Below are 57671 nucleotides of genomic sequence, written 5' to 3' on the forward strand. Positions count from 1 at the left end.
CTATCAAGAGGACATGTTCCCTAAGATGACTATCGACAATGAAGAATTTGTTCTTCGTCCAATGAACTGCCCGCATCACATGATGATTTATAAGAGCTCGATGCACAGCTACCGTGATCTGCCGATCCGTATTGCTGAGCTTGGTATCCAGCACCGTTATGAAATGTCAGGCGCATTGACTGGCTTACACCGTGTGCGCTCAATGACTCTTAATGACTCCCATATTTTCTGCCGTCTAGACCAAATTAAAGGCGAGTTCATTCGTGTAATCGAATTGATTAAACAGGTATACAGTGACTTTGGTATTAATGACTACCGTTTCCGGTTGTCCTATCGTGATCCTAAGGATACTGAGAAATATTATGCGAATGACGAAATGTGGGAAACTGCACAGCGGATGTTGCGTGAGGTTGTAGAGGAAGCTGGACTGCCGTTCTACGAAGCAGAAGGCGAAGCTGCATTCTATGGTCCTAAACTTGATGTGCAAATTAAGACTGTATTAGGTAAAGAAGAGACTCTGTCTACTGTACAAATCGACTTCTTGCTGCCTGAACGTTTTGAACTGGAATATATCGGCGATGATGGTCAAAAACACCGTCCAGTCGTTTTACACCGCGGAATCTTGGGTACAATGGAACGTTTCGTTGCCTTCCTGTTAGAGAACTTTGCGGGCTCGCTGCCGCTTTGGTTATCTCCACAGCAGGTTAAAGTAATTCCTGTATCGACAGCGTTCGACGATTATGCCAAGGAAGTTACAGACAAGCTGCGTCGCCGTGGTATCTCTGCTGAAGCAGATCTCCGCAATGAGAAGCTGGGTTATAAGATTCGCGAAGCACAGCTTGAGAAACTGCCATACATGTTCGTAGTTGGCGAGAATGAGATGAACGCTCAGACGGTTTCCATCCGTAAACGCGGGGAAGGCGACATTGGAGCTAAGCCGCTTCAAGAAGTGATTGAGCTCTTGTCTCAGGAAATTGCTGATCGTGTGATCTCCTAGTTTCTTGTAATTAACAACACCAAAATTACGTCTAAATAAGACCTCTGTTATATGCCAATGAGGATCAACTTCTGATCTTCATGTATAAAATTTTGTGAATCGGGAAACCTTCGCTAATAAGGGGGAGGTTTTTCACATGAACAAAATGGGCATATTTCAGAGGTTTTGGTGTCTTTTTGTCACCATCGTTTTGCTATTGACCGCTGCTGGAATCATTCCAGAATCTAAGCAACAGGCAGTAGGGGCCATTGGGACAGGAGACACTTTACAGCACACGGGTATTAACAAAACGCTATCGAACGAGTTGCAATATACCAAGGCTAATTCTGTGTTTATGAGAACTACAGATGATAAGGTCATTCTTACGACTGGCCGTGCCACACTTATGTCAAACGAGGCGCATTCCGTCGCACCTGTATTACCTGCAACAACAAAAAATAAACCAGCAGCGACGAAGGCACCGCAGAGCACCAAAGCTCCAACCACTAAAACAAACGGTGGCAGCGGATCTTCCAAACAGTTACCAAATTCTATTCCTGTAGCCGCACCTGCGGAAGACCAGATCATTACTTCAATGAAAGTGATGGCGACTGGATATACTGCGGGTTATGAATCTACAGGTAAAACATCTAAACATCCCGAATATGGAATTACCTATTCAGGGGTAAAAGTGCGCAGAGACAAAAATACAGTCTCAACCATTGCTGCTGACCCTAAGGTTTTGCCGCTGGGGAGTATTCTTTATATACCGGGCTATGGATATGCCATAGTTGCTGATACAGGCTCGGCTATTAAAGGGCGGAAGATTGATCTGTATTTTGCTACTACGAAACAGGTGTATAAGGAATGGGGCAAAAAATCAGTTGTAGTTCAACTCATTAAGCGTGGTAACGGGACTTGTACGGAAGTCATGCTGAAGAAGCTGAGCCAAGCGATTGAGACTTACAAAGCAGTACCGCAATCCATGCTCGAAGAATCCATTTAAAGGGATTGAACTTATTTTCACTTGGTCATGCATAATAGTGACATCACCTTGCCATAATACGGACTGGGGCAAAGCAATTGCCTCTTCCGAGATGTTCTCTTAGTAAGCATATTCTATGCTGCATAAGAGAAAAGGAGGTGAATTCCGTGGCCAATAACAAGAAATCTAAAGTACAAGAAAATTACAAAACACCAAATGAAAAATACAATGCTGAGTTTGCTGTTGAGAATGACGGCGCTACTAAGCAAAGTGGAAATACTTCTAAACCAGCTCAGAAACCGCAACAATAATGCGCTGACTGAAGCAGAAGACTGCTGAAAAAAAGAGACTGTCCAATTCAGTTAATTACTGAGGGACAGTCTTTTTTCATATATAATGAAGTAAATAGAATTTTATCCCATTCATCTCAGTCTAGAGACTGAGGGGAAGTTCCTTCTCTCGCCGCTGTTTCTCAGTACTTCATTCCTGTAGACTAAGGCTATAAGATTGAAGAAGAGAGCGTTCCACTACTTTAAAGGGGAAATGAATGATGAAAAGAAGGTTCACCAGCCAGGTTTTAGGCGGCCTGATCCTGATAGGGATTGGAGCTATGTTTCTACTGAGACAATTAGGTTACACTGATTTCAGCTTAGGTTACCTGATTTCGAATTATTGGCCGGTAATTTTGATCCTAATGGGAATGAACCGGCTTTTAGGTACAGGGGATGGACAATCCAAAGGTTCTTCACCTATCGGCGGCTTTTTCTTTCTGGCGATCGGAGTGTTTTTCCTTGGACGGAATTTAGATTGGTTCGATATTTCGGCCGGGGATTTTTTCAAAATGTTCATTCCAGTTATGTTGATTGGCGGCGGACTTTATGTGATTTTTAAACCACGCGGTTCAGTACCACCTGTGCCACCAGCTCCACCGTCACCACCAGATCACTTTCCTTCAGGAAAAAGCTCACTAGATGTGGAGCCGCCCAAACCACTGGATTCCACACTTGATGAACAATTTGAGCAAAAATTCGGCAAGGCTTCTGGTCAACGCGACTGGAAGGACTATCTTCAAAAAGATGAAGAAGACGATGAGGACGAAACAGGATCTTATAAGTCCAGCGCTGAAGCACGTTGGCAAGAGAAGCAGGAACGACACGAGCGCAGACGTCAGGAACGTCATGAGCGTCATGCTCATAGACATGGTAAATGGCATGAGGAATTCCATGAATCAAATAATCAAAAGGAATCGACCAATCGCTCTGCTTTTATCGGAGATGTCCACATGGGGCGCGAGCATTTCCAACTGAAGAACACGAATATCTCGCAGTTTATCGGCGATACCGTACTGGATCTGACGAATGCACAGATTGCTTATGGCGAAACGAGGATTAATATTTCCGCTTTTATAGGCGACATTAAAGTATACATTCCGAATGATATGGATCTTGGCATCTCGGTGAACAGCAGTTCTTTTATCGGGGATATGGAAGTTCTGGATCAGTCTCGCAGTGGGTTTATGAGCAGTGTACAGTGCAAGACTCCTTATTATAAAGAAGCAGGCAAAAAAGTCCGTATAAATGTAAGTGCATTTATAGGTGACATTAAAGTTAAAACGGTGGGTTAGATGGGGACAATCTTCAGTAATACCAAATGGTTGCTGTTGTTTTACTTTTTGCTCACTGGAGCGGTAAGTGCAGGATTGATGTATGCAGGCACTTGCCTTGGTTATATCGAAGTGAAGGATTATCGGATGTGGCTGTACTTATGTCTCGGGATTGTGTTGTTCACTGTAGTTATCGGCTATATGGCAGGCCAGCGGATTCAGCGCCGGATTGATCATCTGGATCTGAATATGCTGCAGGTCGCCAAAGGAAATCTGTCCGTACGGATGCCAGAAAGTGACGATCAGTCTTTTGCCCGAGTGTATCACGAGTTTAATGTCATGATGGATACGGTCGAGAATAAGATGCAGCTTCTACAGCGATTGGGTGAACAAGAGGTTATTGAGAAGGAACAGGCAGCGGAGAGTGCGGTGTTGGAGGAAAGAAGGCGTATGGCCCGGGATCTGCATGATACGGTGAGCCAACAGCTTTTTGCCATCCATATGTCGGCTTCTTCGCTGCCTAAAGTGCTGAAGGTCAATGAAGCTCAAGGTCAAATGGTCATGGACCAGTTGATTACAATGTCTCAGATGGCACAAAAACAAATGAGAGCATTAATTGCACAACTGCGTCCGGTGGAGCTGGAAGGTCGAAATCTGTTCGAGGCGCTGGAAAAATGGTTTCCCGATTATTGCCGCCAGAATGGCTTAAAAGGAATGAAGGAGCTCGAACTTCAGGGCGAGTTATCGGAAGCAATCGAACATCAGCTGTTCCTAATTATTCAAGAGGCGATGGCGAATATCGTGAAGCATGCCGGGGCTAGACTGGTGAGTCTATCGCTGCGTGAAGGATCAAGACAAGTTGTGCTGAGTATTAGTGATGACGGTCAAGGTTTTGAACATGTGCAGCAAAAACAAGGCTCCTACGGTCTCACCACCATGCGCGAACGGGCGGAGAAACTGGGTGGGCAAGTGGAGATTATTAGCCGCAAGGGTGCGGGAACGACGATCCGTGTACATATTCCTAAGTTTGTTCAAGGGAACCCAGAATTAGAGCAGAATAGATCGTTAGGAACAGATACACAGGACGAGGAGGAGTAGAGCATGAGTGTCATAAAAGTGTTGCTCGTAGATGATCATGATATGGTACGGATGGGCCTCAAAACTTATCTAATGCTGGAGCCTACATTCGAGGTCATCGGTGAGGCGGCGAATGGACAAGAGGCGCTGGAGATGCTGCGTGCTGGTGGACATGAAGGTCTGCCTGACCTCGTGCTGATGGATTTGATGATGCCAGTGATGAATGGTGCCGAGACCACAAGAGCAGTGCTGGCTGAATTTCCTGGCCTCAAAATCGTGATCCTCACCAGCTTCCTGGAGGATGATCTTGTTGTAGATGCTATAGAGGCTGGTGCAGTCAGCTACGTGCTCAAAACAGTGTCGGCAGAAGAGTTAATCTACGCATTGCAAGGGGCTTACCGCGGCATGCCAGTCATGACGGGTGATGTGTCACAGGCGCTGACCCGTGGTATTCGCCAGCGCACCGTGCAAGGTGATTCCTCCGGTTTAACAGAGCGTGAGAAGGAAGTCCTGCTGCTTATAGCTGAGGGCAAGACCAATAAGGATATCGGTGAGGAGCTGCATATCAGCATCAAGACAGTGAAGACGCATGTCAGCAATCTTTTGATGAAATGCGAGCTTGATGACCGTACCCAGTTGGCTATTTACGCTCATCGGAAGGGCTGGGCTCAGGGGTAGGACTTGTAGACTAAGGTGCATTATTATTTGAAATGGTTTTAGAAGCTCGGGCCGCGATGTTTTTCGCGCCCGAGCTTCTTTTTTTACTTTCCTGCCTAATCTCCTCCCATTTGCCTATATCTTTTATCTGCGCTTAAATTGTTTTTAATGTGACCTTAAGGTTTAAAGTACAAAATAAGAACATGAAAACAAATTAATCCTTGTCACGGCGACAGGAAGCAGGAGGAAAGATAAACATGGACGATAACAAAAACAACTTCAATCGCGACAATGGACCAGCACCAGATCGGGAATGGGACAATAATAACAATAGCAGCAATAATAATAATTCATCTGAAGCAGGATCATCATCATACTACTATTCTTACGGACCTTTTAAATCTTTGAACAAAGATGAGAATAACGCTGACGGCGGCGCACAACACTACAATCGGATGGAGCCAGAACGTGTCGAGGTTACACCTCCACAGCCTGTAAAGCCATTACCTTATAACACATCGCTTCGCACCACTGGCTATGATGGCAATGGTGGTGGCCGCGGAGGAAATGGCGGTGGCGGTTCTGAAGGTGGCGGCGGCTGGCAATATAATAAAAAACCAAAAAGCTCGTTAAAAACAGTGCTGGTATCATTCCTAGCCGGTATGGTCGTTCTCTCGGGCTCAATGTATATGGCAGACAGAGGTAACTGGTTTACGGGAGATACAGCTACAACGGTTGCTAGCTCCGGAACGAATGGAACGGCGAAGACAACGGGCGAGAGTGCAGGTGTTGCGCCTTCTACTTCTACTACATCCTTGGTGACTGGATCTCGTGATGTGACAGGTGTTGTTGATGCGGTGGGACCAGCAGTTGTTAAGATTGAGACACTAGTTAAATCTAATTCGCGTAATGGAAGCTCATCCAGCCCGAATCTGAGTGATCCCTTCTCACAATTTTTCTTCGGGGATCAATACAGTGGAAATGGTTCTTCCCAAAATGAACAGGATTCCAAATCAGGATCGGATTCTTCATCACAGCTTATCCCTTATGGAATTGGAACAGGCTTCATTTATGAGAAATCCGGCTATATTTTGACCAACCAGCACGTAATTGACAATGCCGATGTAATCCAAGTCACCGTGGATGGCGTAACCAAGCCTTATGAAGCGAAGCTGCTAGGTTCTAGCAAAGATCTGGATTTGGCTGTGCTTAAAATTGAAGGAGATAGTGATTTCCCTACAGTAGCACTGGGAGATTCGGATAGCATAAAGGTAGGTTCAGAAGTGGTTGCTATCGGTAACCCGCAAGGCTTCGACCATACTGTAACTTCCGGTGTTCTTAGTGCAAAAGGACGCAGTATTGATATTAACGAAGAAGATGGCAGTGGAACACGTAATTACAAAAACCTGCTGCAAACCGACGCTTCTATCAACCCGGGTAACTCAGGTGGGCCGTTGCTCAACATGAATGGGCAGGTAATTGGGATGAACGTAGCCGTCAGCACGGATTCTCAAGGTATTGGTTTCGCAATCGCTGTGAATACGATTAAAGAAGTCGTAGATAAACTGGAAGCCAACCAAGCCATTCCGAAAGAGCCAGTACCTTTCATTGGTGCAACTCTTATGACGATTACAGATGAGGTTGCTAAGCAAATGGGTACGGATATTAAAGAAGGTTCTGTGGTTGCAGATATCATCTATAAATCCCCAGCGTATACCGCTGACCTGCGCCCTTACGATATCATTACCGGTGCGAATGGAACGAAGTATGCAACCAACCAAGATCTGATTACTTTCATTCAAACGTTAAAAGTTGGTGACAAAGTAACATTAAATGTTGTGCGCGACGGTAAAACCATGGATCTCTCAGTTACCATCGGTAACAAAAATGATTTTGATACAACGACTACACAACAAAGTCAGCAGCAATAATACCGGACGGTAAGTCACACGGAAGGGGCGACCCTTCCGTTTTTGTCTAATTGTGATGTAAACTGCTACAATATATAAAAAGAACTGAACAATGGGGGCTGCTTGATGCGACCGAATATTCTAATTATTGATGATGACGAAAAGATTATTTCTATGCTGCGTAGAGGTTTAGCTTTTGAAGGTTACGATGTGAAAACAGCGGTGAATGGAGCGGATGGATTACGGGCAATCTTGAGCAGTGATCCGGATGTGGTAATTTTGGATGTAATGATGCCTCAGGTGGATGGCTTTGAAGTATGTCGCCGCTTGCGGGAAGGGGGCAGTAATGTTCCTGTTCTCATGCTTACCGCGAAGGATGAAATTGAGCACCGTGTAAAAGGGCTTGATCTGGGTGCGGACGATTATCTGGTTAAACCTTTCGCGCTGGAAGAACTGCTTGCACGTGTACGTGCGCTGCTTCGGCGTAAGAGTGAGCAAAACGAAGGTGGAGAGCAAGCGGTTTCTTATGAAGATATTACGCTGGATGTGGATTCACGTGAGGTTACCCGCGCCGGTAAAAGACTGGAGCTAACAGCAAAGGAATTTGAGCTGCTTCATCTTTTTATGCAAAATCCGAAACGTGTGCTTTCACGGGATCTGATCATGGATAAAATATGGGGTTATGATTATAGCGGTGAATCTAATGTGCTTGAGGTATACATAGCTATGCTACGTCAAAAGACGGAGGAGCATGGCGGTAAACGCCTCATTCAAACGATCCGGGGTGCCGGTTACATTCTAAGAGGTGACAACTAACATGTCTATAAGATTGCGGCTGACTGCTTGGTATTCAGGGATTTTGGCCGTTATGCTGCTGGCCTTATCAGCCGCAATTTACGGTTTTGTTTATTTTAATACTTATGGGGACTTGAAGGATCGTATACAAAAACAGGGTGAGCAGCTTGTAACCAACCTCAATCCTAACTGGGCGTATGACGGTTCATTGCAAAGTGTGAGCATAAACCCCTTCTTCGGCAACAAACTGGAAGAAGCTAATATTCTGGTGCAAACCTATATCTATAATAATGAGAACCTGCAAAAGTCAGAGAACTTGCATTATCTAGATATCCAATTCGATGTTCCGAAACTGGAAGATATTGATAAAGCTCACGGGTTCAAACAGACTACGCTTGGCGGATATCATTTGATGGTTTATCAGATACCGATATATGACTTGAATAAGAGTCCTGTGGCCCTTCTGCAGGTGGCAACACCGTCAAATTCGGAAGACAAGCTCTTGGAGCGTTTAAAAAATATACTACTCGTAGGTTCTTTTGCTACCCTGATCGCGGCATTTACCTTCGGTTTGTTCCTTGCGCGCAAATCCATGAGTCCAATCGGCAAAGTAATTGAAGCTGCGAATGGGATTCAGACGGGGAATGATTTAAGCTCGCGGATTGAATACGATGGGCCGCCAGACGAGATAGGAAGACTTATTGAGACCGTTAACAGTATGCTTGGGCGTATGGAAGGGTTCTACACAGAGCTGGAGGATTCGTATGCGGCTCAGCGCCGTTTCGTTTCAGATGCTTCACACGAGCTTCGGACACCGCTCACTACGATCCGCGGAAATATTGATCTGCTGCAAAAGGTTTGGGAGATGGAACCCGGAGAAGGGAAGATGAGTGAAGCTGAGATTCGCCAGCTATCGCTTGAATCGGTGCAGGATATCGCAGACGAGTCTAAGCGTATGAGCCGCTTGGTAGCGGATATGCTCTCGCTCGCGCGTGCGGATACTGGACGTACTTTTGATATAGAGCCCGTGGCACTGGAACCGATGATGAATGAGATTGCGCGCCGCGCCTCTTTCCTGCCCCGTCAAGCCGAGTGGGTTACAGGTGATATGTCAGTCTTAAATGGCAAATATATAGTTGGGAATAAAGATTATCTACAGCAAATGCTCTTTATTTTTATTGATAATGCCTTTAAGTACACGCCTTCAGGCATCGTGAGTTTGGATACCCTCTTCTATCAGAATCAGATTGGCATTCGGATCACAGATACAGGGATTGGTATGGATAAAGATGAGGTTCCATATATATTTGACCGTTTCTATCGTGCAGATGAATCGCGTGGAATTACGGAAGGGATTGGGCTTGGCTTATCCATTGCTAAGTGGATTATTGACGAGCATGGTGGATCTGTGGAGGTTGTTACACGCCAAGGTGAGGGGACCACTTTTGTCATCTGGTTGCCTCTTCTCTTTGCTCCGCCGCTGGAATAGGGTATAATTTAGAAGTGTCCTATTACAGAGGTCAATGAAAGCAGAAAGCTGGTGAACTCATGGAAGTCATTAAAATCTCTCCCCGGGGATATTGTTACGGAGTTGTCGATGCAATGGTTATGGCACGGCAGGCTGCGCAAAATCTCGATCTTCCCCGGCCGATTTATATACTGGGTATGATTGTTCATAACAGTCATGTCACGAATTCGTTCGAAGATGATGGCATTATTACTTTGGACGGACACAATCGTCTGGATATTCTGGATAAAGTGGATAGTGGGACCGTCATATTCACTGCACACGGGGTTTCTCCTGAGGTACGCAAGATGGCTAGGGACAAGGGGCTAACTACGGTCGACGCCACCTGTCCTGATGTCACGAAGACCCATGATCTTATTCAGGAAAAAGTAGATGACGGTTATGAGGTCATTTATATCGGCAAAAAAGGCCATCCGGAACCGGAGGGTGCTGTGGGTATTGCCCCTGAGCATGTGCATCTGATTGAAAAAGAAGATGAGATTGCTACGTTATCCATCTCTTCTTCACGTATTGTCATTACGAATCAGACTACTATGAGCCAGTGGGATATTAAACACATCATGAAAAAGCTTCTAGAGACCTTCCCAGGTGCTGAAGTGCATAATGAGATATGTATGGCTACCCAGGTACGTCAAGAGGCTGTGGCGGAACAAGCGGGGCAATGTGATCTGGTGATTGTTGTCGGTGATCCGCGAAGCAACAACTCCAATCGTCTGGCACAGGTGTCGGAAGAAATCGCTGGGGTTCCTGCCCATCGTATTTCTGATGTGTCTGAACTCCAAACAGAATGGCTAGAGGGTGTAAATATCGTCGGGGTCACTTCTGGCGCGTCCACACCTACACCTATCACCAAAGAAGTGATTAACTACTTAGATCAGTATGATTCGGCTAATCCGGAGACGTGGGAGATCAAACGTACAGTGAATATGGCGAAGCTGCTGCCACCGGTTAAGAATAAGAGTGCAAGTACTACTTAATGTATTGGGCTAGGCTCGAACTTATATATTATGAACGCTGCAACAAGAGCGCTTAACTTCGTCAGTCGAGGTTAAGTGCTCTTTTTTATCGAAAGAACGCTTCCGACATAGGAATTAGAATATAGATTGACTATAATCGTTTTTTGAGGTAAAATTGCTTTAGTGATTAAAAGCATAAAAGCTTAAAAGCGAACACGCGTCGTAGCGCGATAGTATTTAACGGAATTATTATAAATTTTAAATGTAGAGAGGGAGTTATAAATATGATCGTCATTACATCAAATCAAACACCGGAAGAACAGGTTAAAGATATAATTGCCGTAATCGAAAAAGAAGGTTTGCAGGTGCATCTCTCCAGAGGAGCAGATCACACGGTGATAGGTTTAGTGGGAGGCGTCACTCCTAAGCTCGCCGAGCATTTGCGGCAAATGAAGGGTGTAGAGAACGTCGTGAAGATCTCCAAATCCTACAAGCTGGCCAGCCGGGATTTCCATCCTGAGGATACGATTATTGATATCAAGGGTGTGAAGATTGGTGGAGAAAACCTGGTGATCATGGGCGGACCTTGCGCCGTTGAGTCTCCAGAGCAGATTGATGAGATCGCCCGGCTTGTTAAAGCGTCTGGTGCTCAGGTACTTCGTGGAGGCGCGTTTAAGCCCCGTACAGGACCGTACAGCTTCCAAGGCGTAGGTGTGGAAGGTTTGACTATGATGGCTGAAGCAGGAAAGCGTCATGGGCTGTTGACCATTACAGAGGTTATGACACCAGAGTATGTTGATATCTGTGCGGAACATGCGGATATTCTGCAGGTGGGTACACGGAATATGCAAAACTTTGATTTGCTGCGCAAGCTGGGGACCTGTGGCAGACCTGTTCTTCTAAAACGTGGCTTCAGTGCGACCTACGATGAGTTGCTCAATGCAGCGGAGTACATTTTGGCAGGCGGTAATAAGGATGTAATGCTCTGTGAGCGCGGTATTCGCACATTTGAGACCTACACTCGTAATACGCTGGATCTATCGGCTATTCCAGTTCTACAGAGCTTAAGCCATCTTCCAGTAATCTCTGACCCAAGTCACGGAACCGGTCGTCGTGAGTTAGTTGAGCCTATGGCCAAAGCTTCTGTTGCTGCTGGCGCAAATGGTCTAATTATTGAAATGCACACAGATCCGGACAATTCCATGACAGGTGATGGTGTTCAATCGTTATTTCCTGATCAGTTTGATAACCTGCTAAAGGATCTGGAAAAGCTGGCTCCAATTGTTGGACGTAAGTTTTCAACTTCGCCAGAAACGGTTTCGGCCCTATAAAATTTAATCTAATAGCTTCCTCGGAAGCCCTCTTAACCCGCGACCTAGTGGGAAAAGAGGGTTTTTTTGGAGTTGGATAAAATAAATGTGACATGAAAATATGCGAAAATAACAGATTTCACGAAAGCGTTAGAATATCTTACATTGCTGAAAGAAATACCTGACATAAGCATTGACGATGTTAGGTATGAGATTTATAATTACGACAGCAAAAAAAATTAAAACAAGAACATTTGCATACTGTGAGCGGCCTAATGTTCGGAACTTGGGGGAGGAAAAATTCATGTCGGTTGAAAAAGTGTTGCAAACAATTAAAGAGAACAATATCGAGTGGGTAGATTTTCGATTCGTAGATTTAGGTGGTCGTGCCCACCACATCTCTCTGCCAGCTTCTGAAGTGGAAGATGAAACTTTTGTAAATGGGGTAGCATTCGACGGTTCTTCCATCAAAGGTTTCCGTGGTATTGAAGAATCAGACATGGTTATGATGCCTGATCCGAATAGTGTATTCATAGATCCGTTTACAGCTCATCCAACGCTGAACGTGATGTGCGACATTTTCACTCCTGATGGCGAACGTTATGAGCGCGATCCTCGCGGTATTGCTGTGAAAGCAGAAGAATTCCTGCAAAAAAGCGGAGTAGGTACATCTGCATTCTTCGCGCCTGAATCAGAATTCTTTATCTTTGACGATGTTCGTTACGAAAGTGGCATGAACAGATCCTCATTCTTCGTAGATTCTGAAGAAGCGGCTTGGAATACGGGTCGTAAAGAAGAGGGCGGCAACTTGGCATTTAAAGTTGGCGTTAAAGGTGGATATGTTCCTGTAGCACCAGTTGACTCCCAACAGGATATCCGCAGTGAAATGTGCCGTCTGCTTGCTGAAGTTGGACTACGCATTGAACGTCATCACCATGAAGTAGCCACTGCAGGTCAAGCGGAAATTAACTTCCGTTTTGATACCTTGAAGAAAACTGCTGATAATCTCATGACTTATAAATATATTGTACAAAACACTGCACGTCAGTATGGCAAGGTAGCAACCTTCATGCCAAAACCACTGTTCGGTGATAACGGTAGCGGAATGCACGTGCATCAATCCATCTTTGACGGAGACACTCCTTTGTTCTACGAAAAAGGCGCTTATGCTAACCTGAGCGAAATGGCTCTTCATTATATCGGTGGTATTTTGTATCATGCACCAGCATTGATCGCTTTGACTAACCCAAGCACCAACTCCTTTAAACGTCTGGTTCCTGGCTACGAAGCACCGGTTAACTTGGTTTACTCCAAAGGAAATCGTTCTGCAGCAGTTCGTATCCCGGTAGCAGCTGTGACACCAAAAGGCTGTCGTATCGAATTCCGCACACCGGATTCCACAGCTAACCCTTACTTGGCATTCTCCGCAATGCTGATGGCAGGTCTGGACGGAATCAAGAACAAGATTAACCCGCAAGAACTGGGTTATGGTCCTCTGGATAAGAACATCTATGAATTGTCTGATGCAGATAAAGAAAAAATCCGCAGTGTTCCAGGCAGCCTGAGCGAAGCGCTTGATTCTTTGGAAGCTGATTACGAGTTCCTAACAGAAGGCGACGTATTTACTAAGGACTTCATCGATAACTATATTGCTCTGAAACGTTCTGAAGCACAAGAGGTTGCAATTCGTGTTCATCCACATGAATATGCCCTGTACTTCGATCTATAAGATTCCTCTATTATAATCTTTATAATAAAAGAAGCTGTCTCAAAAGTAGTGAATTCTACTTGGGGCAGCTTCTTTTTTATGAATCAGGAAAAGTAATGGGTTTTACTGTGCCCTATGACTATATGCTAAGAAAGACTACACTAGCCCCCGTTCAGGAGCGCCGCAGGACTCTCTAATGATAAGCTCTGGCTCCACGCTGAAAGAACTCGTGCCTGATTGGTTGTTTATTAGATCATATAGCATTAGAGCTGCTAGGCGACCGATCTTATCTTTATTTTGGCGGATGGTAGTCAGTAGGGGGGTTGTATAATTGCAGGCCTCGATATCATCACAGCCAATAATTGCGACAGTTTCAGGAACGGCGATAGAAGCCTCTTTAAGGGCACGCATCGCCCCTATAGCAAGCTGATCCGACGCCGCGAAGATCGCTCTAGGTAAATTTCCATTCTCAATCATTCTACGCATCGTCTCATACCCGCTGGCCTCAAAGAAGTTACTTCCGTTTAAGAACCAATTCTCGTTAATAGGCAGTCCTAAATCTTCAAGAGCTTTGCGATAACCACTTTCGCGCATATTGGAGATGTCTGAATCTGAGGAACTGCCGATGTAGCCAAGCTCTCGATAGCCCAGTAAGTAAAAGTGTTCCACCACTTTGGAGGACATTTTGAAATTATCCGACATGATAAAACCAGAGTTGTCACCGGTCAGCTTTAAATCTACGCCGATACACGGAATTGCACTGTTGTCTAATTCGCTGATAGAGGTTTCTAGCTCCTGTCCGGATAGAAGCACACACCCATCTACATTAAAATGCTGGCAACGGGCAAGATAATCGTTAGTATCGCCACTTTGGAATTTTTCATTGGAAAAAAAGATAAGGTCGTAACCTAGTAGTCCCATTTGTTTTTTGAATGAATTTAGCACCTCAATGAAAAAAGGGTGGGTAAAGTCGACATTCAGCATTCCGGCAAAAATCACTCCGATTAGATTGGATGATTTCGTAGCCAATGTTTTAGCTGAATTGGAGGGGGTATATCCAGTTTCTTTTATAATTTGTTGAACCCTTGTCTTGGTATCTTCCGAAATATCACTGTAGTTATTAATGATTTTGGATACTGTCGAAACAGAAACTCCAGCAATTTTCGCTATATCTTTGATGCTGTAGGCCAAATTAAGTCCCCCTTATAGTGAAAAATGTTCCGTAATATATGTTTAAAATCTACTCAAGGCTATTTTTTATGACTTGAATTTATGATTTACGAAATAGTTTCGTTACTTATTTTATAGTTCAATAAGATTATAGTCAATGGAATGTTTACTCTTAAACTAGGATTATGCTTGGTTTTAAAGGTTTTTTTGAATAATCGGTTCAAATAACGTTCAAAAACGAACAAAGAAAAAAGACTTTACAAAGACAAATAACGATGTAATAATAAAAACACCGAAACCGCTTTCTGTGATATCGTCCTTACTGTTTCGTGATTTTCAGAAATTAACATGTGGTTTCGTTAAAAGGGTCATAACAAATTATCTGGGGGGTAACAAAATGGTAAAGAAGCTTTCTGCGGTATTGTTGAGCTCAGCGCTAGTGCTCTCATTAGCAGCATGTGGAAACAGCAATAACAACGCGAATGGTGAGGCTACTCCGGGCAGCGGAACAAACAAGCCTGCATCTGGTGATAAGAAAGTGATTAAGATCTTACACTGGAAACAAGAGAATATTAACAAGGTCATTACAGAAATTAATAAAAAGTTTGAAGAAAAATATCCGGAATACAAAGTGGAGTACACAACCACGGGTCCGGATGATGAATTCAAACAAGCACAAAGAGCAAGAATTACAGCTGGTGACGTAGATGTTCTTGCCGATCTATCCGGTATGAGATTGTCCCCGAAAGATTGGACACCAGGTGCGAAAGTGCCAGACTGGCAACAATGGATTGATTCCGGACTGATTGCTGATCTGAGCAACGAAGCTTTCGTTAAAAACTACAATGCGAATGATATTGCTAAAGCCGGCACTTATAAAGATAAAGTGTATGCAATCCCAACCGGTAAAGTAGCTATGTCAGGATTCTTCTATAATAAAGAAATTTTTGAACAAAACGGCCTGACTGTACCTACAACTTGGACAGAGTTCATTAGTGTTCTAGATACATTGAAAGCTAAGAGTATTGTTCCAATCGTAGTGGCTGGTAAAGACGTATGGCCATTGAAACTGCCAGTGTTCGGTTTGCAAGCTAAGATTCTAGGTGGCGGCAACCAACAACAATGGATTGAGGGCGTTTGGAAGGGAACTTCGGCATTTAACGATGCTGAGGCTGTAGAAGTATTGGAGAAAATGAAGACGCTTCAAGATAACTACATCATCGACGGTTTCTTGGGTATCGACTATGCAACAGCACCTTCGTTTTTCGCAACAGGAAAAGCAGCTATGATTGCTGACGGAACTTGGGATGCTCCTACGATCGCGGCAGCAAATCCAGATGTGAAATTTGGTTACTTCCCAATCCCAGCTACAGAAGATGCTGCTAAGAATAATTCTCTTGTCGGTAAATACGATGTAACTTGGTATGCAGCAGAAAAAGGCCCGAACAAAGAAGGTGCTTTGAAATGGCTGGAATTCTTCTCTGAACCAGAAAACTACACAGAATATGTTAAAGCAGCAGGATTCTTGCCTACACAAGACAATATTGCCACTGAAAGTGATTTTATTGACAAAGAACTTGCTCCATACATGACTGGAGATTTCGAACTTGCTTATGAAATTATGATGATTAACCGTGACAACGTTGGTGAGCACATTGCAGCTGAAGGCGTTCACACTGAGTATTTGGCACCAGGCGGCGAGTTTAAAACCGCTAAAGAGCTTGCAGACGTACAACAAAAAGAATGGGAAGCAGCAGCACCTAAATAAGTAGCTATCCCAATAAATAAAAAAGAATCTACAACATACTGTACACCAAACATGTTTTACAGCTTCGGGGTCTGTTTTGTGCAGGCCCCGATCATTTTATTGAATTAGGATTGGGTAGGTGAGAGAAATGTATCCGTTCGGGAAAGGTTTTAAACGATATATACCGCTTCTGCTGCTAATGATTCCATTATCATTGTATGTAATTTTCTATTTTGGCCCATCTATGATGACGGTCATCTATTCATTTACAGATATCACTAACGTTCCTGGAAGCAAGATGAGTTTCGTAGGCCTTGACAATTATTATGATGTATTTTACTCAGGAAATTCAGGCGAGCGTTGGGATTCCATTATACGTACTATTTATTTCATGGTCATTGTAACCATTGTACAGAACGGTGTCGGTCTGCTTATGGCCGTAGTTATCAATCAGAAGCTGAAAGGCGATTATTTCTATCGCGCGGTATTCTTTTTACCGGTTGTGCTTGGTGTGGCGGTAGTTGCACTGGTATGGGGCATGATGTTCGATCCGCTGAGTGGTCCGGTTAACCAACTGTATGATTCTTTGTTCGGTTATAAAGATATGTTCTTTGGAAGCTTCACTCATGCGTTCGGTTATATTATATTTACGCAAATTTGGATGTATATGGGATATTCGATGTTGATTTTCCTTGCGGGACTACAATCCGTACCGAAAGATTTGTATGAGGCTGGATATATAGACGGAACTACGAAGTGGCAATCTTTTAAAAATATCACATTCCCACTTATCGCTCCATCCTTTACGATTAACATTATTTTGTCTATTATCGGTGCGATGTCCACCTTTGATATTATTCTCGCAACTACGGACGGTCGCTTTAACACAAGAACGATGGCATATGACGTTTATAAAGAGACGTTCCGTGGTTCTCTACAGATGGGACTTCCTTCCGCGCTTTCCGTGGTTCAGTTCCTTATGATTCTGGTGTTTGTAGTATTTGCAGTGAAACAAATGCGTAAGAGAGAGGTGGAATATTAATGAAGGATTCCAAAACCGCCAAAACTCTCTCTTATATTCTGATTGCAGTGTTGCTTGTTTTGTATATCATGCCGTTGTTATTTGTAATCAATATTTCATTCAAGTCCTTTACAGAATATCTGTTAGATCCTATCGGTCTCGTAAAAAGTATTCAATGGGATAATTATAAAGAAGCTTGGCTACAGGGTAATTTCTCTAATTATTTCTTAAACAGTCTGCTGTATACAGCCGTAGCAACAGTGCTGACCCTAATTGTTTCGTTATTCGGGGCCTTCCCGGTGGCGAGAAATTATGTGAAGTGGAGCGGATTTATTTATTTGTTCTTCTTGATGTCTCAGTTCCTGCCGAATCCAATGGTCGCACAGTTCAAGCTGATGCTTACCATGAAACAGGAGCTAGGATTTGTAGGTTATGACACGAAGCTGGGTTACATTCTCCTTAAAACAGGCGGAACGGGTATCGTGTTCATGATGTTTGTAGGTTACATCAAAGGAATTAGCCGGGAGATGGATGAAGCAGCAGGTATGGATGGCGCTGGATATATGCGTTATTTGTTCCAGATCATCATGCCACTTATGAAACCAGTAATTGCTACAGGTGTTATTCTAACAGCAATTAGTATCTGGAATGACTTCGTGGGGCCGGTCATGTATTTACCGAGTCCAGAAAACTATCCAATCACCTTTGGGCTTAAAGAATTCCGCGGTCAATACGGAAACAACTGGCCTATGTTGGCGTGCGGGATCATGATCGTATCTGCACCGCTTATCATCCTATACACCTTCATTCAAAAGTATATCGTTGACGGTGCATTGGCAGGTGCGGTTAAAGCTTAAGTAGTTGTGTAAATGAGAGGATGGAGAGAATGGATCGTAATAAAATTCATGGCTTCGAATTCACCGGAAATGATGGGGAATTCAGGCTTCAGCAACCGGATCGCAGCAGTTTTCTATATTTCCCTCTAGTGAATGAAGGGGGAATGATGTCGACAGTAACTCCAAAACTTCATGGTCAGGTTACCACAGGTCATAATACATTTTTAACACCGCCATTATCTGTTGAAGATTTGCATAATTCGCGGGCTTCCCGCAACTTCTGGGTATACGTAGACGGCAAGGGAGCTTGGTCGGCAGTGGGGAACTCCGCTAAGCAAAATGCCGATTTTTATACATCGTCTACTGATGAAGCAGTACTAGAGGCTGGTTTCTTGTGGCAACGCGTAACGCGTTGTAACGCAGAGATGGGTGTTAAAGCAGAAATCACCAGCTTTGTGCCAAGTGGTAATGATAAAGTCGAATTAATGAAGGTTACGTTGACCAATACAGCAGCAGAGGCTATTACGCTGACACCGACAGCGGTAGTTCCGATTTACGCGCGTTCGGCGGATGATCTGCGCGATCATAGACATGTAACCTCCTTGCTTAACCGGATTTATACTTCACCCTATGGTGTTGAGGTTCAGCCTGCACTCTCCTTTGATGAGCGGGGACACCGCATCAATCACACTTCTTATGGAGTATTTGGTGCAGAGGGTGACGGCAGTCAACCTGCGGGGTTCTTTCCGGTGCAGGAGGAGTTCATTGGAGAAGGTGGAAGCCTGGATTGGCCGGAAGCTGTTATCCTGAACAACACGCCGGAGATTGGCAAGGGCGGAGGCGTACAAAGAGAGGGATATGAGGCTATCGGGGGTCTTCGTTACGAGACGCTTACTCTGTCTCCTGGTGACAGCCATTCTTATATAGTAGTTATGGCAATCCATAATGAGAGAATTGACGTGGATGCTTTGATGAACAAATATGGTACATCTGAAGCTTTTGATCATTTGCTTGAGGAGACTAAGGCCTTCTGGGCAGATAAAGTGAATATGGTAGAATTTCATACCGGTGATTCAGATGCTGACCAATGGATGAAATGGGTTACGATTCAACCCGTGCTGAGAAGACTTTATGGTAACTCCTTCTTGCCTTATCATGATTATGGAAGAGGCGGACGTGGCTGGCGGGATCTTTGGCAGGATTGTCTAGCACTCCTTATTATGGAACCGGCTGAAGTACGGAGCTTACTGCTGAACAACTACGCTGGGGTAAGAATAGATGGTAGTAATGCCACTATTATCGGTCAACAGCCTGGTGAATTTATTGCCGACCGTAACAACATCCCGCGGGTGTGGATGGATCATGGGGCTTGGCCGTTCTTAACTACTATGTTATATCTGGATCAGAGTGGTGATCTTGATTTCTTATTGCAGGAACAGACGTATTTCCGCGATACCTTTATGAGTCGCTGTAAGGAACGTGATACTTCATGGGATACCTCGCTAGGAAGTGATCTCAGAACAACTTCTGGTGAGGTTTATAAAGGTACGATTCTGGAACATATCCTGCTGCAAAATCTGGTTCCGTTCTTTAATGTTGGAGAGCACAATAATATCCTGCTGGAGGGTGCAGACTGGAATGATGGTCTTGATATGGGCGCAGACCGGGGTGAGAGTGTAGCTTTCACAGCATTCTACGCAAGTAACTTATTGGATATTTCTCGTGTGCTGCGTACGCTAAAGACTTCTAAAGGGCAAGAGACAGTTGAATTGGCAGAAGAAATGAAACTATTGCTAGATTCGCTTGGTGAGCAAGTGGATTATGAATCTGTATCAGGCAAGCATGAAAGACTTAATCAATATTATGCTGCCGCTCCGAACAAAGTTAGCGGTATTCGTGCAGCACTCGACATAGAGACAGTAGCGGACGATCTGGAACAAAAAGCAGAGTGGATCTTTAATCACTTGCGCCGCAATGAGTGGGTGGAAAGTGAACAAGGTGGAGGCTGGTTTAACGGTTATTATAATAATGATGGAGAACAAGTGGAAGGGGAATTCGCAGAAGGCGTTCGAATGACGCTTACAGGTCAAGTATTCCCGCTGATGGGTCATGCAGCTGCGCCAGAGCAAATTCCGCATATCATTGCCGCCGTGGATCGTAATCTACTGGATGACAAAATTGGGTACAGACTTAATTCCCGTTTTGGAGGCATCCAGCAGAATCTGGGTCGCGCCTTTGGCTTTGCCTTTGGACATAAAGAGAACGGTGCTATGTTCAGTCACATGACCATCATGTATGGCAATGCGTTGTATAAACGCGGATATGTGAAAGAAGGACATAAAGTATTAGAATCTCTGTATAGCTTAAGTACTGACTTTGCAAAAGCCCGCATATACCCAGGAATTCCTGAGTATATTAACGAGCAAGGCAGAGGGATGTATACGTATTTAACAGGATCAGCAAGCTGGCTGCTGTTAACTATGGTTACTGAAGTATTTGGTGTAAAAGGTAAGCTAGGCGATCTTTTGTTGGAACCGAAGCTTGTTAAAGAGCAGTTTGATTCTGAGGGAAAAGCCTCTATTAAGACAATCTTCGCGGATCGCGAGTTTGAAGTGGTCTATAAAGCCACAGGAAGCTTAAACTACGGGGAGTACCAAATACACGCTGTTACCCTGAATGGCAGCGAGGTGACGCTGCAGCGCGGCTCAGGAAGTGCGATTATTCCGCGTGAAGAGTTGCTCTCTCTGCAGACAGAGAAATGCCACTTGATTGAAGTGACATTGGCGTAGCTTTATACGATATTTTAAGACGTCTGCACCGTTATTCATAGCGGCTGCAGACGTTTTTTTCAATAATGAATATTTATTCATTGTAACAATGAACGAAAGGGCGCGTTAGGTATGGGTTACAGACTGTCAAATGGCATATTAACTGTCGATATCGCTGATATCGGAGAGTATAAGGGCACACGTTTTGACTGGACAGGATTTATTACACAGGTGACATTAGAAGAGGGGAAACATACGTTTTGTGTGCCGGAAAGCTTGAAGCCAGGCGAAGGAACTGGGGGCAAGGGGCTTTGTAATGAGTTTGGCATTTCCCGGGCAATTGGATATGATGAAGCACCAATCGGAGGCTGGTTTCCAAAAATCGGAGTCGGATTGTTACAAAAAGGAAATTCCCCATTATACAGTTTCAATGAGGAGTTCCCCTTAACCTCTTTTAGTAAGGATATCGAAGCAGGGAATGATGCGGTCACCTATACGATCCACCCGATGGAAAGCAACGGATATGCTGTGCAGCTAACCAAAACGATTTCTTTACAGGGGGATCAATTAATAATTGCATATGAACTGCATAACAAAGGGCAAAAGCCTTTCCATACGGAGGAATATATTCACAACTTCATCGGAATCGACGGGTTGAATATTGGGCAGGATTTCGAACTGCGTCTTCCGAGGGAACTCAAGGTAGTAGAACCAGAATCCTCCTATACGAAAGAATTGCTAGAGGTATCCGGGAATACCCTTACTTGGTCAAAGGAACCGGATAAACCCTTTTATTGCAAGTTGAGCGGTTGGGAAGGTCAGGAAAATGAGTTCACCTGGGAGTTGGTTCATAAGCCTAGTGGAGCAGGCGTGCGAGAGAGTGGGGACTTTCCAATAGAACGTATGGCCCTGTGGGGAGAAGGTCATGTAGTCTCTCCTGAAGTATTTGTGAACATTAGTCTTTTACCGCGTCAAAGCAAGAGCTGGCGCCGATCTTACCGGTTTTTCACTGCGGAATGAGTACCGTCTTAACCTTTTATGTGAATAATTATACTTGCTGGTGCGGGAGAATATTGCTATCATAACCATATCCATATTGATAGGAGAGAAAGGGTGGGGAGCAGTTTTGAATAAGAGAGCATACAATTTTAATGCCGGACCGGCAGCATTGCCGCTTACGGTACTGGAACGCGCACAAGCGGAGTTTGTTGATTTCCGGGAAAGTGGAATGTCTATCATGGAGATGTCGCACCGTGGTGCCATTTACGAATCCGTGCATAATGAAGCGCAGGAACGTCTGCTTTCGCTCCTCGGCAATCCGAAGGGCTATAAGGTATTGTTCTTACAAGGCGGAGCAAGCACGCAGTTTGCAATGATCCCTATGAACTTGATTTCCGAAGGCCAAGTAGGTAGCTATGTAATGACAGGTAGCTGGGCAGATAAAGCTTATAAAGAAGCCAAATTGGTAGGAGGCGCTCATGTTGCTGCTTCTTCCGAAGATAAGAAATTCTTGGCTATACCTGAATTAAGTTCGATCAAAGCTGCGGAGAATGCTGCTTACCTTCATGTTACTTCCAACGAGACCATTGAAGGAACGCAATATGCAGAATTTCCGGATGCAGGCTCGATTCCATTAATCGCGGATATGTCCAGTGATATACTTTGCCGTCCAATCGATGTGAACCAATTCGGAATGATCTATGCCGGAGCACAAAAGAACCTTGGACCTTCAGGCGTGACTGTAGTTATCGCGAAAGAAGAATTGCTTGCAGATTCACCTTCTAACATTCCTACTATCATGCGTTACAGCACTCATTATAAGAATAACTCTCTTTACAATACACCTCCATCTTTCTCTGTATATATGGTGAACGAAGTATTAAAATGGATTGAGGAGCAAGGCGGCTTAGCTGGCATCCATTCCAAGAACCTTGAAAAATCGGGTCTGTTATATGATCACATCGATGGAAGTGACGGTTTCTACCGTGGTGTTGCAGAACAAGGCAGCCGCTCTATTATGAACGTTACTTTCCGGATGCAATCAGAAGAACTCGAAAAGCAGTTTGTCAAAGCTGCTGAACTGGAAGGTTTTGTCGGCTTAAAGGGTCACCGCAGTGTTGGGGGCTTGCGTGCTTCCATCTACAATGCAGTTCCTTACGAAAGTGTAAAAGCACTATCCGATTTCATGAACCATTTCCGGCAAACTCAAGGTTAATGAATTCTATCTATAACCTTCCGCCTTCTTGGTGGAAGGTTTTCAGTTTGTTTGGAGAAGCTATGGTTAGGCACTAGAGTAAAACATCTGGCTATTAAGCCTTTAGAGAGGAAGGAACCATATAATGGCACTCCATATCGTATTAGTCGAGCCGGAAATTCCGGCCAATACTGGCAACATTGCGCGTACTTGCGCCGCTACCGGCACTCATCTTCACTTGGTTCGTCCACTCGGATTCCGTACAGACGATGCTACATTAAAAAGAGCAGGATTAGACTATTGGCATGCTGTTACTATTGAATATCACGACTCCTTTGCTGAGGTTTTGGAGAAATATAGCGAGGGGCGTTTCTTTTACGCAACGACGAAAGCAGAGAAAAGATACAGCGACTTTGAGTTCCAAGATGGCGATTTTTTTGTTTTTGGCAAGGAAACGAAGGGGCTTTCTGCAGAGATTCTAGAAGCAGGTAAAGAAACAAAAATGCGCATGCCAATGAGTGATGCTGTGAGATCTCTGAATTTATCCAATTCGGCAGCAATTATTGTGTACGAGGCGCTTCGACAATTGGATTTCCCTAATCTTATTTAAAAAAAGACAAATTTTTTATTTTTTTCAGCAGGATTCGACAATTAGGTAACGAAATATATTGAAAGAGCCGAAATAAGTAGTAGCTACTAAATAATTTTTCTTGAACAGGAGAGGTGTACGTTAGTTATGAAACCTGCTGGTGTAGTTCGCAAAGTGGATCAGTTGGGTAGAATTGTTCTGCCTAAGTCCCTGCGTAAAAGGTATCAGATGAATGAAGGCGACCCGGTTGAAATTTTGGTACAGGGTGACCATATCATCTTGGAGCGTTACCGTCCAAAATGTGTTTTCTGTGGATCGATGGATGGTGTAAGCGAATATAAAGATCGTTATATTTGTTCTGCATGCCTTTCGGAAATGACTCAATTGCCAAGGCATGCCTAAGAAGTACATATTTTGAATTTTGACAGCCAAGAGCTTATAAAAAAACTGTCCTCTTCGTAGAACTCTTCTACTTGGGGGGCAGTTTTTTTATGTATACAAAAAATGCCCCCGCACCAAGTGGCTGCAGGGACATATCGGCTTTATAGGCCTTTTGTTTTGTCGTCGTTGTAAGATGAGGTAAGGATGCCGACCGTAAATAACACAAATACGAACATTACGATCCAAAAGGTTAATGAGAACGACATACTGGCACCTCCAATAGCGAATGTATTCGTTATCAAGATTATAACCTGCAATTTAATAAAAATAAACGCAAATGTGATATGTTACATAGACAATTTACTATATTATTTAAAAAACAGAAAATTCGTTGGCACAGCTCTTAGATTTCCATCGGATGGTTTATTGATAACTCTTCCGTTAAAGATCAATGAGGAAGAGCCACCACCATCTAAATTATAAGCATCTACGAGACCCATATTCGATAATTTGTTCTGAATCTCCTCCAGCTGTGCACCAGAGCTGCCATACTCATTATATCCATCCGCTACAAAAAGCAGGATCTGATCATCTTTATATTTGCCGATCACGGTACGTGGTGCCCGATTAGGGGATGTTTTCCACTTTTCGGGTATGGGTGTTTTGATGTTGTTTTTAAGGAGGACAGGCACAAAGGTGGCGCCGAATACCGGATCTAGCTGATCTAATTGTGCGCGACTGTAGAATTTCCCGCCGATTAATTGCCCGGATTTGTTCAGCCCAACAAAACTTAGGTCCTTGTACGTCGGCTCAAAACCGTATAAATACTTTCCATCCACTACAGTTGTGCTTAAGGGATAACGTTTTCCGGATTGATCTGCAAAGCCGCCCGCATTAATACCAGCAATTGCACCATTACGCTGTACGGCATGCATAGTAGTTTCCGCACCGGAGGCTGTCTCCGCCAAGCTCATCTTCATAGCGGTCGGGTCCTTCAATTTGATTTTCAACGCATAAGCTTTGTAGTTTCCTGGATTCAATCGATATAACTCAACTCTTATACGGTCGCTAGTAACGATCTCTGAAGGTATACCAAGCTTGGCTGAAATCCTGCGGTTATAGATCAGTTCAGGCCGGGTCGCCTGAGTCTGTGCTGTTTCGACCAGCTTATTCATCGTAGTGGTAGTCTCTTTATATAGCTTGGCACTAGCGCTGACAGCATCAATGGTGTAAGCTGCGGAGGCCTCTGCCAGCGTCAGCTCTTTTTTTAAGGAAGCTGTTTCATTCACTGGCCCAGCGCTTGGTGTGAATTGTCCTACATCAAGGTCTAGCTGTAGCGGTGGTCGATACCACGACATACAAATAACCAAGCCTATGAACGGTGCAGTTAGAAGCATGAAGAAGCGGTTTACTCTTTTGACTGGCGTCATCATTTGATCAGATCCATTTCTTTCTTCAAAGCTTCTAACTGTTTGCTTACCTCACTCAATTGCGTATATAGCTTGTTGCTGTTATCTGTCTTGGCACTAGCATTATCTTTAGTGAAGGTTAATAGTTCGTTAAAGCTTTGCACTGTATTCTGCAATTCCTTCACTTCTTCAGAGAGAACGGCAATTTTTGCTTCATAGTCGGTCTTCAAAACGGTAAGCTGCTGCTGGCTCTGAGTACTAAGTTCGGTAAGCACCTGTTGCTTCAGATGGTTCGTGTAGCTGTATACAGCATATACGCCGAGTCCGATCATCATAATCCAGAACAGTAAAAACCATTTTACGGAAGGGCCGTTTCTCGCAGTAGTAGAGCGCGAGCGTACCGGGGACGTTTCCGCTAGCGGTTGCATTTTATCACCTCGGGTTGGTCTTTTTTTCAAGTCCCCATTCTATCAGACTTTGACAAGATTCGCAAAAATGTAAGAGAGTATGAAAACTAGAAAAAGTAATTGCATCCTATTAAACTACTGCGATACAATTTCTATAGATTGGAATTCTGATAGACGTACACAAGGTAACCAGCTAGAGATTATACAGACAAGTCATCATACAGCCTTGCTTGCGTTTTAACCGGAAACGCTGCGGCGCTTTCCTTTCTAGATGATTATATATAGAGCAGGGGGTCAGGGCATTAATGATGAAGGTTTGGCAGGTGGTCATTGTGGGGTGTCATCCTACAAGTATGCTGGGGACAAAATTGATTTTGGAAGAGGAAGAGGGGCTTAAGGTTCTGGGAATGTATTCCACTTGGGACGAAGGCGCTACCATCGTAAGGGAAAAAAATCCCGAGCTAGTGCTAGTAGATTATCATATGCCTGAGGGGAATATTGAGAGTGTGCTGTTAAATATGAAAAAAAGCTCACCAAACTCACATTTTGTCGTGATGACAGACGAAGACGGGCGAGAACTGCTTCAGCCCCTCGTAGAACTAGGAGCCAGCGGGATATTCTCGAAGGGAGCTTCTCCCCGTCAGCTTTTACAGCTGATCCTGGGTTTACGGGAGGGTTTTCTTTCAATGCCGTTGGAATGGATTGAAAAAGGAGCTTGGCCGATTTCGACATTTAAAGGATTAGATGATGTTCTGCAACTGACGGAGACAGAGATGTTTATCATGGAGCGAATCGTTCAAGGGATTACCTACGATAAAATTGCGCTTGAAATTGCGGTAAGCCGTCGGTCCATTGATAATTATTTGCGCAAAATCTATGTAAAGCTAGATGTTTCGACCCGGGCACAAGCGATTGAGAAATTCGCGCTCTTCTCAAGACAAAACAGGCAAATCTACGCCTAACCCACGCTTTACGACATAATGACGTATGGGGTGGAATATTCTTGGAGTAGAAGTAAGAATATCATGTTGAATGGGTAACCATCCCATCCTTGGATGAGGATGACGAAGCCGTTTCTACTTGGTAACAGGGAAGGGGGATTTCGCATGATTTACGAATTTTCTGCTCGCGCACACACATTGTTGTCGTCATCGCTTCTTAGTATCCGCACCCAAACACGGAGAAGCTCCATGATATCGCTAGCTGAAGAATTACCAGCGGAAGAACTATTCCCATTGTCACTGCTTGCTGAAGCAGCATCTACGGTGATTTCAGCAGATGCGGGAGCACTGCAATATGGTGATCCTGCAGGGTACGGACCGCTTCGGGAGTGGCTCGCAGGGGATTGGCTTAAAGAAAAAGGGGTAAATGTTGTTGAGGGTGGAGTTCTGCTAACAACGGGTAGCCAGCAAGCCATTGATTTGTTGTCGCGGGTGTATATTGATCCAGGAGATCGTGTATTAGTAGAAAATCCGACCTCTCCAGGATTTTTGCAGACTCTTCGGATGCAGGGGGCCGTTATTATTCCTGTACAGGGTGATTTGGACGGGCTTGATCCGGAGCATTTGCGGAGCCAGATCGAGCTGCATAAGCCGAAAATGCTGTTCGCAACCCCTAGCTTTACCAATCCAAGCGGCATTTTATGGAGTTTGGAGAGACGCCGCGCAGTATTGGATTTATGTATCGCATATAACATCTTGATTGTGGAAGATGATTCTTATGGGGATTTGCACTTCCAGAAGCAGGGTGAACACAAGGCTAAAAGATATCCGTCTTTGTATGCACTGGAAAATATCAGCGATGGCGGACACGTGCTTTATATCGGTTCGTTCAGCAAGACCGTTGCGCCCGCGCTGCGGACGGGCTGGGCGGCAGGCAGCCGAGTCTTGATCAGAATGATGTCTGCGGCTAAGCAGATGGCCGATTGGCAGTCGAGCGCATTAAATCAGCGGCTGCTGCATCATTTATTGGATGTGTCTGCGTTTGATCTGCGTGAGCATATCGCGCAGCTGAATCGAGAGTATAACACCCGTCTGAAGCTTATGGTTGAACTGCTCAAGCGGCCTGCTTGGAAGGGCAGCTCCTATGACCTTCCATCAGGAGGCATGTTCCTGTGGGTCGCACCACCAGAGGGAATGGATGTTATGGCGTTGCTCAAATGTGCGCTAGGTAAGGGAGTGGCTTTTTTGCCAGGTCCGTTATGTAGTGTAGATGGAGTCAGCAATCACCTTCGCCTTAACTTTAGCCATCCCGGCCGGGATGAGCTGCTGCTTGGCATGAATCTGATGAGCGAAGCGGTTAAGGAGTTCACAGCACGGAGTTAGGTAGTGGAATGAAAGTTGGGAATGAAATGATTGAAATGAATGAAATGATGAAAACACAAGACACTCTTAGAGCTAAAACACGGACAGAATTACAAGTCGGGCAAGACGAAGTTCGTGATGTGAGATTAATTAGGGAAATCCTCCCTAAAACTGGTCGATTTGAACTCTAAAATGGACTGTTTAGGGAATTTCTCCCTAAAAAATCAAGGGATTCCCCGTTTTAGGGGTAAATCTGGCGAAAATCAGGGAGGAATTCCCTAAAATGCGGTTTTTAGCGTGTGAATCGAAGAATATTGGGGAGGATTTCCCTAATAACTTAGTGTGTCTTTTTCGGAATGGTGTTTTTAAAGCTTATTTTGCTTTGAATGATTTAGTAAATAGCGCTCGTGTTCGAAGATTGTAAATAAGTTAGTTAAGTACAGTCAAGTAGAACTGGATGAGGTACGCATGAGACATGAACGTGGTAAGAGTGAGATATGAACGTGGTACGAATGAGTTACTAATGTGATGAGAATGATTTACGAACGTGGGAAGAGCGAGTTAAACACGCGGTAAGAATGCAATTCGAATAGGAACGTATGAGTACTAATGAGATATGAGTAAAATAAGACATGGTACGTATGAGATACTAGTGTGCTAAAAATGTAATCTAAATGTGATATGAGTGTAGTAAGAGCGTGGTACGCACCAGATACTAATATGTTAAGTGTAAGTTAAGAACATGGAATGCACAGAGATAGGATTTAAATAAGATAAGACATACGAAAAAGCATCCCGTAGTTGGGATGCTTTTTGGCGTTATTTACACATGTTATGTGTGCATCAGAATAATAAGTTTAAAGTCTGAGTAAATGATTAGAACCGAGCTAAAAGAATAAGACCCGACTAAAAAGAAATAGTCGATAGAAGTACTGTCCAGGCTAGGTTAGCTAATTAATGGGATGATTGCTGTTATTGGGTACGCCGCTTGTTATCGCGGCATATTCCACCAGCGCCGCATGACCGGCTGGGGTTAGGGTGTAACGCCCACGGCTTACCCGGTGAAACCAGCCGTAGTAGTTATTCTGAAGCATAGCGGCGGCGGTGGGTACGCCGCTACGCTTCCGCAGCTCGGCCGGAGTGATGCCGGCCGAGCGGGGAGCGCTTCCTGCGGCCAATACGGCCGCTGGAAGCGTGCTTGAGGCAGCGCTAGGGGCACCGCTTCGCGTGCCTGCCGCCGCTGCCTCCCGTGCTGCCGCGTCCCCGGCAGCACGGTTCTCCGGCGCTGAGCTCAGCGCCGGAACCTGTTCAGCGGTGCCCGCCGCTGAACGTTTGACAGCTGCGAGCGAAGCCTTCGCAGCTGCCTTCTCTGCGGCGGCGGCGGCGTCCGCCTCCGCTGCTTGCAGAGAAAGCGCGACACGCAGCGCTTTCTCGCGGTAGGCCGTCACGAGCTTGACGCGCGTGCTGCCGCCGGTGTTGTAGTCTCCGCTGCGCTCGCGGAACTCATAGAGCAGGCGCTCGCGCCGCCGCTTATTGCTGCGCTGCGCAGGCGGCTTCTCGTCTGGCTCTACGAGCACCTCGACCAGCGGTGCTTTGGTCTTATAAAAGATAACAGTGATCAGCCCAAGACCGAGCCGGCGGCATAATCCGCTAAGCTCGCCCCAGCGCTGGTTCACCGCTCCTTTTTTATCACGGACACGTTCCACTGCAAGATAGACGGTGGGACTGAGCTTCAACCGTTCTACCCCTTGCAGCAGCAAGGCGAGATTGAATGATTTTTTCATCTCCACGATCAGAGGATGTTCAACGTCCTCCCGAATCCCCACCAAATCGCAGGTCCGAACCTCACCTTTGATGCTGTAACCCTGCTTTTCAAAAAAAATCTTCAAAGGAGCATATAGCTCCGTTTCATGTCGTACCGCCATCTTGTCACTCCCGTAGGCCTTTATTTTCGGGTTTCCCAATAAGGTTTTACAGCCATTTTCTGATTCTCTATTATAGCACAGTAAAAAAGAGGTCAACTATTCCGCGCTTGCCGCATAGGTATGTAATACACTTTTTAACGCTATAGGAGAGCAAGTAGAAGAGCAAGTAGGAGCGCAAGAGGAGGCAGCGAGCAATGGACATTTTTGAGCGTATAGCTTCGTATCGGGCTGAGAACGACCGGTTGGCGTGGAGCGGCACCTTCAAGCAGTATATAGAACTGTTGAGAAAAGACCCCTCTCCCGCAAAAACCGCTCACTCCCGCGTTTATGACATGATTAAGTCGCACGGCGTAGAGGACATAAACGGACGCAAACGGTATAAGTTTTTTGAACAGGAGATTTTTGGACTTGATCGTGCAGTCGAAAAGTTGGTCGAGGAATATTTTCACTCTGCAGCACGTCGGCTTGATGTTCGCAAACGGATTTTGTTATTGATGGGACCTGTCAGTGGTGGGAAATCGACCCTGGTCACGCTGCTTAAACGTGGTTTGGAACAGTACTCGCGGACAGATGCGGGTGCGGTATACGCAATAGAAGGCTGCCCGATGCATGAGGACCCGCTGCATTTGATCCCGCTGGAGCTCCGTCCGGAGATTGAGAAGGAACTTGGTGTACGTATTGAGGGCAACTTGTGCCCATCCTGCCAGATGCGTCTAAGAAATGATTATGCTGGTGACATTGAGCAGGTTAAGGTGACGCGTGTTATTCTGTCAGAAGAAGAGCGGGTAGGGATTGGTACTTTTAGTCCCTCTGATCCGAAGTCTCAGGATATCGCCGATTTGACAGGAAGTATTGATTTTTCGACCATTACTGAATTTGGTTCGGAATCTGATCCGCGTGCCTACCGTTTTGATGGGGAGTTGAACAAAGCTAACCGTGGGCTGATGGAATTTCAGGAAATGCTCAAATGCGACGAAAAGTTTTTATGGAACCTGCTGTCACTGACGCAAGAAGGCAATTTCAAGGCTGGCCGCTTCGCGTTGATAAGTGCGGACGAAATGATAATTGCTCATACAAATGAAACCGAGTATAAGTCGTTTATTTCTAATAAAAAGAATGAAGCGCTCCAATCCCGTATGATTGTTATGCCTGTTCCGTATAACCTCAGAGTTTCGGAAGAGGAAAAAATCTACGCGAAGCTGATCGCCCAGAGTGATATGAGTCATGTGCATATTGCACCACATGCGCTGCGTGCCGCCGCTATTTTTTCTATCCTAACCCGTCTTAAAGAAAGCAAAAAACAAGGTATGGATCTGATCAAAAAGCTGCGGATGTACGATGGCGAAGAGGTCGAAGGCTATAAAGAGGCCGATCTTAAAGAGATGCAAACGGAGTATTTAGATGAGGGCATGTCCGGAATTGATCCGCGTTATGTTATCAACCGCATTTCCAGCGCTCTGATCAAAGGAGATCTGCAGTGCATGAACGCACTGGATGTCCTGCGGGCGATAAAGGATGGCCTGGATCAGCATCCGTCGATTACAAAAGAGGAGCGGGAGCGTTATCTGAACTTCATCTCCATTGCCCGCAAGGAATATGATATTTTAGCGAAAAGCGAAGTACAAAAGGCATTTGTCTACTCCTTTGAGGAATCTGCGAAGACACTTTTTGAGAATTATCTAGATAATATCGAAGCTTTCTGCAATTGGTCGAAAATTCGTGATCCGCTGACGGATGAGGAAATGGAGCCGGATGAGCGGTTAATGCGTTCGATTGAAGAGCAAATTGGAATCTCTGAGAATGCAAAAAAAGCGTTCCGTGAAGAGATCCTGATCCGGATTTCCGCGTATTCACGCAAAGGGAAGAAATTCGAGTACAACAACCACGACCGCCTGCGGGAAGCGATTGAGAAAAAGCTGTTCACAGATCTCAAAGATATTGTCAAAATCACCACCTCGTCCAAAACACCTGATGAAAGTCAGCTCAAACGAATTAACGAGGTATGCGCCAGACTTATTGATGGACATCACTACTGCCCAATTTGCGCCAACGAGCTGTTGAAATACGTGGGAAGTCTGCTTAACCGTTAAAAAAGAATTCATTTATGCGGGGTGTTCCAAAAGCCATGAAAATGGCTGTGGAGCACTCTTTTTTTGCCTTCCATGTTGTATCTTCCTCCTTTTACCCTCCTAATGTTAATCTAAACGCCGCAACCCGTCTGACTAATGTGGCTGTTGTGCGTAGGAAGTTGCTAAAGGACACAGGTGACCCTAAACGTAGATTTTGAGCATATTTCGCAGGCTATCGGACCCCATGGTCGCTATTAGCAGGAAAAACCCTAAATATGAGCCGTTTTTGACTAATAGCTGCACTGGAGTCCGAAACTCCGCTCAAAAGGCGATATTTTTGCAATTAACGTCATCTGGGTCCTTTAGTCAGTCGTTGGGAGCAACAGAACTGAAGAGTAAGTAGTTACGTGGATCCAGCGTTGTCTACTTCGAGGCTTACCCAAAATGATGGTGACTAAGAATACGCAGAGTTATGATCCTTTTGTAAATGGAGGATCACTGCTCTGTTTTTTTATACAGGCAATAATGCAGCTCAGCAAAACAGGAACAGTCCATTTCCAGCGCAGTTGATATAATGAAATCACCGTACGGGGAAAGGCTGGTGCTGCACTTGAATTACAGTAAAGATATAGAAAAATGTGTTGAATATATAGAAGCTCATATTAAAGAAAATATAACGGTTGAAGAAATAGCGACGGAGGTCGGATATTCGGTGTATCATTTTTGCCGAGTGTTTAGCTTGTGCAAAGAAATGTCTGTGATGGAGTATGTGCGGAGCCGAAAATTATCCTTAGCCTCAATTGAATTATTTGCTGGAAAAAAGATCATTGATATTGCGCTGGACTATGGTTTTGAAACACAAAGTGGCTTTACTAAAGCTTTTCGCAAAACCTTTGGTTATAGTCCGACACAATATGCGGCACGGATGGATGGGTTTAGTAAAGGAAATTCAATATTTGATATCGGAGGTTATATTATGAATCCTGTTTTTGTTCGTAAGCCTGCTTTTAAGGTGGCTGGTTATGGTATCCAAACTAATGTTGCGGGTAGTATGTACACTAAGGATATTGCTTCTTTTTGGAGCCATTATGAGGGTGAAAACCTGGAGTCCAAAATGTATAAAATACTAAACCCGCCTAAACACGGAGAAGTTGGTTTATGTATTCCGTCTTCAGATAACGGCAATGCCACCTATCTTTTGGGTGTTATTGTTGAGGACTACTCCAAGGTAGAAGCTGATATGTTGACGATGGATGTGCCAGAAGCCGAATATGCCGTGTTTACAACACCTCCAGTGGATACTTCAACGGATACAGAGCAAATAGAGTTTGCCCAAGTCATAAAAAGCAGCTGGAAGTACATCTTCGAAGAATGGTTTAAGGACAGTGGTTACGTTTATGACGAGACTAAGCTGGATTTTGAGTTTTACGATGAACGCTGCCATTCGCGGCCAGATACAGTGATGGAGATTTACGTTCCTGTGAAAAAGTTGACTGAATAGTCGATAAGGGCAAAGACCGCGCGGTGATAATTGTAATTTCAGAAATGTTTAGACTTTAGGTCGCTGACAAAGGCGAACGCTACGGTCCTACATTTTCAAACTTCCTTACGTTACGTTCACCTGAGCATTTGCCATGTGCAGTTATTAAGTTGATATGAGGGTGTCGATGAAGGTCCGCAGCGTGTTACCGCTGTGGGTCTTCTTTTTTAGGAACTCCCAAATGGAAACCAATGATACTTTTGGGGTGTTTTTTTATCTAATCAGTTTATGTTTGACGAGTATCATCTTCCGTAGTGTAATAGAGTCAATTAGAAAGGTAATTCGAAAATAACGGGGAGTGGGGCAGATGATTAGAGAAGCGAGAGCTGATGACTGGAAAGACATAGCGGAATTATTAGAACAGTTGGGATATCCGGATACAGAAGTGTTCATGCAAGAAAAAATAGAAAAGCTAATCCTACATCCGGACGAGGAATTATTGGTTTTTGAGGAAGATGATCAAGTGGTAGCTTGTATTTCCATGCATTACATATCCCAATTAGGTCTGGTAGGAGATACTGCAATTATAAGTTATCTTGTGGTGAGTAATTCCATTAGGAGCAAAGGAATTGGACGAAAGCTTGAGGAGTATTGCGCTGATTTAGCTAGAAAAAGAAACTGTGATAAAATTCAGGTTCATTGTCATTCCAGAAGAACTGATGCGCATAGATTTTATGCTCGACAAGGATTTGTTGAGGCTCCAAAATATTTCTCGAAGTCGTTAAAAGAATCTGAATCCTCATTTTAGTCATAGCAAAAAGCGGCAGATAAGTGTTAATACCCGTCTAGGTCTGCCGCTTTTTTTAGTTTAAATAAATTTCCGCTGCACCTTTTTGCCATCGTATGAAAAACGCGCCTTTTTGTCTTCCACAACCGTCTGTAGATGAACCGTCCGCCCCCATAAAGAGTAGATGTGAGGGAGTGTGCGCTCCAGATACTTCAGATCCAGCTCGATGCTTTCATAGCGATGAGTTATAAATAATTCACCATTCTTCTCGAAGTCTGCGTCCTCAATGACCAAGTAAGGAGACCCGCCATTGACCCGGGCGAGCACCAGTTGATCTCGTACATTTTCCCATGCTTTATCGGTGATTTTCCATTCGGGGCCTTTTTTCTCAAAAACATAAAGATCGAGGTCGTTCACCAATTCCTTCGACAGATAGCTGCGGATAAAGGAGGTATCGGATTCCAACTCACGTACTTCAAAGATTTTCTCACGGTCCCAGCGGCGTTCGATGTCTTCAAAGATTTTCAGCCCCAGATAGTAAGGATTCAGGCTTTGCCGTGAGGGCTGCACGACGGATGAATTCAATTTTGCGTACTCCACAGTTTCCTCTTCGGTCAGATCTAGTTCGCGAACGATGCGCTGATGCCAGTAGGAAGCCCAGCCTTCGTTCATGATTTTTGTCTCCATCTGTGGCCAGAAGTAGAGCATTTCGTCATGGAGCATCGTCATAATGTCACGCTGCCAATCCTCCAAAACAGTGGAATATTGCTGGATAAACCAGACCATATCTTTTTCTGGCTCAGGGGGAAAGCACGGTTTCCAGAGGATGCTTCCTGCGGCCCGGTATTGCTTTTATCTAAATTCCATAATTCGTCATAAGGATTGGATGATTTCGAGCCGCCTGGAGGGGCGTCTTTGAGCTCCTTCATCTTAGCTTCCAGTAGGTGAGTTTTGCCCAGCTTGCGTGGCTGGATCAGACTGGGGTCTATATGCTCCTGGATAGCCAGCACTGAATCGATGAAGCTCTCCACAGCATCAGTTCCGTAAGTTACAGAATAACCGGCAATCCGATCTGCTGTAGCTGACATGCTCTCGACCATATCTCGGTTGGACATGGAGAAACGCATATTATTTTTGAAAAAATCACAGTGCGCTAGCACATGGGCAACGATCAGCTTATTCTGAATCAGTGAATTTCCATCCAGCAGGAAGGCATAACAAGGGTTGGAGTTAATAACGAGCTCGTATATTTTGCTCAGTCCGAAATCGTATTGGGATTTCATTTTATGAAAGGTTTTTCCAAAACTCCAGTGTCCAAATCGTGTAGGCATTCCATAAGCGCCGAATGTATAAATAATATCTGCGGGGCATATTTCATAACGCATGGGATAAAAATCTAAACCGAAGCCAGTGGCTATTTCCGTAATCTCGGCAATGGCCCGCTCTAGCGCATTAATTTCTTCGCTTGGCATGAATCTTTCTCTCCTTCCTACTCTGGGCACCGCCTGTATGGGGCAGAACCTATATGAAATGCGGATACCTGTATCGAAAAATGCTATTCATACTATGTATATGGGAGGAGGGGAGGCAATATGACGGGGGAACTATCGTAGCCACCACCCAAACGTATTTATAAATAGATGATTCCTCATTCAGAAATTTGGCGAATTCTTCCTCGCTGTCACTGTATGTGGAAATTCCATCCTTGCGATCCTTCTGAGCTTGCTGAAGTTGAGACAGGACACCTTCATTGTTGAAAATGACTGAAGTCATTCGCTTCTTCTCCAACAAAGATAATACAAACGAAAAGTATAACAGCGAGAGAGATTTTCAAGGCGTCTTGAAGTAAAGAAGAAACTATGGGGTGGAGAATTTATAGAATGGTTTCTATACTAGCCTAAAATGATATTTGTCAAACGGTTTACCGCCGTATGCAAAGTTTCTTTCCCCTCTACACAAGCCATTGCAACCCCGTAGATGCCCCAACTCCAAAATGTAGCCAGTAAATAATGTTCTTCCTTCACACCATGCTCTTTATCTAATAAAGCTTGAAGTGTTTCCGTCAATCGTTGTTTAATTTCATAGTCCATTTTCGATTTGAATTCTTCAAGAGCATGTTGACATTGTAAGGATAAATTTATTTGAGAACTCATAATAGCTTGGAGGGACATAATAATTGTTTGTTCATTGATGACTTCTTGTAAGGCTACTTCATTAAAAATTTCTTTCGTAAGAACTTCTCTTTGAATCACATCGATTAAATCGTATTTATCCACAAAATGATAGTAAAATGTTGAACGGTTAATCTCTGCTTCTTGTGTAATATCACTAATGGTAATATCACTAAAATCTTTTTGTTTAATCAGTCTCATAAAACCATTCATGATATTTTCTCTTGTTCGTTGAATCCGTGGATCTTGTTTTTTCATTTGTACCTTCCTTCTTAAAATACTAATACTTTTTGACACTTGTTGGATTAATGGGTGACCCCATTATAACAGAAAAAATTTTCGAAAAAAAACACTTCATGGTCCATTTTTTGTATGGACTACGAAGTGCAGTATAAAGATAATAAACGATTAGAAGCTTTGTGCTAATTGCTTGGCACGCTCGATGCCTGCTGCTTTAATTTTCTCGGCATTATTTGGCATTTTAGCTTGACCTTCAATAAATAAACCTTCATATTCAGTAATACCCATGAAGTTCATAATATGTTTTAAATATCGATCGCCTAGCTCTTCATCTGCTAAATGACCTTCTGAATAAAAATCACCGCGAGCTTGAATATGAAGCACTTTCTTATTATGAAGTAAGCCAACAGCACCAGTCTCCGTATATCTAAACGTCTTACCAAGGTACAGCTACGGCATCGATGTATGTTTTCACAACGGATGGGAATGAGAAGTTCCACATCGGCGTTACGAATATCATTTTATCCGTTGCAATAAATTGATCGAGAATTTCGTTTAGGCGACTAACTTTCGCTAATTCCTCAGTTGAAAGAGCGTCAATTTTCTGTCCTGCACGAAGTTTCCCCCAACCACTCATAACATCTGCATCTAAATTTGGAATATCTTCTTTGAATAAATCCAAGGTCACGATTTCATCCGTTGGGTTGGTCTCTTTATATGTTTCAATAAATGCCTTTCCTGCTGCCATACTAAACGAACGATTTTCGTCATTTGGATTTGCTGTAATAAATAATACCTTAGTGATAATAATCTCCTCTATTCTTTTATGTTTACAACAATTGTTGTTAAAGTTAGTATAAAACGATTAATCTACTAAACAAACCATCAATTTTATTGAATTGTTGCAAATCCAACACTCAGCTAGCATTGATTGAAATAGTTTTGGAAAAAGAGAAGCGGCCAATCGGACACAATCCACGAAGGGGATGAATCTGAAATAAAAAAGCTCTCCATAAACGATGCTTCATCGTTTGTAGAGAGCCTTTTTGCGTAAGCACCTTAGCTGACCGAAGCCCAGCCTTCGTTCATGATTTTTGTCTCCATCTGTGGCCAGAAGTAGAGCATTTCGTCATGGAGCATCGTCATAATGTCACGCTGCCAATCCTCCAAAACAGTGGAATATTGCTGGATAAACCAGACCATATCTTTTTCTGGCTCCGGGGGAAAGCACGGTTTCCTGAGGGTGCTTCCTGTGGCCCGGTATTGCTTTTATCTAAATTCCATAATTCGTCATAAGGATTGGATGATTTCGAGCCGCCTGGAGGGGGCGTCTTTGAGCTCCTTCATCTTAGCTTCCAGTAGGTGAGTTTTGCCCAGCTTGCGTGGCTGGATCAGACTGGGGTCTATATGCTCCTGGATAGCCAGCACTGAATCGATGAAGCTCTCCACAGCATCAGTTCCGTAAGTTACAGAATAACCGGCAATCCGATCTGCTGTAGCTGACATGCTCTCGACCATATCTCGGTTGGACATGGAGAAACGCATATTATTTTTGAAAAAATCACAGTGCGCTAGCACATGGGCAACGATCAGCTTATTCTGAATCAGTGAATTTCCATCCAGCAGGAAGGCATAACAAGGGTTGGAGTTAATAACGAGCTCGTATATTTTGCTCAGTCCGAAATCGTATTGGGATTTCATTTTATGAAAGGTTTTTCCAAAACTCCAGTGTCCAAATCGTGTAGGCATTCCATAAGCGCCGAATGTATAAATAATATCTGCGGGGCAAATTTCATAACGCATGGGATAAAAATCTAAACCGAAGCCAGTGGCTATTCCGTAATCTCGGCAATGGCCCGCTCTAGCGCATTAATTTCTTCGCTTGGTATGAATCTTTCTCTCCCTCCAGCTTGGGCTTATGCTGCAACCTATTCTGACAAGGCTGCAAAGGTTCCGCGACAACGTCCGGGACTGTTCCATTTAAGTATATGGGAGAGAAGATGAGTGTATGACGTTCTGAATTTCTGAGTGAAAATAATGTGATTTTGTATACATTATTGGAAGGAAGCACTAGCTTTTTTTGTATGCGAATTCTATCAACGGTATCCTTCTCGGTGAATTCGGACTCAGATGACGTTATTTGCAAATTTCCAGCCTTTTGAGCAGGGTTGCGGACCCCACAGACGCTATCCCGCAGAAAGAGGCTCATATGTGGTGTCTTTCTTGCCAATAGCGGCTATGGGGTCCGTTAGCATACCAAAAGTGGAATAATACTGCGATTAGTGTCATCTGTGTCCGATAGGTGCCCAATAGGTGCCCAATAGATGCTCCATATGTGTTCGAGGAGCAGTTCCATAGGTGCCCGATAGAAGCTCCACAAGTATCCGATTAGTACTCCATAAGTGTTCGAAAAGTGCTCCACAAGTGTCCAATTAGTGCTTCACAAATTCCCAATTGCTCACCACACGAGCATAAGCAGTCGAGAGAACTTAACCTTCCCAGAGTACCCAAACCCTCAATAGACAAACCTCCGTTGCGCCCAATAGCTGAAAAGGAAGATTGAAGCCTCGGTCAGTAGCTTGGCGGCGACAAGCGGAATAATCAGCTTTTCATTATAGAAATAGAGTAGCCCATAGTTGAACAACAATACGAGGATCACCAGCGCAAAATATTTGGGAAGCGATGTCTGAATCTTGGAGCGTTTGCCGCCCGTGAAGACATATTTTCGGTTCATAGAATAGTTGAAGACAGAGCTGCACAATCTCGCGGCCGCGACGGACAGGAATAGGTTATGGCTGAGCCTTTGAAACAGGAATAAGAGTGTGAAGTCGAGCAGGGCTGACAGCAGCGAAGAAGTGCTGAATATCAGTATCGGCAGATAAATCCGGAAGGAGTCCATCAGAGGCCGGAAATGGGATGATTTATTATCGTCCAGATAGACGGTATCGATGTACTCTTCAGTAATGGTATACCCCTCTTTATGGGCGGTTAGCAGCATGTTCATTTCATATTCAAACCGTTCGCCGGGAATCTGGCATAGCCAATCAAGCATTGATAGGGGGTAGCCGCGCAGACCAGACTGTGTATCATAAATCTTAGTGCCTGTAGTTAAGGAAAAGACCGTCCGGGTTACCGAGTTGCCGAAGCGGCTGCGCAGAGGAATGGTTCCGGTGAACCGGCGGCTGCCGAGTACGATTCCCGGGGTAGTCTGGTTCCGCAGAGATTCAACGATCCGGTTAATATCATAAGGCAGATGTTGGCCGTCGCTATCCGCGCAGACTACATAATCCGGCAGACCAGTCTCCTGAATATACTGGAACCCTGTCTTCAGAGCACGTCCTTTTCCGAGGTTGACTTCATGGGTTAGGACAGTGCAGCCGAATGCTTCTGCCATATCGAAGATTCCACGGTAGTGCGGGCCGCTGCCGTCATCCACAAGAACAATAGGTTCGAGCTGGAAATTATGCAGCTGTAAAATCAAATCGAGCAGTCGTTCATCTGGCTCATAGGCTGGGATCAGTATAGTCATGATGTTGCCCCCTCCTTGATATAAAGAATGTCGCTGACGCCCCGCTCCTTGTTTTTGCCCTGCGGATTATTTACGACCCGTCCCATGAAGTACATAGTGGATGAACCACCGCCGTCCAGATTGTAGGCTTCTGTGGCACCAAGGTCGGACATTACATCGGCTAGCTCAGTAAGGGTCATCCCACGGCTGTACCCTTCATTGCGCCCGTCAACTACGACAAACACATAATGGTTTGGTGCGATCATACCAACTGCGGTGCGGGGATTCGCGTTCTGGATGGAATGGTTGCCGAAGTTGGTATCGATTTTGACATTGCTGAAATCACTGGCAATCTCCCCGTCCTGAATCAGAATCGGACCAAAGGAAAGGGTATCGGTGGCCCCTTGCGCCAGCAGTTCAGAGGAAGAAATCTCTTCCTCGTTATAGGTTTGCATTGTCCCATCATCGAACAGCGCCATTGCATCCCGCACAGGATCATCACGATACACCGTGCCGTTACGGATTATCACTCCGTCATTGCGGAAGCCATAGTAATCACCATTGATGGCAAAAATCGCATGGTTCGCGGAAGCAATGTCCGAGGTATCCTCAGTGATGTTTGTTCCAAAGCTGTTGTCGGCAAAAGCAGTGCGCAGACTGCTCGCTTCCTTGAGGACGATATCAGCGACAAAATAAGTGATCTGGTCTGAACCGGAACCGGTCTGCACTTGGTCGATCTGGATCTGAATATCATCGCTGGAGTAATTCCAGTCGTCAGAGGTTGCGTTAACTTCGGCAGTTGTAACGGCTGTAGCTCCTGAGCTGCTAGTTGTAGCTGCATCATCCGCAACTACGACTTCGACATGTTCGATTAAGTAACGATCTGCCAGACTATATATCACTGTGCCGAGAAGCAGGAGGACAATGATCATCACGATCAGCAGCTTTCGTTTGAAGCTCCAGGCTTGCTTACTTCTCTTGTTCAACATTGAAGCATCACCTCATTTTGTAAGTTGTTAAGGCCATAATACCTGGGCTACCTTTAATGAAACTGAAATAAAAGCTGAAATAAAAACCGAAATAGTAAGAGCTCCGGGAAATTGGTATAATTTAACGAAGAGGTTTTCGACTACGGGGAGGTTTGGACATGCCACAGCGTGTGCTGCTGATTGAGGACGACGAAGCAATCAGTGAAATGGTCAGGTCTTATTTGGTAAAAGAAGGTTATGAGATTGAAGCTGTATTTGACGGTGAAGTAGCGGAGAGAACATTTCGGACCGGTGGTCCATTTGATCTTGTACTGTTAGACCTTATGCTGCCGAAGCGTAGCGGGACTGACATTCTTCAGACTATTCGTGCGGGGAGTCTGGTTCCAGTGTTGATCATGTCCGCCAAAGACAGTGATGTAGATAAAGCGCTTGGGTTAGGCTTTGGGGCGGATGATTATATTACGAAGCCCTTTTCTATGATTGAGCTAGCGGCTAGGGTGAAGGCAGCGATCCGTCGTGCAGGTTATGCATCTCCCAGTATCCAAGTGGAAGATCAAGCTCCGGTGAAGCAAATGATCTCCATTGGCCGATTGACTGTAGATTTAGATAACTTCTCTGCGTTGAAGAACGGGGAAGAAGTAAAGCTAACGTCGAAGGAATTTCATATTCTTAAGCTGTTTGTGACGCATCCGGGCCGAGTATTTACCAAAGCGCAGATTTATGCGAGCGTATGGGAGGATGATTATTTCGGGGATGAGAACGTCATTAATGTACATATGAGAAGATTACGTGAAAAAATAGAAGACGATCCCTCCCATCCCGAATACATTAAGACGTTATGGGGCATCGGGTATAAGCTGGGAGAACAGCTATAATGATTGCGGTGCTAGGTGTTGTCATTGTGCTCTTACTCGCCGTCATTGTGTGGCAATATCAGAATTCGCGTAAAGCTTCTAATGATTTGCGATATATGCATGACAAGTTAAGCAGCATTATGGAGGAAGGCTCACATGAAAGATTGCTGCTGTTCAGCGGTAATTTGGAGCTGCAGAGCGTGCTGATTGACCTGAACCGGCTGCTGGATATCAATCATAAAGGAAGCATTGAGCGCGTAAGGCTGGAGAAATCCATGCGTAATATGCTGTCTAATATTTCTCATGATCTTAAGACTCCGCTAACGGTTGTGCTTGGTTATATTGAGACCATTCAACAGGATGAGCATTTGCCGGCCGGGGAAGGGGAACGGATGATGAAGATGATTCATCAAAAAGCTCATGAAGTGATCCAGCTGATGAACAAGTTTTTTGATTTGTCCAAGCTGGAATCTGGGGATCGGGAAATTGCGCTTTCACGAGTTGAGGCAGGTGAAGTATGCAGACGCAACATCCTTTCTTTCTATGATATCCTCAGCGCTAAGGGCAGTGAGGTGGAGATTGAGATTCCGGATGAGGCTGTTTACTTCATGGGAAATGAAGAGGCTCTTGATCGAATATTGTCCAATCTGTTGTCGAACGCAATTTCTTATGGCGACGCTGGGAGCGTATTAGGATTAAAGCTCTATAGTGATGAGAACAAAGTATACATAGACGTGTGGGACCGGGGAAAAGGCATTAGTGAAGTACACCAGGATAAAGTATTTGAGCGTCTGTATACGCTGGAAGACTCAAGAAATCGGGCTTATCAAGGCAGCGGTCTAGGTCTGACGATCACCAAAAGATTAACGGAGCAAATGAATGGAACGATTACATTGGTTAGTCAGCCGTATGTGAGAACGGTGTTTACCCTTACTTTTCGCAGATTACGCTTCTAAGGAATAGAATTGTGCGCAGCTTAAGATTTTCGTAAGAAACGAGTAATAAAAAAGAAAATTCTGCTGTGTACAATAAGAACTAAGGAAGACGAGACGAAAACAAAGGGGAGCGCGGAATTGACTACAATACTTCGGACAAGAAATTTAACGAAAACCTATCAAGGTAAAGAAGTCGTCAGCAATGTGAATATGAATATTAAGCAAGGTGAAATTTACGGGTTTCTTGGACCGAATGGTGCTGGCAAAACTACCGTGATGAAAATGGTCACGAACCTCGTTAAACCTACGAGTGGAGAAATTGAATTTTTTAATGAAAAAATGACTGAGCATTCTTACGAAATGCTGAAGCGGATGGGCTGCATCATTGAATATCCAGTGTTTTATGATAAATTGACAGCCAAAGAAAATCTGATTTTGCACGGAGAGTACATGGGCTATTATGATCCGCAAGCGATTGGTGAAGCGCTGGAGCTGGTAAAGCTCACAGGTGTCGATAAAAAGCCGGTGAAGCAATTTTCACTTGGGATGAAGCAGCGTCTGGGTATTGCCAGAGCCTTCATGACGAAACCTGAGCTGCTCATTTTGGATGAGCCGATTAATGGGCTAGATCCTGTGGGAATCAAGGAGATGCGTGAAGTGTTCCGGATGCTTAGCCGTGAATATGGAATGACGTTACTTGTATCTAGTCATATTCTGGGGGAAATAGAGCAGATTGCTGATACGATCGGTGTGATCCGGCAGGGTGCTCTGGTAGAAGAAGTGGCGATGGATTCCATTCGTGGCCAAAATACTGAATATATCGAAGTGGTTACGAATGAGATTAATAAAGCAGTGTATGTGTTGGAGCATAAGCTTGGGCTTAATAATTTCAAAGTGCTGGACCATATTACAGTTAGAATATATGACGGTGGAATCTCACAACGTGATCTGAATAAGGCGTTAGTGCTAGCAGATGTGGAAATTGAAAGTATCAGCAAAAAACAACATACGCTGGAAGATCATTTTCTGCAATTGATTGGGGGTGAAGGCATTGCTTAAATTAATATCTTTGGAGATTCGGAAGAATAAGCTAAAAACGCTTCTTACAGGTGCAGCAATCGTCAATCTTGCGATTCTTGCGTTTATGATTATGGTTTTATTCGTTGATCAAAATGAGAGCGAACCGTCATTTGCTTCTTATGCAGAGTTGTTTGAGGGCGTGTTCGTTTTTGTAAAGGCTGCTTATATTATTTTCGCTTCGGTTATTATTAGCAAGCTGGTGATTGATGAGTATAAGAACAACACCATTACTCTTCTCTTCATGTATCCTATCTCACGTAAAAAGCTGATGACTGCGAAAATATTGATAGTGTTCGCCTTCACATTTGTGGCCATTATCGTGGCAGATATTGTAGTCGGCGCTATCCTAGTAGGATTCAATTCCTTTGCAGGGCTTATTCCGGGTGAACTGACCCTTCATGTAATCACTTCAGAGCTGATTAAGTTAGGCGCAAACGCTTTTTACGCAGCGGGTATTGCTCTAATCCCATTGTACTTTGGAATGAAGAAAAAATCGGTCCCTGCCACCATCGTCTCAGCTGTGTTAGTTACCTCCCTAATTTCTGGGGGATTTGATCAAGCTCGCTTAGGTAATTTAGCGGCGGTGTCGATCTCACTTGGTTTGCTAGGAGCAGGTATTGCCTATATGGCTATTCGCAACATTGAACATAAAGATATAGCCTAATAGATTCGGAATTCACCCCCTTTTATAACCCTTTTGTAACGATGAAAAAGCATCGTGATTGGGTTATAAAGGGGGGATTTGACGTTTATCTACGACTGATTTCCGTAATTTTGATATAATAGATATGAAATATATTTTAAATTTTAGATGAACATTGCTCGTTTAGGGGTAATGATAATGGATGAGAGAGCCTGAGGGGATGTGAACTGTGGATAAAGACTGGACGTCCATTCTGAGACGGTTGCTTTCGGAAGAGAGCGCTTATAAATCGTTATATGACCATCATCCTGATTTGATATTCGTTCTGGATAGACAAGGTCGCTGCGTAGGAACCAATCGAACTTTTCATCTAGGCTTGAGCGCAGAAGCGAAGTTGCAAAATACAAGTCCGATATCAGCAAAGAGAAAAAAACTTGGCAATATTGCTAGTTTTGAGGCTGCTCTGCAGGGGAACTCCTCAAGCTTTGAGCTACAAGATTTAGAGAATCCCAAAAAAGGCTCAGATTGCGTAGGCGTTAAACTATTACCGATCAGAACGGAAGAAGGGATCGCCGGGGTATTCGCGATTACTCAAGTGGCTAACGGAAGCGCTCTTTTACATGCAAAATTGTTACAAGACTGGCTAGATGAATTAGCGGACACCTTAGATACTGAATTACCTATCACGGGCGAAGTGGAGATCAGCTCCAAAGATAGCTCAATAGTAGCTGTGAAGGATCAACAATCGAGTCTCATTCTGAATTCCGTCTCCGCGGGAATCTTTGTGCTGGATACAACGGGGCGCGCTCTATTTATTAACCGTGAGGCAGCGGATATGTTAGGCTACCAACCAACAGAATTGATGGGTTTGAAGCTTATGGATTATATCCATCATATCCAAGGTGATGGTTCGCGTTATTCGACACCTGATTGCCAGATTAGTCTTACGATAGAGGATGGAATCATCCGTAAGAAAGATGATGAGATCTTCTGGCGTAAGGATGGCACCAGTTTTTTTGTTAATTATCGGGTAGCACCTCTTATTGATGAAGGGCTGATCGCCGGTGCGGTTATTGCCTTCAGTGATATTACGAATGAGCGAGAAATCATTCGTGCGAAAGAATCAGCAGAGCAGGCAGCGCAAGCCAAATCTGATTTCTTAATGATGATGAGCCATGAAATTCGGACGCCGATGAACGGGATGATCGGAATGGCTGATCTATTGTTGGATACTGAACTTGGAGAAGAGCAGCGAGGTTATGCCGAGATTTTACGCAGCAGTAGTTATACGTTATTGCAGATCTTGAATGACATTCTTGATTTCAGCAAAATGGAAGCAGGTAAAATGTCACTACAATCCGAGAAGTTTGATCTCCGCGAGATGATCTCAGACGTCATTGATTTATTTGCACCGAAAGCGGAAGAGAAGAAGCTGGCATTACGTTGGTGGATGGATACTAGCGTTCCAACCATAATCATTGCTGATCCGATCCGCTTGCGGCAGATTGTCGTGAATCTGGTAGGCAATGCGCTGAAATTCACGGAACGTGGGAGCGTGACCCTATCGGTGAAGAACATTCCACTATCTGATGAACAAGAATTTTTGTTGGAGTTTTCAGTGCGGGATACAGGTGTAGGAATTGCCGGTAACAAACTCAATCTATTGTTTCAATCTTTCTCACAGCTGCATCCGTCCATAAACCGTAAATATGGAGGCACAGGCTTGGGACTGGCGATTTGTAAACAGCTTGTGGAGCTGATGGGTGGGACGATCTTTGTAGAAAGTGAAGAGAATCAAGGTTCTACGTTTCGTTTTATGTTGCCTTGCAGAGCAGAAGATATAGAGCTGGAAGTAACTTCAAACTAGGGGGGTTACACACAAATCTCCGGTCCATTTGCTTAAGAAGCAATGGCCGGAGATTTGTGTGTTATTAGTCCTGAAGCATATACATGAGACCTACAGTATGCGGCCCACAATGGCTGCCAATTACACAACCCGCATGGAGGATTGCTATTTCATTAACTTGAGTTTTCTCTCGTAGTGCTGCCTCCAGATAGAGCGCATCTTCTTCCGCCAAGGTATGGACCACGATGAGCAACTCATTATCCATTCGATCGACATGAACCAAAGCGTTCTGGAGCATTTGTTCCACAGCTTTTTCTTTTTTGCCACGGATTTTGCTGGTAGGTATGATGCTCCCATCTACCAGTCTAAGAACAGGACGGATTTTGAGCAGACTACCGATGAAGTTCTGCATGCCTGAACAGCGTCCACCCATATATAAGTAATCTAGCGTATCCACAACGAATTCAGTTTCCACAAGGCTGCGGCTGTGCTCCAGCATGGCTGCAATCTCTACGGCAGAGTGGCCCTTTTCAGCAGCTCTGACAGCCTTCATAACAAGGAGGGCAATGCCTCCGCACAAGGTTTGCGAATCTATAACCTGTACGCGTCCCTCAGGAAATTCCCCGGCAGCCAAAAGTGCATTCTGATATGTAGAGGATAGTGAGGAGGAGAGACTGATATATACAATATCTTGTCCGCTGCTAATCACGGGTTGAAATGCAGCAATGAAATCTGCTGGCGAAGGTGCTGCCGTTTTCGGCAATACTCCACTAGCGGCTACACGGCGATACACTTCCTCGGGTGTAATATCTTCACCATCTTTGTAGGTACCTTCTTCAAATACAACATAAAGAGGAACGATGCCGATGTCATAAGTATCCTTCCAGTTTTGAGGTAAATCGGAAGTGCTGTCTGAAAATATTTTTACAGTAGACATGAAATTCTCCTTCACCGATAATTCGGATGACAATAATCATTATAGAACTACATAATCTATTTATTATACCAAGACTATGCCAATTCTCAAAATGAAATAGTAGGCAATCACAAGAAAAAAGACTATCGGGATTTCGATAGTCTTTTTAGTTCTATTCTTTTTTCGTAACAGGGATCCATATCTCACAGCGATAGTCCTCTGCGTCTGGTCTCCCTGGAAGATATAGCTCAAACTCAGGTCCGCCTGTGTGCTCGTAGCCTGTGGAAGGGAACCACTCCTGGAAAATGCGTGCCCATACCTGCTGGATCGCATCAGGCATCGGCCCTACTGAGGTGAACACAGCCCAACTTGCAGCTGGAATTGTTGTAGAAGCAAAGCCCTGTGCATCAGTCTCTGGAGTAGCTTCGACAGCGATCCAATAGGAGAAGGTTTCTTTATCATGGTTCATGTCAGAGCAGATGCCTAATAAATCCTTATCTTCACCGAGCTCAATCAGCTTATCTGACGTACCATTTTCATTAGCTTCTATCCACAACTGAGGGATGCGGCGCAGATTCTCCCCATCCTTCGTTGTCATTTCCTCTACTAGTCCGATAACATTAAAAGCGTCTCTTTTCTCAATTCTGTAGTCCATTTCTTTATCTCCCTTCAGTGATAGATGGAAGGAGAGTCTAGGGAAAGCCTTGAGCTGTACCCCTGACTCCCGCGCAGCAGAAGGAGTAATTCCATGTGCCTTGCGGAATGCTTTGGCAAACGACTCGGGCGAGTCATATCCGTATTTCAGTGCAACATCCAGCACTTTAACTTTAGAAATAGCAAGCTCCTGTGCAGCCAGAGTTAATCTGCGCTTACGGATATAGTCTTTAATAGATACTCCGGTAAGCATATTGAACATGCGCTGGAAATGAAAGGGGGAGGAGTAAGCAACCTTGGCGATTTCTTCAACGGTCACAGATTCCTCCATCTTGCTCTCCATATAATCTAAAGCTTCTTTCATGCGGATAAGCCATTCCAAGTCCGTCATCTCCCTTTAAGTTCATACTATCAGGCTGCATTTGCAAAATCCTGTTATTCCGTGCTCTCTAATGACAGGTAGCAGGCAGAAGGATAATCTCATAAAAAATCATCCTAAATAGTATAACTCAGGAAGATAGACAAAGTTAGTCTTTCAATCGATACACTCTTGCTTCATAAGGTCGTAATAATTCCCGTGTGGGTGCATCATCAGGGTAATTTCCAATAATAAGTTCCGTAGCCTTACTTAGCTCTGCGGAAAGATCAACAGTCTGTGGAACCTCATTGAAATTGAGCAGCACCAGCCACTTCTCGTCATCCAGAGTACGCGTATAGGCATAAATATCCTCATGCTCTGGCAAAAGTAGCTTGTATTCGCCATAAGCCATGATCGGATTTTTTTTGCGCAAAGCAAGCAGCCTTTGGTAATAATAGAAGATGGAATCCGAATCCGCCAGGGCCTGCTCCACGTTAATTTCCTTGTAGTTCGGATTAACTTTGAGCCACGGCTCCCCTTCAGTAAAGCCGGCATTCGCAGAATCATCCCATTGCATCGGAGTACGCGCATTATCACGGCCTTTGATATGAATAGCGTTTAGCACGCTGTTAGGATCAGCGCCGCCTTCGGTAACCTTTTCGCGATACATATTGAGGATTTCAATGTCTTTATAATGTTCAATGGCTGTGAATTTTACATTAGTCATCCCGATTTCTTCGCCTTGATAAATATAGGGTGTCCCTTTCAGCGTGTGCAGTAAGGTAGCGAGCATTTTGGCAGAGATCACACGATACTTACCGTCATCCCCGAATCTTGAGACCATACGTGGCTGGTCATGATTGTTAAGATAAAGACTATTCCAACCCTTATCCGCCAGACCCACTTGCCATTTATGAAGAATATCGCGCAGCTTCGACAACGTCCACGGGGCTACGTCCCATTTGCCGTCAGGACCCGAGTCCACATCCATATGCTCGAACTGGAATACCATTTGCAGCTCTTTGCGTTCCTCGTCCGTGTAAAGGATGGCATCTTCAACTGTAGCGCCAGGGGTTTCGCCGACAGTCATAATGTTATAGTTGGATAACACTTTGTCATTCATTTCATGTAAAAACTCATGAACACGTGGTCCATTCATATAATATTCGCCACCCCAAGCAAGTTCCCCGGGAGCAAGGCCGTCTCTATGAGAGGAAGGGAGACCTTCCACTTTGGAAATCATATTGATTACATCCATTCGTAGACCATCCACACCCTTGTCGAGCCAGAAGGTGATCATCTTGTATAACTCCTCACGCAGCTGCGGATTCTCCCAGTTGAGATCCGGTTGCTTGCGCGAAAACAGATGCAGATAGTATTCACCAGTGGTTTCATCCAGTTCCCAAGCCGGGCCGCTGAATACAGAACTCCAATTGTTGGGGCGCTCACCATCTGGTCCACCCGGACGCCAAATGTAGTAATCGCGATATGGATTATCTTTTGAAGAACGGGATTCTACGAACCAAGGATGCTCATCTGAGGAATGATTGATTACAAGGTCCATCATCAGTTTTATGCCACGGGCGTGCAATCCAGTCAGTAATTCTTCCCAATCCTGCAATGTGCCGAACTCATCCATAATATCTTGATAATCGCTGATGTCATAACCGTTATCGTCATTTGGTGATTTATATACAGGTGACAGCCAAACTACGTCGACACCTAGCTTTTGCAAATAATCCAGACGTGAAATGATTCCTTGCAGATCTCCAATCCCGTCACCATTGCTATCTTGAAAGCTGCGGGGATAGATTTGGTAGACAACGGCTTCTTTCCAAAAGGTTCTGTTCATTCAAAATCACTCCTTATATAAGTTATCTTCCTAAAAAATAAAGAGACCCCAAAAGCATTAAGCTTCAAGGGTCTCTTGGGTGTTAGTTTTATACTGTGACGGAATTGCTATCAGCAGTGATGCTGCTTAGTCCGTTTACGGTATATTCTTTGTCGTAGATAGTAATAGAAGCAGGGATATCAGTTTCATTCGTAACAGTAACTTGTGCATCCGTAACGCTTACTTTCAGACGGGAGCCGCGGAACATGATTTTAAAAGAGTAAGCGGTCCAGTGACCTGGGTTAGATGGGCTCAGTGTCAGTCTGCCGTCATGCACGCGGAGTCCGCCGAAACCATGTACGATTGACATCCAAGTACCAGCCATGCTAGTGCTGTGCAAGCCGTCTTCTGTATCATTGTTATAGTTATCAAGATCCAGTCTTGAAGTACGCAAGTACATTTCATAGGCCTTATCCTTATATCCCAGCTCACTGGCTAGAATGGAGTGGATACAAGGGGAAAGGGAGGACTCATGAACAGTGATCGGTTCATAAAAGTCGAAGTTACGTTTTTTGGTATCGAGATCGTAACGGTCACCCAGGAAATATAATCCCTGCAGAACGTCTGCTTGTTTAATGAAGCAAGAACGCAGGATACGGTCCCATGACCATTTTTGGTTGAGTGGCAGATGCTCACGTTCCAGATCTTTGACTTGAATGATCTCTTTGTCCAGGAAGCCATCTTGTTGTAAGAAGATACCCAGCTCTTCATCCGCAGGATAATACATCTTAGCAATGATGTCTTTCCATTTTGTAGTTTCGCTCTCTTGCAGCCCTAGTTTGTCGACTAGCTCAGCATAACGAGTAGGCTCATTTTCTTGCAAGTATGCCAGTGCTTCCATGGTATATTCCATAGTCCACGAAGCCATACGGTTCGTATACCAGTTATTATTAACGTTATTCTCATATTCATTCGGGCCCGTTACGCCGAGCATTACGTATTTGTCTTTGCGTGATGCATAGTGAACACGTTCTTCCCAGAAGCGGGAGATTTCCACGAGAACCTCAAGGCCATATTGTCCCAGATAAGCTTTGTCTCCGGTGTAGTTCACATAGTTGTAAATAGCGTAGGCAATGGCACCATTCCGGTGAATTTCTTCAAATGTAATTTCCCACTCGTTGTGGCATTCTTCACCGTTCATCGTAACCATTGGGTATAGCGCACCTTTTTTGAATCCAAGCTTACGGGCATTTTCTTTAGCTTTCTCTAAGTGCTTGTAACGGTAGATCAACAAATTGCGGGCAATGGAAGAGTCCGCCGTACTGAGATAGAAGGGAACGCAATACGCCTCAGTATCCCAGTAAGTGCTGCCGCCGTATTTTTCACCGGTAAAGCCTTTCGGGCCAATGTTCAGGCGGTCATCTTCACCATTATAGGTTTGATTGAGTTGGAAAATATTAAAGCGAATCGCTTGCTGAGCCGAAACGTCACCTTCAATGATGATGTCGCTTTCTTTCCATTTTTCTCTCCAAGCTTCAATTTGTTCGGTCAAAAGAGTTACAAATCCGGCTTCCTTAGCAGCTTGCAGAGCAGTTTGGGCGGCGTCGACCAATTGTCCCAGACCGTGATTCCGAGAAGTAACATTGGCTACATATTTATAAATGACGATTTGATTGCCCGCTTGTGCGGTTACGTCCAGTTTGCTGGCTACATATTTCTCTTGTTCGATCGCTTCTGCTTCGGCAGTTACCTTCTCACCATTGACAAGGATATCAAAAGCCATAGCAGAGGTGACATGGAAGTCGAGTTTCTTAGTCTTAAGAGTGAGATGTCCATGATCAGGTCCCGCTTGTTTCTCAACTTCATTCCAGAATTTCTCGTCATAGTTGGAATCCTTGTTCTTCACATCACCATCAAGATAAGGAGTAATCGTAATCTTGCCTGAGAAATTAACAGGAATGATGGAATAGCGAATCGCGCCGATTTCTTGACGAGTCATGCTTACGAACCGGATACTTTCTACTTTAACTTCCTTACCATCTTCGAGAGTGGCAGTGAAGCTACGGGAGAGCGTTCCTTCTTTCATATTAAGTACACGGCGGAATTCGGAAACGGTGCACTTTGCCAGATCAAGGGGGGTACCCTCGATATCAATGTTAATACCGATCCAGTTCGTGCTGTTAAGTACTTTGGCAAAATATTCAGGATAGCCGTTTTTCCACCAGCCAACACGTGTTTTGTCAGGGTAGTAGACGCCCGCCATGTAGCTGCCTTGCAGGCTGTTGCCGCTATATTGCTCTTCGAAATTGGCCCGGCCACCCATAAATCCGTTACCAAGACTAAATACGCTTTCAGAAATTTCTTGCGTCTGTGGATCAAAGGATTCCTCAATAATGGACCATTCATCAATTGTTAAATATTGTTTCACGATAACCGCTCCTTTAAATATGTTAGGGGGATATATAAAATGAACAAATCTTTTGTTAAACTTCCGGTGATATAAAAGTGACTGCGATGAATCTTTGGACTTTCGATCGCTGTTATAATCAGATTTCTATATTTAAACCACATTTTGCGGATGAAATCTGATTATAAAGGCGAACGCTATGCTTCTACAGTTCCAAAATTCCTCTCCGTCACTTCATCACCAGAAAGTTAACGATTAATTATTAGTTCATTTAATCTCTGGTAGGAATGTCCATAACAACTCAAATCAGTACTATTTGAGTTCATTATGTTCACTATATTTATGCAAAAGATTCTTTGAGCATGGATACACTCATATGAGCGAGCGATGGAACCGCAATATTCGCTGCACTGAGGGTTTCCGGCGAACCAATGCCAACACTGAACATACCGGCCCGGGTAGCGGCCTCAATTCCCGCTTCTGCATCTTCGAAGACTACACAATGTTCAGGTGCGGCATCCAGTGCTTTGGCTCCTAACAGGAACACTTCCGGATCTGGTTTAGCAGCACTAGTATGAGTTCCATCGATGATTGCATCAAAGTAAGGGGTTAATCCGGTATTATTCAAGATCGTCATAGCGTTTTTACTGGCAGAACCGAGAGCGACTTTGATGCCATTCGTACGGCACTCTTTTAGGAAATCAAGCGCACCTGGCAGAATCTCAGAACTGTCCATTTTCGCAATATATTCGACATAACGATTATTTTTCTGTTCCGCAAGCTTAGCTTTCTCTTCTTCAGCAATCGTTAGTCCACCGATTTCCAGCAAAATATTTAGTGAAGCCGTTCTGCTGACTCCCTTAAGGCGTTCGTTATCTTGTTCTGTGAAAAGAAACCCCAGTCCATCTGCAAGCTCTTTCCAAGCGATATAATGGTATTTGGCTGTATCGACGATTACTCCGTCCAAGTCGAACAAGCAGGCTTTAATTTCCGACATTGTAGTACCTCCTAAAAGTTTTGACAGCGTCGTGATCCAGCGGATGCCGTATTAGAATCTTATTAAACCGTTTAAACTTTGATTAAGATGTGTAAGTTTATCCTAACCTAAGATCCTAGAAATCACCCATAAAGAACTGGATCATTAAGTATTGTATGATTTAGCGCAAACGTTTGTACAGATTTTCAAAAAATAAATGAAGCGATTAAACGCTTCACTTATTCATTCTGTTTTATGCTTTGCCTGAGAGTGCATGGATGACTCTCTCACGATCAGACGATGGGGAATGACAAATCGGTTGGTATGACCTGAACCGTTATCCGGACTCTTGATATTTTGGATAAGTACTTGTGATGCGGTGTAGCCAAGATGATAAATTCCTATATCAATACTGCTGATCGGAGGACTAGATAATTCAGATAATGGAATATTGTTAAAGCTTACAATGGCGAGATCGTCTGGAACCTTGTATTTCAGTTCATTCAACCCGCGCAAAATTCCGAACGATACCATGTCATCCACCGCTACCAGCGCAGTGGGTCGATTCGGCAAATTCATGAAAAAGGACATCGCTCTATAGCCGCTATCCTGTAGAAATTCACCCTCTACAATCCATTCATCCCGCATTTCTAAACCGCTATTCTGCAATGCTTTACGATATCCGGCGAGACGGTCACGAGAAACGATTAGATTAGGTGGTCCACTTACGAAGCCAATACGTTTATGCCCCATGGAAATGAGGTGGTTCGTAGCATCGTATGCTGCCATCACATTATCATTATCGACTGATAAAATATTCTCATATTTATCACTCCGGCCAACAAGCACGAATGGATAATCGTTGCTCTCTAGAAAATCAATAACGGCATCATCCGTACGAGAGTAAAGCAGAATAACGCCGTCAACACGGCGACCCTTCAGAAGTCGTGAAACGGCTTCCAGTTCTTCTTTCTCGTTCGCTCCGGAGCTTATCAGCACATCATAACCGGAACGGCTGGCTTGTGTAACGATCCCGCGAATTAATTCCATAAAAAATAGATTAGAGAACAGCTCTTCAGCAGGTTTAGGAAGACTGAAGCAGATGCTGTTAGTAGTTTTCGACACCAAGCTCTTAGCCATCATGTTAGGGGTATAGCCCATATCCTCCATAATAGCTTTAACTTTGCGGGAAGTTTCCAGGCTGATTCTGGGATGGTTGGACAATACCCGGGATACCGTGGAGGGAGATACTCCCGCTTTCTTGGCCACATCCTTAATGGTAACTGTCATTGAAACCTCCTTATGGAACCGTTTGCTTTACACAGTAATATTAATCTAAGAGTTCTAAATTGTAAATAGATAAAGTCATTCAAAAGGAGGAAATTGCTACTTTTGGAAGGAACACAAGAAATTTCAATGCAATATTGTTGCTTTTCACCAAAAAAGTATGAATGATTCGGGAATTTTGATCTTAATATGTATAAATGCGGTCTGAATTTTGTGAAAAGAGCATTCGCTGAATGCAAACGTATGGCTTAAAGGATGCAAGAACTTAGCTGAAAGGAAGGGAAGAACAAGTTTCGTTTTTATTGCGGCTTTAAATTGAGCTTTTATTTTAGAAAATACTGGTTGACAATACCGTAAATTCGGCATTAGTATGTAAATCAAAATACAGCAAGCGTTTTCATTGGGTATTTTTAGGTTGTAATCAGTTGCACTAACGATCGGGTTTTATGGACTAGTGTTTGCGCATAGCTTTTTGCAAACGATTGCACTAATTTCGACATGATGTATCAAGCTTTTACTTTGATAGAAGGATGGTGACAGCGTTGAATTGGCTTGACGAGCCCTACATATAGACCTTCTTCACCTTCAGAAGGAATTCGCATGATTTATAATCTCATAAATTGGTGGGGTTTGTGAAATCATGTATCCGCTTGCAAAAAGGGAATTCATAATTATGGGAGGTTTTGCAAAAATGAAAATAAGATTATGGGGGAAGAGGGCATTTGCGATCTTTATGATCATTGCTCTCGTGTTCTCTGGTCTTGGACTACATCCTGTTAATGTTACAGCAGCAACGACGAAGGTTGTGTTGGTCGGGGATCTGCAGTCTAAATTTACATCGACAGATGCGGAAACGCCGGGTAAGGATTGGGATGAGACATCGGTAGTTACCCAAATGACCTATTCAGATAATGGCCTATATTCTTTTACAGGCACATTGCCGGCAGGAGAATATAACTACAAGGTTACTCTAAATGATTTATGGGATGAGAACTATGGATTCACAAGTTACACCAATCCTCAGGGGAGCAATGATGAGGAGAATATTCATATCAAGCTAGAAACAGAGACTGCCGTGACCTTTTATTATAATGACTTAACTCATAAAATAGCCGATTCCACGTATTACACACCGATTGCTTCCGCTAAACTACCAAGATTGACAGGAAACCTGCCGGCAGAAGCACTTACCACATTATCTGATCCTGATTTTGATGATGTTTACAGTACGGTGGCTACCCTTCCTAAGGGAGATTACACCTACCAAGTTTCTGTTCCAGGAGACGGTGAAGCCGGGGATCAATTGTATCCCGAAACTGCTAATAATCTGAGTCTTCCTTCCGATCTGCCGGTTACCTTTAAATTTAATCCACTGGATGGCAGTGTGACAGCTGAATATAAAATTCCTTCTGAACCTGTTGAGGTTACCCCTGTTCCGGCTGGACACATCCGTATTCACTACACTCGGACAGCTGGTGACTATGAAAATCAGGGATTATGGACATGGGATGATGTTCAATCCCCTTCCGCAAATTGGCCAACAGGGGCAACTCCATTTCCTGAAGGGCAAATTGATTCTTATGGTGCTTATGTTGACGTGCCAGTGAAGGATGGAGCCAAGAAAATTTCGTTCCTTGTGGTAAACCGAGTCACTCAGGCTAAGGATGAAGGCGATAAACTCTTTGCCATTAACACGCCTGAGACGAATGAAATTTGGATCAAGCAAGGCTCAAATGATGTAACACCGTATGAACCAGTTGCACTTGCTCCTAATACAGTGCGAATTCACTATATGAGAGCTGATACAAATCATGATCAATACGGACTGTGGCTGTGGGATGACGTCGTAGCCCAATCCGAAAATTGGCCGTCTGGAGCTACTCCTTTTGTGGCAGATCAAACAGATCGTTATGGTGCATATGTTGATGTTCCACTTATTGAGAACGCGAAGAAAATCGGCTTTATTGTGATGAAACCTTCGAACGGTGATAAGGACGGTGACAATAAAACCTTTAGCCTGCTGGATCGATACAATCAGCTATGGGTTAAAGAAGGAGACAACAATGTTTATGTTTCTCCGTTTGGAGAGACACCAATTGGCTTAGTATCCGCAGAGGTGTTGTCGACGAGCAAAATCCTTCTCGGCTTCACACTGACTGACGGTTTGGATCCAGCTGCCTTAAAGACAGCAATTACAGTTAAGGATAAAGAGGGTGCTGCAGTCCCGATTACTGCGGTAACCCTTACAAGCAAAACTTCAATCGAAGTGGATACAGAAGCTTTTGATTTGGAAAAAGTTCCGCTTAGCGTTACTTATTCAGGTAAAACAGTCTCCGCCGCAAGTGGCTGGAGAATGCTTGATGAAATGTACAATTATACAGGAGA

Annotated in this window: 45 protein-coding genes and 3 pseudogenes (2 of these 48 running past the window's edge); 32 read left to right on the plus strand and 16 right to left on the minus strand. The window is 44.2% G+C overall.

Annotated features, from left to right (window positions below; translation table 11 throughout):
* The 12 genes from thrS to glnA form a co-directional block, all read left to right on the plus strand.
* Window positions 1–997, plus strand: partial view of a threonine--tRNA ligase gene (gene thrS / locus MHI32_RS08520; RefSeq protein WP_076135889.1) — the 3' portion only. Its footprint begins 944 nt before the window's first position; the window shows 997 of its 1941 coding nt (coding positions 945–1941); its start codon lies beyond the left edge, outside the window; its stop codon occupies window positions 995–997.
* Between the two features lie 136 nt (window positions 998–1133).
* On the plus strand, window positions 1134–1982 hold the full coding sequence (locus MHI32_RS08525) for a 3D domain-containing protein (protein WP_248547672.1): 849 nt from the start codon (window positions 1134–1136) through the stop codon (window positions 1980–1982).
* Window positions 1983–2128: 146 nt separating this feature from the next.
* Window positions 2129–2272: a hypothetical protein gene (locus MHI32_RS08530; protein ID WP_156113077.1), complete on the plus strand. Its 144-nt coding sequence runs from the start codon at window positions 2129–2131 to the stop codon at window positions 2270–2272.
* 236 nt (window positions 2273–2508) lie between these two features.
* A complete protein-coding gene (liaF, locus tag MHI32_RS08535) occupies window positions 2509–3585 on the plus strand; it encodes a cell wall-active antibiotics response protein LiaF (RefSeq protein ID WP_305953552.1) in 1077 nt (358 codons plus the stop codon).
* Window positions 3586–4662: a sensor histidine kinase gene (locus MHI32_RS08540; RefSeq protein ID WP_076126420.1), complete on the plus strand. Its 1077-nt coding sequence runs from the start codon at window positions 3586–3588 to the stop codon at window positions 4660–4662. It begins immediately after the preceding gene.
* A 3-nt stretch (window positions 4663–4665) separates the two neighbouring features.
* Complete coding sequence (locus tag MHI32_RS08545; protein ID WP_036684464.1) at window positions 4666–5319, plus strand: response regulator transcription factor; 654 nt, start codon at window positions 4666–4668, stop codon at window positions 5317–5319.
* 236 nt (window positions 5320–5555) lie between these two features.
* Window positions 5556–7229: a trypsin-like peptidase domain-containing protein gene (locus MHI32_RS08550; protein WP_076126421.1), complete on the plus strand. Its 1674-nt coding sequence runs from the start codon at window positions 5556–5558 to the stop codon at window positions 7227–7229.
* A 105-nt stretch (window positions 7230–7334) separates the two neighbouring features.
* A complete protein-coding gene (locus tag MHI32_RS08555) occupies window positions 7335–8024 on the plus strand; it encodes a response regulator transcription factor (protein ID WP_076126423.1) in 690 nt (229 codons plus the stop codon).
* A 1-nt stretch (window position 8025) separates the two neighbouring features.
* The gene (locus tag MHI32_RS08560; RefSeq protein WP_076126425.1) at window positions 8026–9492 is read left to right on the plus strand and encodes a HAMP domain-containing sensor histidine kinase; all 1467 of its coding nucleotides are present in this window, start codon (window positions 8026–8028) and stop codon (window positions 9490–9492) included.
* 59 nt (window positions 9493–9551) lie between these two features.
* Window positions 9552–10508: a 4-hydroxy-3-methylbut-2-enyl diphosphate reductase gene (locus tag MHI32_RS08565; protein ID WP_076126427.1), complete on the plus strand. Its 957-nt coding sequence runs from the start codon at window positions 9552–9554 to the stop codon at window positions 10506–10508.
* A gap of 263 nt (window positions 10509–10771) precedes the next feature.
* Window positions 10772–11818, plus strand: a complete 1047-nt coding sequence (gene aroF / locus MHI32_RS08570; protein WP_036684456.1) for a 3-deoxy-7-phosphoheptulonate synthase — start codon at window positions 10772–10774, stop codon at window positions 11816–11818.
* A gap of 283 nt (window positions 11819–12101) precedes the next feature.
* On the plus strand, window positions 12102–13526 hold the full coding sequence (glnA, locus tag MHI32_RS08575; RefSeq protein WP_036684454.1) for a type I glutamate--ammonia ligase: 1425 nt from the start codon (window positions 12102–12104) through the stop codon (window positions 13524–13526).
* Window positions 13527–13661: 135 nt separating this feature from the next.
* Here the strand turns inward: glnA and MHI32_RS08580 are convergent, their stop codons facing one another.
* The gene (locus MHI32_RS08580) at window positions 13662–14696 is read right to left on the minus strand and encodes a LacI family DNA-binding transcriptional regulator (protein ID WP_076101584.1); all 1035 of its coding nucleotides are present in this window, start codon (window positions 14694–14696) and stop codon (window positions 13662–13664) included.
* A gap of 376 nt (window positions 14697–15072) precedes the next feature.
* Here MHI32_RS08580 and MHI32_RS08585 point away from each other — a divergent pair, with 376 nt between their 5' ends.
* The 8 genes from MHI32_RS08585 (at window position 15073) to MHI32_RS08620 (ending at window position 24232) form a co-directional block, all read left to right on the plus strand.
* Window positions 15073–16443 (plus strand): extracellular solute-binding protein, encoded by a 1371-nt coding sequence (locus MHI32_RS08585; RefSeq protein ID WP_076126433.1) that lies wholly within the window; start codon window positions 15073–15075, stop codon window positions 16441–16443.
* A 127-nt stretch (window positions 16444–16570) separates the two neighbouring features.
* Window positions 16571–17464, plus strand: coding sequence for a sugar ABC transporter permease (locus MHI32_RS08590; protein ID WP_076126435.1), 894 nt, complete (start codon window positions 16571–16573; stop codon window positions 17462–17464).
* A complete protein-coding gene (locus MHI32_RS08595) occupies window positions 17464–18300 on the plus strand; it encodes a carbohydrate ABC transporter permease (RefSeq protein WP_036684447.1) in 837 nt (278 codons plus the stop codon). Before MHI32_RS08590 ends, MHI32_RS08595 begins: the two co-directional genes overlap by 1 nt.
* A gap of 29 nt (window positions 18301–18329) precedes the next feature.
* A complete protein-coding gene (locus MHI32_RS08600; protein ID WP_076279402.1) occupies window positions 18330–21068 on the plus strand; it encodes a cellobiose phosphorylase in 2739 nt (912 codons plus the stop codon).
* A 111-nt stretch (window positions 21069–21179) separates the two neighbouring features.
* On the plus strand, window positions 21180–22067 hold the full coding sequence (locus MHI32_RS08605) for a hypothetical protein (protein WP_076305986.1): 888 nt from the start codon (window positions 21180–21182) through the stop codon (window positions 22065–22067).
* 106 nt (window positions 22068–22173) lie between these two features.
* Window positions 22174–23262, plus strand: coding sequence for a 3-phosphoserine/phosphohydroxythreonine transaminase (gene serC / locus MHI32_RS08610; protein WP_076126439.1), 1089 nt, complete (start codon window positions 22174–22176; stop codon window positions 23260–23262).
* Between the two features lie 124 nt (window positions 23263–23386).
* Complete coding sequence (gene trmL, locus MHI32_RS08615) at window positions 23387–23851, plus strand: tRNA (uridine(34)/cytosine(34)/5-carboxymethylaminomethyluridine(34)-2'-O)-methyltransferase TrmL (protein WP_076135879.1); 465 nt, start codon at window positions 23387–23389, stop codon at window positions 23849–23851.
* A gap of 126 nt (window positions 23852–23977) precedes the next feature.
* A complete protein-coding gene (locus MHI32_RS08620; RefSeq protein ID WP_036684437.1) occupies window positions 23978–24232 on the plus strand; it encodes an AbrB/MazE/SpoVT family DNA-binding domain-containing protein in 255 nt (84 codons plus the stop codon).
* 347 nt (window positions 24233–24579) lie between these two features.
* Here MHI32_RS08620 and MHI32_RS08625 read toward each other — a convergent pair whose 3' ends face one another.
* Window positions 24580–25644, minus strand: coding sequence for a phosphodiester glycosidase family protein (locus MHI32_RS08625; RefSeq protein WP_139331019.1), 1065 nt, complete (start codon window positions 25642–25644; stop codon window positions 24580–24582).
* Window positions 25641–26048 carry a hypothetical protein gene (locus tag MHI32_RS08630; protein WP_036684435.1) on the minus strand — a complete coding sequence of 136 codons (408 nt, stop codon included), beginning with the start codon at window positions 26046–26048 and terminating at the stop codon, window positions 25641–25643. The genes MHI32_RS08625 and MHI32_RS08630 overlap by 4 nt, the downstream gene beginning before the upstream one ends.
* A 284-nt stretch (window positions 26049–26332) precedes the next feature.
* Between MHI32_RS08630 and MHI32_RS08635 the strand changes: the two genes are divergently transcribed.
* The 3 genes from MHI32_RS08635 to MHI32_RS08645 all read left to right on the plus strand — a co-directional run bounded on the left by MHI32_RS08635 (window position 26333) and on the right by MHI32_RS08645 (window position 28521).
* Entirely contained in the window at window positions 26333–26989 is a 657-nt protein-coding gene (locus tag MHI32_RS08635) for a response regulator transcription factor (RefSeq protein WP_036684433.1), read from the plus strand.
* A 144-nt stretch (window positions 26990–27133) separates the two neighbouring features.
* The gene (locus MHI32_RS08640) at window positions 27134–28351 is read left to right on the plus strand and encodes a PLP-dependent aminotransferase family protein (RefSeq protein ID WP_036684431.1); all 1218 of its coding nucleotides are present in this window, start codon (window positions 27134–27136) and stop codon (window positions 28349–28351) included.
* Window positions 28352–28359: 8 nt separating this feature from the next.
* Entirely contained in the window at window positions 28360–28521 is a 162-nt protein-coding gene (locus MHI32_RS08645) for a hypothetical protein (RefSeq protein ID WP_340012162.1), read from the plus strand.
* Window positions 28522–29280: 759 nt separating this feature from the next.
* On the opposite strand, the gene MHI32_RS08650 is transcribed toward MHI32_RS08645, so the two are convergent.
* Window positions 29281–30255: a DUF2161 family putative PD-(D/E)XK-type phosphodiesterase gene (locus MHI32_RS08650; protein ID WP_340012164.1), complete on the minus strand. Its 975-nt coding sequence runs from the start codon at window positions 30253–30255 to the stop codon at window positions 29281–29283.
* A gap of 194 nt (window positions 30256–30449) precedes the next feature.
* Here MHI32_RS08650 and MHI32_RS08655 point away from each other — a divergent pair, with 194 nt between their 5' ends.
* The 3 genes from MHI32_RS08655 to MHI32_RS08665 all read left to right on the plus strand — a co-directional run bounded on the left by MHI32_RS08655 (window position 30450) and on the right by MHI32_RS08665 (window position 34612).
* On the plus strand, window positions 30450–32345 hold the full coding sequence (locus tag MHI32_RS08655; RefSeq protein WP_036684429.1) for a PrkA family serine protein kinase: 1896 nt from the start codon (window positions 30450–30452) through the stop codon (window positions 32343–32345).
* Between the two features lie 553 nt (window positions 32346–32898).
* Entirely contained in the window at window positions 32899–33825 is a 927-nt protein-coding gene (locus MHI32_RS08660) for an AraC family transcriptional regulator (protein ID WP_248547664.1), read from the plus strand.
* A 346-nt stretch (window positions 33826–34171) separates the two neighbouring features.
* Window positions 34172–34612 carry a GNAT family N-acetyltransferase gene (locus MHI32_RS08665; protein ID WP_339190256.1) on the plus strand — a complete coding sequence of 147 codons (441 nt, stop codon included), beginning with the start codon at window positions 34172–34174 and terminating at the stop codon, window positions 34610–34612.
* A gap of 60 nt (window positions 34613–34672) precedes the next feature.
* Here MHI32_RS08665 and MHI32_RS08670 read toward each other — a convergent pair.
* The 6 genes and pseudogenes from MHI32_RS08670 to MHI32_RS08695 form a co-directional block, all read right to left on the minus strand.
* Window positions 34673–36063 (minus strand): annotated as a pseudogene (locus MHI32_RS08670) (SpoVR family protein).
* A 420-nt stretch (window positions 36064–36483) separates the two neighbouring features.
* Entirely contained in the window at window positions 36484–37020 is a 537-nt protein-coding gene (locus MHI32_RS08675; RefSeq protein ID WP_076195279.1) for a TetR/AcrR family transcriptional regulator, read from the minus strand.
* Window positions 37021–37170: 150 nt separating this feature from the next.
* A pseudogene (locus tag MHI32_RS08680) lies at window positions 37171–37807 on the minus strand (FMN-dependent NADH-azoreductase).
* A gap of 263 nt (window positions 37808–38070) precedes the next feature.
* Window positions 38071–38891 (minus strand): annotated as a pseudogene (locus tag MHI32_RS08685) (SpoVR family protein); the annotation flags it as partial.
* A gap of 626 nt (window positions 38892–39517) precedes the next feature.
* Complete coding sequence (locus MHI32_RS08690; RefSeq protein ID WP_340012166.1) at window positions 39518–40531, minus strand: bifunctional glycosyltransferase family 2/GtrA family protein; 1014 nt, start codon at window positions 40529–40531, stop codon at window positions 39518–39520.
* Window positions 40528–41499 (minus strand): phosphodiester glycosidase family protein, encoded by a 972-nt coding sequence (locus MHI32_RS08695; RefSeq protein ID WP_076184669.1) that lies wholly within the window; start codon window positions 41497–41499, stop codon window positions 40528–40530. The genes MHI32_RS08690 and MHI32_RS08695 overlap by 4 nt, the downstream gene beginning before the upstream one ends.
* A gap of 158 nt (window positions 41500–41657) precedes the next feature.
* Here MHI32_RS08695 and MHI32_RS08700 point away from each other — a divergent pair, with 158 nt between their 5' ends.
* The 5 genes from MHI32_RS08700 to MHI32_RS08720 all read left to right on the plus strand — a co-directional run bounded on the left by MHI32_RS08700 (window position 41658) and on the right by MHI32_RS08720 (window position 46878).
* Window positions 41658–42374, plus strand: coding sequence for a response regulator transcription factor (locus MHI32_RS08700; RefSeq protein ID WP_036684414.1), 717 nt, complete (start codon window positions 41658–41660; stop codon window positions 42372–42374).
* Entirely contained in the window at window positions 42374–43309 is a 936-nt protein-coding gene (locus MHI32_RS08705; protein ID WP_340012167.1) for a sensor histidine kinase, read from the plus strand. Before MHI32_RS08700 ends, MHI32_RS08705 begins: the two co-directional genes overlap by 1 nt.
* Before the next feature lie 117 nt (window positions 43310–43426).
* On the plus strand, window positions 43427–44347 hold the full coding sequence (locus MHI32_RS08710; protein ID WP_076126453.1) for an ABC transporter ATP-binding protein: 921 nt from the start codon (window positions 43427–43429) through the stop codon (window positions 44345–44347).
* Window positions 44331–45032, plus strand: a complete 702-nt coding sequence (locus MHI32_RS08715; RefSeq protein WP_256717259.1) for an ABC transporter permease — start codon at window positions 44331–44333, stop codon at window positions 45030–45032. Before MHI32_RS08710 ends, MHI32_RS08715 begins: the two co-directional genes overlap by 17 nt.
* Window positions 45033–45240: 208 nt before the next feature.
* Window positions 45241–46878, plus strand: coding sequence for a PAS domain-containing protein (locus MHI32_RS08720; RefSeq protein WP_076195082.1), 1638 nt, complete (start codon window positions 45241–45243; stop codon window positions 46876–46878).
* 64 nt (window positions 46879–46942) lie between these two features.
* Here the strand turns inward: MHI32_RS08720 and MHI32_RS08725 are convergent, their stop codons facing one another.
* The 6 genes from MHI32_RS08725 to MHI32_RS08750 all read right to left on the minus strand — a co-directional run bounded on the left by MHI32_RS08725 (window position 46943) and on the right by MHI32_RS08750 (window position 55289).
* Complete coding sequence (locus tag MHI32_RS08725; RefSeq protein WP_076126458.1) at window positions 46943–47794, minus strand: DegV family protein; 852 nt, start codon at window positions 47792–47794, stop codon at window positions 46943–46945.
* 151 nt (window positions 47795–47945) lie between these two features.
* Window positions 47946–48809 (minus strand): AraC family transcriptional regulator, encoded by an 864-nt coding sequence (locus MHI32_RS08730; RefSeq protein ID WP_340012168.1) that lies wholly within the window; start codon window positions 48807–48809, stop codon window positions 47946–47948.
* A 145-nt stretch (window positions 48810–48954) separates the two neighbouring features.
* Window positions 48955–50637, minus strand: coding sequence for an alpha-glucosidase (locus tag MHI32_RS08735; protein WP_036684397.1), 1683 nt, complete (start codon window positions 50635–50637; stop codon window positions 48955–48957).
* A gap of 88 nt (window positions 50638–50725) precedes the next feature.
* Entirely contained in the window at window positions 50726–53044 is a 2319-nt protein-coding gene (locus tag MHI32_RS08740; protein ID WP_076126463.1) for a glycoside hydrolase family 65 protein, read from the minus strand.
* A 319-nt stretch (window positions 53045–53363) separates the two neighbouring features.
* Window positions 53364–54020, minus strand: a complete 657-nt coding sequence (gene pgmB, locus MHI32_RS08745; protein ID WP_076305981.1) for a beta-phosphoglucomutase — start codon at window positions 54018–54020, stop codon at window positions 53364–53366.
* A gap of 222 nt (window positions 54021–54242) precedes the next feature.
* Window positions 54243–55289 carry a LacI family DNA-binding transcriptional regulator gene (locus MHI32_RS08750; protein ID WP_076195090.1) on the minus strand — a complete coding sequence of 349 codons (1047 nt, stop codon included), beginning with the start codon at window positions 55287–55289 and terminating at the stop codon, window positions 54243–54245.
* 688 nt (window positions 55290–55977) lie between these two features.
* On the opposite strand from MHI32_RS08750, the gene MHI32_RS08755 reads away from it, so the two are divergent.
* Window positions 55978–57671 carry the 5' portion of a pullulanase gene (locus tag MHI32_RS08755; protein WP_340012169.1) on the plus strand. It continues 6211 nt past the right edge of the window, so the window shows 1694 of its 7905 coding nt (coding positions 1–1694); its start codon is at window positions 55978–55980; its stop codon lies off the right edge, out of view.

This window comes from Paenibacillus sp. FSL H7-0690 (assembly GCF_037980415.1).
In the GTDB taxonomy this organism is placed as follows: domain Bacteria; phylum Bacillota; class Bacilli; order Paenibacillales; family Paenibacillaceae; genus Paenibacillus_AQ; species Paenibacillus_AQ odorifer.

Excerpts from the sequence above, each read along its gene's own strand:
- MHI32_RS08565 (WP_076126427.1), top strand. The coding sequence starts at position 9,552 with ATGGAAGTCATTAAAATCTCTCCCCGGGGATATTGTTACGGAGTTGTC.
- MHI32_RS08525 (WP_248547672.1), top strand. The coding sequence starts at position 1,134 with ATGAACAAAATGGGCATATTTCAGAGGTTTTGGTGTCTTTTTGTCACC.
- MHI32_RS08665 (WP_339190256.1), top strand. The coding sequence starts at position 34,172 with ATGATTAGAGAAGCGAGAGCTGATGACTGGAAAGACATAGCGGAATTA.
- MHI32_RS08695 (WP_076184669.1), bottom strand. The coding sequence starts at position 41,499 with ATGTTGAACAAGAGAAGTAAGCAAGCCTGGAGCTTCAAACGAAAGCTG.
- MHI32_RS08675 (WP_076195279.1), bottom strand. The coding sequence starts at position 37,020 with ATGAAAAAACAAGATCCACGGATTCAACGAACAAGAGAAAATATCATG.
- MHI32_RS08555 (WP_076126423.1), top strand. The coding sequence starts at position 7,335 with ATGCGACCGAATATTCTAATTATTGATGATGACGAAAAGATTATTTCT.
- MHI32_RS08550 (WP_076126421.1), top strand. The coding sequence starts at position 5,556 with ATGGACGATAACAAAAACAACTTCAATCGCGACAATGGACCAGCACCA.
- MHI32_RS08725 (WP_076126458.1), bottom strand. The coding sequence starts at position 47,794 with ATGTCTACTGTAAAAATATTTTCAGACAGCACTTCCGATTTACCTCAA.
- pgmB (WP_076305981.1), bottom strand. The coding sequence starts at position 54,020 with ATGTCGGAAATTAAAGCCTGCTTGTTCGACTTGGACGGAGTAATCGTC.
- MHI32_RS08645 (WP_340012162.1), top strand. The coding sequence starts at position 28,360 with ATGAAAGTTGGGAATGAAATGATTGAAATGAATGAAATGATGAAAACA.
- MHI32_RS08585 (WP_076126433.1), top strand. The coding sequence starts at position 15,073 with ATGGTAAAGAAGCTTTCTGCGGTATTGTTGAGCTCAGCGCTAGTGCTC.
- MHI32_RS08750 (WP_076195090.1), bottom strand. The coding sequence starts at position 55,289 with ATGACAGTTACCATTAAGGATGTGGCCAAGAAAGCGGGAGTATCTCCC.
- MHI32_RS08700 (WP_036684414.1), top strand. The coding sequence starts at position 41,658 with ATGCCACAGCGTGTGCTGCTGATTGAGGACGACGAAGCAATCAGTGAA.
- MHI32_RS08630 (WP_036684435.1), bottom strand. The coding sequence starts at position 26,048 with ATGCAACCGCTAGCGGAAACGTCCCCGGTACGCTCGCGCTCTACTACT.
- MHI32_RS08650 (WP_340012164.1), bottom strand. The coding sequence starts at position 30,255 with ATGGCGGTACGACATGAAACGGAGCTATATGCTCCTTTGAAGATTTTT.
- MHI32_RS08600 (WP_076279402.1), top strand. The coding sequence starts at position 18,330 with ATGGATCGTAATAAAATTCATGGCTTCGAATTCACCGGAAATGATGGG.
- MHI32_RS08595 (WP_036684447.1), top strand. The coding sequence starts at position 17,464 with ATGAAGGATTCCAAAACCGCCAAAACTCTCTCTTATATTCTGATTGCA.
- MHI32_RS08625 (WP_139331019.1), bottom strand. The coding sequence starts at position 25,644 with ATGATGACGCCAGTCAAAAGAGTAAACCGCTTCTTCATGCTTCTAACT.
- MHI32_RS08655 (WP_036684429.1), top strand. The coding sequence starts at position 30,450 with ATGGACATTTTTGAGCGTATAGCTTCGTATCGGGCTGAGAACGACCGG.
- MHI32_RS08620 (WP_036684437.1), top strand. The coding sequence starts at position 23,978 with ATGAAACCTGCTGGTGTAGTTCGCAAAGTGGATCAGTTGGGTAGAATT.
- trmL (WP_076135879.1), top strand. The coding sequence starts at position 23,387 with ATGGCACTCCATATCGTATTAGTCGAGCCGGAAATTCCGGCCAATACT.
- MHI32_RS08640 (WP_036684431.1), top strand. The coding sequence starts at position 27,134 with ATGATTTACGAATTTTCTGCTCGCGCACACACATTGTTGTCGTCATCG.
- MHI32_RS08635 (WP_036684433.1), top strand. The coding sequence starts at position 26,333 with ATGATGAAGGTTTGGCAGGTGGTCATTGTGGGGTGTCATCCTACAAGT.
- MHI32_RS08690 (WP_340012166.1), bottom strand. The coding sequence starts at position 40,531 with ATGACTATACTGATCCCAGCCTATGAGCCAGATGAACGACTGCTCGAT.
- MHI32_RS08560 (WP_076126425.1), top strand. The coding sequence starts at position 8,026 with ATGTCTATAAGATTGCGGCTGACTGCTTGGTATTCAGGGATTTTGGCC.
- aroF (WP_036684456.1), top strand. The coding sequence starts at position 10,772 with ATGATCGTCATTACATCAAATCAAACACCGGAAGAACAGGTTAAAGAT.
- MHI32_RS08705 (WP_340012167.1), top strand. The coding sequence starts at position 42,374 with ATGATTGCGGTGCTAGGTGTTGTCATTGTGCTCTTACTCGCCGTCATT.
- MHI32_RS08660 (WP_248547664.1), top strand. The coding sequence starts at position 32,899 with ATGAAATCACCGTACGGGGAAAGGCTGGTGCTGCACTTGAATTACAGT.
- MHI32_RS08545 (WP_036684464.1), top strand. The coding sequence starts at position 4,666 with ATGAGTGTCATAAAAGTGTTGCTCGTAGATGATCATGATATGGTACGG.
- MHI32_RS08540 (WP_076126420.1), top strand. The coding sequence starts at position 3,586 with ATGGGGACAATCTTCAGTAATACCAAATGGTTGCTGTTGTTTTACTTT.
- glnA (WP_036684454.1), top strand. The coding sequence starts at position 12,102 with ATGTCGGTTGAAAAAGTGTTGCAAACAATTAAAGAGAACAATATCGAG.
- MHI32_RS08735 (WP_036684397.1), bottom strand. The coding sequence starts at position 50,637 with ATGAACAGAACCTTTTGGAAAGAAGCCGTTGTCTACCAAATCTATCCC.
- MHI32_RS08605 (WP_076305986.1), top strand. The coding sequence starts at position 21,180 with ATGGGTTACAGACTGTCAAATGGCATATTAACTGTCGATATCGCTGAT.
- liaF (WP_305953552.1), top strand. The coding sequence starts at position 2,509 with ATGATGAAAAGAAGGTTCACCAGCCAGGTTTTAGGCGGCCTGATCCTG.
- MHI32_RS08590 (WP_076126435.1), top strand. The coding sequence starts at position 16,571 with ATGTATCCGTTCGGGAAAGGTTTTAAACGATATATACCGCTTCTGCTG.